The 45,804-nt window shown below is 42.6% G+C and carries 40 protein-coding genes; 19 read left to right on the plus strand and 21 right to left on the minus strand.

Features of this window, described 5'->3' with window-relative positions; genetic code table 11:
• Positions 1-86: 86 nt before the first annotated feature.
• On the minus strand, positions 87-506 hold the full coding sequence (locus AB4140_RS14145) for a hypothetical protein (protein WP_372001432.1): 420 nt from the start codon (positions 504-506) through the stop codon (positions 87-89).
• Positions 507-718: 212 nt separating this feature from the next.
• Between AB4140_RS14145 and AB4140_RS14150 the strand changes: the two genes are divergently transcribed.
• On the plus strand, positions 719-1,753 hold the full coding sequence (locus tag AB4140_RS14150) for a hypothetical protein (protein WP_372001433.1): 1,035 nt from the start codon (positions 719-721) through the stop codon (positions 1,751-1,753).
• Between the two features lie 609 nt (positions 1,754-2,362).
• On the opposite strand, the gene AB4140_RS14155 is transcribed toward AB4140_RS14150, so the two are convergent.
• The 6 genes from AB4140_RS14155 to AB4140_RS14180 form a co-directional block, all read right to left on the minus strand.
• Entirely contained in the window at positions 2,363-2,770 is a 408-nt protein-coding gene (locus tag AB4140_RS14155; RefSeq protein ID WP_102439578.1) for a CBS domain-containing protein, read from the minus strand.
• On the minus strand, positions 2,767-3,117 hold the full coding sequence (locus tag AB4140_RS14160) for a P-II family nitrogen regulator (protein ID WP_076538613.1): 351 nt from the start codon (positions 3,115-3,117) through the stop codon (positions 2,767-2,769). The genes AB4140_RS14155 and AB4140_RS14160 overlap by 4 nt, the downstream gene beginning before the upstream one ends.
• Before the next feature lie 3 nt (positions 3,118-3,120).
• Complete coding sequence (locus AB4140_RS14165; RefSeq protein ID WP_102439577.1) at positions 3,121-3,894, minus strand: DUF1538 domain-containing protein; 774 nt, start codon at positions 3,892-3,894, stop codon at positions 3,121-3,123.
• Positions 3,895-3,963: 69 nt separating this feature from the next.
• A complete protein-coding gene (locus tag AB4140_RS14170; protein ID WP_076538618.1) occupies positions 3,964-4,695 on the minus strand; it encodes a DUF1538 domain-containing protein in 732 nt (243 codons plus the stop codon).
• Between the two features lie 334 nt (positions 4,696-5,029).
• Entirely contained in the window at positions 5,030-5,575 is a 546-nt protein-coding gene (locus tag AB4140_RS14175) for a DUF6702 family protein (RefSeq protein WP_303460648.1), read from the minus strand.
• Between the two features lie 360 nt (positions 5,576-5,935).
• Positions 5,936-6,688, minus strand: coding sequence for an ABC transporter substrate-binding protein (locus tag AB4140_RS14180; protein ID WP_102475474.1), 753 nt, complete (start codon positions 6,686-6,688; stop codon positions 5,936-5,938).
• A gap of 215 nt (positions 6,689-6,903) precedes the next feature.
• Here AB4140_RS14180 and AB4140_RS14185 point away from each other — a divergent pair, with 215 nt between their 5' ends.
• A complete protein-coding gene (locus AB4140_RS14185) occupies positions 6,904-7,905 on the plus strand; it encodes an NAD(P)H-quinone oxidoreductase (protein WP_102439574.1) in 1,002 nt (333 codons plus the stop codon).
• Positions 7,906-8,316: 411 nt separating this feature from the next.
• The gene (locus AB4140_RS14190) at positions 8,317-8,742 is read left to right on the plus strand and encodes a hypothetical protein (RefSeq protein ID WP_102439573.1); all 426 of its coding nucleotides are present in this window, start codon (positions 8,317-8,319) and stop codon (positions 8,740-8,742) included.
• 104 nt (positions 8,743-8,846) lie between these two features.
• Here AB4140_RS14190 and AB4140_RS14195 read toward each other — a convergent pair whose 3' ends face one another.
• The 5 genes from AB4140_RS14195 to cutA form a co-directional block, all read right to left on the minus strand.
• Positions 8,847-9,878, minus strand: coding sequence for an aldose epimerase family protein (locus AB4140_RS14195; RefSeq protein ID WP_372001437.1), 1,032 nt, complete (start codon positions 9,876-9,878; stop codon positions 8,847-8,849).
• A gap of 27 nt (positions 9,879-9,905) precedes the next feature.
• Positions 9,906-11,048: a galactokinase gene (gene galK / locus AB4140_RS14200; RefSeq protein WP_102531477.1), complete on the minus strand. Its 1,143-nt coding sequence runs from the start codon at positions 11,046-11,048 to the stop codon at positions 9,906-9,908.
• Between the two features lie 414 nt (positions 11,049-11,462).
• Positions 11,463-13,121, minus strand: a complete 1,659-nt coding sequence (locus AB4140_RS14205; protein WP_372001438.1) for a cation:proton antiporter — start codon at positions 13,119-13,121, stop codon at positions 11,463-11,465.
• Between the two features lie 152 nt (positions 13,122-13,273).
• On the minus strand, positions 13,274-15,124 hold the full coding sequence (locus AB4140_RS14210; RefSeq protein ID WP_372001439.1) for a protein-disulfide reductase DsbD: 1,851 nt from the start codon (positions 15,122-15,124) through the stop codon (positions 13,274-13,276).
• Positions 15,121-15,444, minus strand: a complete 324-nt coding sequence (gene cutA / locus AB4140_RS14215) for a divalent-cation tolerance protein CutA (protein WP_102439568.1) — start codon at positions 15,442-15,444, stop codon at positions 15,121-15,123. The genes AB4140_RS14210 and cutA overlap by 4 nt, the downstream gene beginning before the upstream one ends.
• Positions 15,445-15,680: 236 nt before the next feature.
• Here cutA and AB4140_RS14220 point away from each other — a divergent pair, with 236 nt between their 5' ends.
• Positions 15,681-16,286 carry an FxsA family protein gene (locus AB4140_RS14220; protein WP_102439583.1) on the plus strand — a complete coding sequence of 202 codons (606 nt, stop codon included), beginning with the start codon at positions 15,681-15,683 and terminating at the stop codon, positions 16,284-16,286.
• A gap of 90 nt (positions 16,287-16,376) precedes the next feature.
• Here the strand turns inward: AB4140_RS14220 and AB4140_RS14225 are convergent, their stop codons facing one another.
• Together AB4140_RS14225 and AB4140_RS14230 are read right to left on the minus strand one after the other, a co-directional pair.
• Entirely contained in the window at positions 16,377-16,745 is a 369-nt protein-coding gene (locus AB4140_RS14225; protein ID WP_102475479.1) for a hypothetical protein, read from the minus strand.
• 26 nt (positions 16,746-16,771) lie between these two features.
• Entirely contained in the window at positions 16,772-18,151 is a 1,380-nt protein-coding gene (locus AB4140_RS14230; protein ID WP_102475480.1) for an MATE family efflux transporter, read from the minus strand.
• 225 nt (positions 18,152-18,376) lie between these two features.
• On the opposite strand from AB4140_RS14230, the gene AB4140_RS14235 reads away from it, so the two are divergent.
• The 5 genes from AB4140_RS14235 (at position 18,377) to AB4140_RS14255 (ending at position 24,328) form a co-directional block, all read left to right on the plus strand.
• Positions 18,377-18,667 (plus strand): co-chaperone GroES, encoded by a 291-nt coding sequence (locus AB4140_RS14235; protein ID WP_076538652.1) that lies wholly within the window; start codon positions 18,377-18,379, stop codon positions 18,665-18,667.
• A 51-nt stretch (positions 18,668-18,718) separates the two neighbouring features.
• Complete coding sequence (gene groL, locus AB4140_RS14240) at positions 18,719-20,362, plus strand: chaperonin GroEL (protein WP_102439565.1); 1,644 nt, start codon at positions 18,719-18,721, stop codon at positions 20,360-20,362.
• 195 nt (positions 20,363-20,557) lie between these two features.
• A complete protein-coding gene (locus AB4140_RS14245) occupies positions 20,558-21,367 on the plus strand; it encodes a zinc metallopeptidase (protein WP_372001442.1) in 810 nt (269 codons plus the stop codon).
• A gap of 526 nt (positions 21,368-21,893) precedes the next feature.
• Positions 21,894-22,874: a helix-turn-helix domain-containing protein gene (locus AB4140_RS14250; RefSeq protein WP_372001444.1), complete on the plus strand. Its 981-nt coding sequence runs from the start codon at positions 21,894-21,896 to the stop codon at positions 22,872-22,874.
• A gap of 152 nt (positions 22,875-23,026) precedes the next feature.
• Positions 23,027-24,328, plus strand: a complete 1,302-nt coding sequence (locus AB4140_RS14255) for an anaerobic C4-dicarboxylate transporter (RefSeq protein WP_372001446.1) — start codon at positions 23,027-23,029, stop codon at positions 24,326-24,328.
• 158 nt (positions 24,329-24,486) lie between these two features.
• Here the strand turns inward: AB4140_RS14255 and AB4140_RS14260 are convergent, their stop codons facing one another.
• Positions 24,487-24,978 carry a TIGR00645 family protein gene (locus AB4140_RS14260; protein ID WP_102439310.1) on the minus strand — a complete coding sequence of 164 codons (492 nt, stop codon included), beginning with the start codon at positions 24,976-24,978 and terminating at the stop codon, positions 24,487-24,489.
• 270 nt (positions 24,979-25,248) lie between these two features.
• On the opposite strand from AB4140_RS14260, the gene AB4140_RS14265 reads away from it, so the two are divergent.
• The 4 genes from AB4140_RS14265 to AB4140_RS14280 all read left to right on the plus strand — a co-directional run bounded on the left by AB4140_RS14265 (position 25,249) and on the right by AB4140_RS14280 (position 29,566).
• Positions 25,249-26,574: an aminotransferase class V-fold PLP-dependent enzyme gene (locus AB4140_RS14265; protein ID WP_372001448.1), complete on the plus strand. Its 1,326-nt coding sequence runs from the start codon at positions 25,249-25,251 to the stop codon at positions 26,572-26,574.
• 306 nt (positions 26,575-26,880) lie between these two features.
• The gene (locus AB4140_RS14270; protein WP_303502497.1) at positions 26,881-27,306 is read left to right on the plus strand and encodes a septal ring lytic transglycosylase RlpA family protein; all 426 of its coding nucleotides are present in this window, start codon (positions 26,881-26,883) and stop codon (positions 27,304-27,306) included.
• 618 nt (positions 27,307-27,924) lie between these two features.
• Complete coding sequence (locus AB4140_RS14275; RefSeq protein WP_102439312.1) at positions 27,925-28,842, plus strand: alpha/beta fold hydrolase; 918 nt, start codon at positions 27,925-27,927, stop codon at positions 28,840-28,842.
• A gap of 361 nt (positions 28,843-29,203) precedes the next feature.
• On the plus strand, positions 29,204-29,566 hold the full coding sequence (locus AB4140_RS14280; RefSeq protein WP_303411797.1) for a hypothetical protein: 363 nt from the start codon (positions 29,204-29,206) through the stop codon (positions 29,564-29,566).
• Between the two features lie 132 nt (positions 29,567-29,698).
• Here AB4140_RS14280 and AB4140_RS14285 read toward each other — a convergent pair whose 3' ends face one another.
• On the minus strand, positions 29,699-30,994 hold the full coding sequence (locus tag AB4140_RS14285; protein ID WP_372001450.1) for an amidohydrolase family protein: 1,296 nt from the start codon (positions 30,992-30,994) through the stop codon (positions 29,699-29,701).
• 262 nt (positions 30,995-31,256) lie between these two features.
• Here AB4140_RS14285 and AB4140_RS14290 point away from each other — a divergent pair, with 262 nt between their 5' ends.
• The 6 genes from AB4140_RS14290 (at position 31,257) to AB4140_RS14315 (ending at position 41,151) form a co-directional block, all read left to right on the plus strand.
• A complete protein-coding gene (locus tag AB4140_RS14290; protein ID WP_303502499.1) occupies positions 31,257-32,801 on the plus strand; it encodes an NAD(P)H-hydrate dehydratase in 1,545 nt (514 codons plus the stop codon).
• A gap of 550 nt (positions 32,802-33,351) precedes the next feature.
• Positions 33,352-34,842, plus strand: a complete 1,491-nt coding sequence (locus tag AB4140_RS14295; protein WP_102439316.1) for a lytic polysaccharide monooxygenase — start codon at positions 33,352-33,354, stop codon at positions 34,840-34,842.
• Between the two features lie 586 nt (positions 34,843-35,428).
• On the plus strand, positions 35,429-36,748 hold the full coding sequence (locus AB4140_RS14300; protein ID WP_372001453.1) for a GMC oxidoreductase: 1,320 nt from the start codon (positions 35,429-35,431) through the stop codon (positions 36,746-36,748).
• 1 nt (position 36,749) lies between these two features.
• Positions 36,750-37,178 carry a twin-arginine translocation signal domain-containing protein gene (locus AB4140_RS14305; protein ID WP_102531462.1) on the plus strand — a complete coding sequence of 143 codons (429 nt, stop codon included), beginning with the start codon at positions 36,750-36,752 and terminating at the stop codon, positions 37,176-37,178.
• 374 nt (positions 37,179-37,552) lie between these two features.
• The gene (locus AB4140_RS14310; RefSeq protein ID WP_372001455.1) at positions 37,553-39,169 is read left to right on the plus strand and encodes a methyl-accepting chemotaxis protein; all 1,617 of its coding nucleotides are present in this window, start codon (positions 37,553-37,555) and stop codon (positions 39,167-39,169) included.
• A 797-nt stretch (positions 39,170-39,966) separates the two neighbouring features.
• Positions 39,967-41,151 (plus strand): MFS transporter, encoded by a 1,185-nt coding sequence (locus AB4140_RS14315; RefSeq protein WP_372001457.1) that lies wholly within the window; start codon positions 39,967-39,969, stop codon positions 41,149-41,151.
• Positions 41,152-41,244: 93 nt separating this feature from the next.
• Here the strand turns inward: AB4140_RS14315 and AB4140_RS14320 are convergent, their stop codons facing one another.
• The 5 genes from AB4140_RS14320 to AB4140_RS14340 form a co-directional block, all read right to left on the minus strand.
• Positions 41,245-41,475, minus strand: a complete 231-nt coding sequence (locus AB4140_RS14320; RefSeq protein ID WP_102520482.1) for a thioredoxin family protein — start codon at positions 41,473-41,475, stop codon at positions 41,245-41,247.
• 56 nt (positions 41,476-41,531) lie between these two features.
• Complete coding sequence (locus tag AB4140_RS14325; RefSeq protein WP_372001460.1) at positions 41,532-42,530, minus strand: permease; 999 nt, start codon at positions 42,528-42,530, stop codon at positions 41,532-41,534.
• Positions 42,531-42,816: 286 nt separating this feature from the next.
• Positions 42,817-43,266, minus strand: coding sequence for a hypothetical protein (locus AB4140_RS14330; RefSeq protein ID WP_198589337.1), 450 nt, complete (start codon positions 43,264-43,266; stop codon positions 42,817-42,819).
• 227 nt (positions 43,267-43,493) lie between these two features.
• Positions 43,494-43,739 carry a YdcH family protein gene (locus AB4140_RS14335; protein ID WP_102439323.1) on the minus strand — a complete coding sequence of 82 codons (246 nt, stop codon included), beginning with the start codon at positions 43,737-43,739 and terminating at the stop codon, positions 43,494-43,496.
• Positions 43,740-43,927: 188 nt separating this feature from the next.
• Positions 43,928-45,583 carry a SulP family inorganic anion transporter gene (locus AB4140_RS14340; RefSeq protein WP_198589947.1) on the minus strand — a complete coding sequence of 552 codons (1,656 nt, stop codon included), beginning with the start codon at positions 45,581-45,583 and terminating at the stop codon, positions 43,928-43,930.
• Positions 45,584-45,804: the final 221 nt, after the last annotated feature.

Below are 45,804 nucleotides of genomic sequence, written 5' to 3' on the forward strand. Positions count from 1 at the left end.
TTTAAGGGAGGGTTACACTACTACTCTCTACTAAGAGATAAAATAAAAGTTATAGTAAATCTCTTTCATCAATCACCAGAACATGCTTAACCTCTTGGTTTGTGATAAGCACATTTGGCCTCACCGCCGTAAAGAGTGTGAGATATAACACGGCAACCATCTTCACTACATTGCACCCCCGCCTCTAGTGATACTATCTTAGTTTCAACTTCGTCTACCGACGAAGTTTTTATGAAAGAATGCGGTTGCTCTTCAATATATGTACCTTCATATGTATTTTCAGCAATTGCACATATAGAATAACCGATTCCAAGACCTAATACTTTCACCAACCACACTACAAATATTGTTAATGCCCAACTGCCAACTAACATCAGATTGCTAACACTACCCCCGCTCATCTGTAACATCGTGTAAATCATCCCAATAAAACCAACTGCTATCACAACCCAACATAATAAATTTACAATATTTAGCGCTCTTCTAAATTCAACTACTTTTTCCATTTTTTCTTTACTCCTAACACGGGATCTAAGGCTGTTGCAGTGGCATAGTTAATTTGGCCACCTAGTTATAGGTGATATTATCACCTCATAAGTTAACAGGTGACACTACAGCCTCAGAGTGTGAGGTGGAAGAGAATGGCAATCTAGGTAAAAGCTCAGATACTTGATAGCATATACAACAATTTAATTGGATAGGTTTTAGGAGGTTTTTAGTGGTGGTAGTAATAATAAAAATGAAGAAGGTTATTGCATCAGCTTTGGTGTTAACGCTCTCTGGTTGCGCTTCTTATATGCCTATTTCGCAGGAAGTTGATATTACTGATTTCTTCCCTGACGAGCGATCAGGAGGATTGAATAAATCCTTCTTTGATCCCTATCATGCCCAAAACGCTAGGTTAGCTGCTGGAAGTATTTATGGTATTCTTGAGGAATGTCATGTTACCGCAGAGCGTGATTATCCAGATACTATTATAGGTAATTTTAAAGGAGCACAGGGTGTTTTTTATCGCCACTTAGAACAGAATGATGATTATATATTTGCCGACCCAATTAAGGGTGATCATCACGAGGTGAACGCTGCTTACTATAAGATCAACGCATATATTCAGTATGCTCATAATCCTAAAAAAAGAGGCGATATACCATTTGATCCTTGCCCTAGACTCAAGGAAATCTACCCACTTGAGTACGAATTAGCTTTTGATGTAGTGCCAAGATTGCGTGAGGCATTTCCAGATCGTGTTGTTGAATTCCCTAGTCGTGAACAACTAATAGCAGATAAGAAAGATGCTGATCGCAAGGCGGAAGAAAAGCGTCAAGCCGAGATCGAGCAACGTAAACAACAAAGGTTGGAGCGTGAGCGTAAACGTGAGGAAGAAAAGCGACAGAGAGAAATTGAGGCAGAACGTAAACGACAAGTGATTGCTAAAGAAACAATGAATAGGCTTGCAGAAAACAAGGCAATAATGCGCTTTGTGCTACAAGATGGATCTTGCGGGAGTAATGTTAGATTTTTTGGTGTTAATAACACTAACCATAGCAAGCAGCTATTCGCAGCAATTAGCCGCACCTACTCTGAGAAGTACACCAAACCTGAGTTTAAAACCATATCAAACAAGTATCACCAGAGCTTTAACCAGCTAGACAGCGTTGATGTGACTCGTTTTTGCTACAGTAATAAAAGCAGAGTCGAAGACACCATTAGAGCGCTTGGTAATGGAATGCTAGGTACTGGATTACCTTATTAAGGTTAGTTAATGAAAGGGCCTACGTATCTTTTATAAGGTAGCCGTATTAATTCAGGTCGAGCCTGAACTAATAAACGTGACAAGCCCTTGAGTTGAAGGGGATTACGCACCTCATCTATATTACTGGACTACAAAAGCATAGCGATGGATGAGGTTACCAAGTAACTGTGTTGGTTACCTCTGCTAGATGTACCTGTTTCTCAAGCAATCGATGACAGTGAGTGAGAGGTAGTAGTCAATGCTTTTTGCTTTAGAAGGTATAAAGCAAATTAGGTGAGTCATCCATAGTACCTCCTGTAAGTGCTTGGTGTGCGACACTATTTTGTAACGTTTTCGCTGCTCGGTAGCATATTATTTACGGATATCATTACGTTTTGGCATTTTTTATTTTTTGATTGTTTGTAAGGTGTTGTTATATATGCGTTTTACTCCTTAATTCTCGGTCTATCTATCATCAAGGTAAGCATAACCATTCTAGATCACGTTAAATGTAAAAGTGTTAAATTAAACACGTATTTTACGAATTATTATGAGGAACCCAGCATTTTTGCTGGGTTTTTTATTGGCTGCGATAGCTATTTAGAGGTGACGAGTCACGATCTTGAGTGATCAACTGGCATTGTTAACCATGCCTTTTAAGACAATATTGTTATAGGTGACAAAGCCAATAATATTGCCTTGTTCAATGACAGGAGCTTTGTTGATCTGGAATTGATCAAATAAGCGGGCGGTATAGCGAATATCCATATCTGGGCATACTGACATCACAGGCTTTATCATGATTTCATAAACATTAACCCGCTCTGGTGACTTATCAGTGGCTAATACTTTTCTGGCAATATCACTGAGTAACAATATGCCGTATTCATCATGCTCATGGCGTTTGTTAATCACTAAAATAGTGACGTTTTTTGCCATCGCAATATTAATGGCTTCACTGACGGTAAGTAGGCCATCAATCATGGCGTAATCATTCATCAAAATATCACGGTTTTTTATTGGCGTTGATGGTTTCATATTTGATCCTTTATATCATCAGTGAGTTTTGCAACTTGGTGAGCAACACCAACGGCATCTTCAACATCAATTTGAATTGCTATTCCTTGACCTGGGTGAGTATTAAAGCCGCCCACCTCACAGATCGTTTCTAAAATATGTCGGCTCATATGCTCTTCAACTAGCCATAAAATGACGTCCCGTTGTACATCTAAGCCTAGCCCCATGAAGGTTTTCTTTTTAGTTAGTCCTTCACCGCGAGCATGGTTAATTACAGTGGCACCTGTGGCACCAGCTTCTCTGGCGGCATCCAGTACCGCTTCAGTACTAATATCATCAACAAAAGCGACAATTAATTTAAATCGCATGGGTTACTCCTTGGCGGATTTTCGTTGGTCAACAAAGGCTACGATTTGGGCGTAGCTCATGACGGCAATGATTGGAAATAAGCTAGCAAAGGCAATTAAGCCAAAACCATCAATAAGGGGATTGCGGCCTTCAACATTAGATGCAAGCCCTAAACCGAGTGCGGCCACGAGGGGCACAGTCACGGTAGAAGTGGTGACGCCGCCGGAATCATAAGCTAAAGGAATAATCGATTTCGGCGCGAAAAATGTTTGAATTACAACTACCACATAGCCAGCCATGATGTAGTAGTGAATAGGATCACCAACCACAATACGAAAACAACCTAGTGAGATCCCAAAAGCGACCCCAATGGCCACAGAAATTCTCAAGCCTTGAATACTAATGGTGCCACCAGAGACTTCATTGGCTTTTATCGCCACCGCAATTAATGACGGCTCAGCAATGGTGGTACTAAAGCCAATGGCAGCTGCAAACACATAAACCCACAGGTAATCTTGCCAAATGAACGGTCCAGCGGAGCCATCAGGGTGCAAAATACTGGGGGAGGTGAGTTGATCCGCTAAGTTTTCACCAATGGGAAATAGCGCTAACTCTAAGCCGACCAGGAAAAAGCTTAAGCCTAAGATCACATACACAAAACCTAAGACCACGGTTTTCCAATTGGCAATGGGACGCTTGAGTACACCCAGTTGAAAGCCAAATAAAATTGTCGCAATTGGCACCACATCACGCATGGTAAGCAGTAAGGTTGCCAATAGCTGGTTAATCCACTCCATAATACTCCTTGTAGGCGCAGCTTTGATTTATTACAACGTCAGCTAAAACAGGGCTGTTGCGGAATGTCATTACAGGATCATCCCGTAAAGCAGTACAAAAATAACTGGGGTTAAACTGGCAAAGGCAATCAGCCCAAAGCCATCAAGCATGGGATTACGTCCTTTAATCACAGTGGCTAAGCCAACGCCGAGAGCCGTTACCAGCGGTACAGTAATGGTTGACGTGGTGACGCCACCAGAGTCATAGGCGATACCAATAATATTCTCAGGGGCAAAGCTGGTGAGCACCATCACTATGATGTAGCCGCCAATGATCAAATAATGAATTGGCCAGCCTTTTACAATGCGAATAACCCCTAATAAAATCGCTAAACCTACTGACACCGCTACGGTTAATCTCAGTCCCATGGCATAGCTGTCCATGGCAGCCTCAGTGGCCTTGATGGCGCCACCATCTGCTGCAACTTGGGCTGCTTCAGCGGCGACAGCGGTTAAGGCGGGTTCTGCTAAGGTGGTGCCAAAACCTAATGAAAAGGAGAAGGTCACCAGCCAGAAGGTACTGCCTTTACGGGCGAGTGCGTGTGCCAATGATTCACCAATGGGGAATAAGCCCATTTCTAAACCAAAGACAAAAAAGGTTAGCCCAAGAACAATAAATACTAAGCCTACAAGAATGGAAAATAAGTTATCGGGTGCTTGTTGGAGGATAAATATTTCAAAGAAACTCACCACGACTATGATGGGAATAAGATCTTTAAAACTGCCGAGCATGGATTGTAAAAGCTTAACTAACCCTGTCATTCCTTCTCCTTTGATTGCTAAATACTAACCGCCAAACAGCGTGTTAACTTGCTAGCCTAAAAGGTTTATTTATTGTTTTTAGCTAGTTCCAGTTTGCCTGTTTATAGTTGTAAGGCAACATTAAATTAACACAAGTTACAATATCTTTGAGCTAGATCAATTTGTCTAAAAAAGATCCTAGTAGGAGAGGATTAAAGAGGGACTTTTTAAGGGTTATAAACTTTTTTAAGGCTAAAGAGTTTCTTTTCTACCAATAAAAAAGAGACCATATAGTCTCTTTTGTCAGCGATTAATATGTCAGTGTTGCGTGCTGCATAAGGCCTAGCAGATCCACTTAGGCGACATCTGTGTCTAATGCTAAGTGTTGCCATTTGTTATCGGTGCTGATATGCATTACTTTGACTTGTTTGTTGTGCTCAACATTAATATTGCTCAATTGGCTGGGACACAATGTTAACTGATTGGCGATTTTGATGTAAAAGCCCACCGACTTGGGATCGTTGCCGATAACGCTTTTTGCTAGCGTGGTTTGTTGGTAAAGCCATAGGTAGTCACCTTTGATTTCACAATTTAGGTATTCAAGCTGCAATAATTGCTGATTGTTATCTGCAATGTGAAAGTTTGTCTGCACGTAGTCAGCAAACGCTTTTCTGCTTTGTGGGTTTTTGACTAAATCGCTATCAGCCCCAATGATGCGTTTAGCTGTTTGCTGGGCATCAGCTAAATAAAAGCAGTGTTGAATAGCGACATTCCCGCTTTTGGCATTAAACAGCACATTGGTATAGCTTTCTTTTTTTCTATTAGCAGAAGCCTGAAAATTAAATAATAACAAGCCTGCAAGGGTGATAAACCATATTAGAGCAATAATTATCCAAAACATTATTATATTCCTTTATTGCTAGCTGTTTAAAAAGCAGTGTTGAGCTGCTGCATGATTTGAGCCTGTTGGTAATTAATAAATATTGATACGCGGAAAATAAGCTGGCATTAACAGCAAATACTAATTAAATACCATAGGTCAATATATAGTATTAGTAAAATCTATTATCAAAGTTTTTAATGTTAAATAGGAGGTTAGGCACAGCTTGAACGCGGTTATCGCGAATTGATTATCTGACTATGATTGAGGCTCATGGCCGGTATTGACTCGGGCTAATATAAGCTGAATGCTTATTGGTGAATGTCTAAGTATATGGTTTATAAAGTATGTTGTTTAAATGGCTTTGGTTAAATTTAATCATTAAAGGCCTAATGGCGGCATATTTTCAGGTGCTTTAATTTGGTATTTATCTAAAATTTGTTGAAACTCACCAGAGCGCTTTAATTTAGCAATACCTTGAGCATACACATCTGCGATACGGCTTTGATTAGGATTAAAGCCTACATATAAAGGCGTTGGCTCACCATATGAACCGGCGTATTTGATTTGATTAGCTACATCATTTTTGTATGCAGTATATTCAATAGCGACTTTATTACCCAGTATCACATCAAATCGGCCATTTACGAGGCGCTTAATGTTCAACATCATGGGTTGCTCTCCCGTGGCGGCGTAAAAGTCGGTTGAACGGCTAATTTTATCATTGAGCTGCTCGCCGTAGTCATAACCTCCGATAATCCCCACTAGCGCACCATCAAGACTGTCTAATTGCTGAAATGACCATGAAGCGTCTGCGCGAGTATAAAAATCCGTGCTGGTATAACCAACAATCAGTGTGTCGGTATATAAATTAAATTGTTCAATATGGGTTGGTGTAACTGCAAGAATGGCATCGATATTACCAATTTTAACTTCCTTTAAAGCGCGATTAAAAGGTACCGCAATAAAATGCACCTGTTGATCCATGACTTCAAATGAGCGCCGAGTCAGTTCAGTGACATAACCGGTGTGATCTTGGCAAATATAAGGGCACCAAATATCCGATGCGATCAATACAGGCTTGGCTGCAAGGGATGAAGAAACCAGTAGTAGTAGAGAGATAATATATTTCACGGTAGTGTTGGCCTCAATAGAATAAGTGCTAATGGCGCAGCCTTACTTAGCTAGTTTTCACCGCACTATGTTCCGCTATTAAACCTAGTGCTTGCTTAAATTCAGTTAGTTGAATTAAATCTAGCCACTTTCAGTAAATATAGTAACCTAAAACGACAGTTTGCTAGCGAAAAGTTAATTTTTTTGTGACGCAATAAATAATATGGACGGGCCAAATGATCGTAAACAGCATAAAGCATGTGATTTACAATGAAACGGGCGCAGCTGAAGTGATGCGCTTTAACCATTCAGCATTACCTAGGCTTAAAGCTGGGCAAGTGATCATAAAAGTACATGCTGCAGGGGTTAATGGCCCAGACATTAAGCAGCGAGAAGGCGCATATCCGCCGCCAAAAGGTGCTAGCCCGATATTAGGCTTGGAAGTGGCAGGGGAAGTCATTGCAATGGCTAAAGATGTCACGCAATGGCAAATCGGCGACAAGATCTGTGCCTTAGTGCCTGGCGGTGGCTATGCAGAGCAAGTGATCACTTACGCCTCACATTGCTTACCGCTCCCCAAAGGCTACAGCTTTGTACAAGCGGCGGCCTTACCGGAAACCTGTTTCACGGTTTGGGGAAACTTGGTTAATCGCGCCAAGCTTAAAGCCGGTGAAACAGTGCTGATCCACGGCGCCTCTGGCGGTATTGGCACCACCGCCATACAAGTTGCCAAAGCCCTAGGCGCTAAAGTGTTTGTTACCTCAGGTAGCGATGAAAAATGCCAATATTGTCTCGACCAAGGGGCGAGTATGGCGGTTAATTACCATAAAGATGATTTTGTTGAGCCTATCCTTGCAGCAACACAAGCTGAAGGGGTCAATGTGGTGCTAGATATTGCGGGTGGTGATTTCATCAACCGCAATTTAAAGGTATTGGCTTTTGATGGCCGCATGGTATCAGTGGCAACCCAGCGCGGCGCTAAAGCAGAAGTGAATATTTTTAGCATTATGGCCAAACGCATTCAATGGACTGGCTCAACGCTTAGGCCGCAAAGTGTCGAGGCTAAGGCTGACATCGCCGCTGGATTATTAGCACAGCTATGGCCATTACTGGATGCTAAACAAGTGCAGATCCGGGTTGATAAAGTGTTCCCGTTTGATGAGGTCGTAAAAGCGCATCAATATATGGAGTCAGGTCAGCATAGAGGCAAGATTATTCTGCAGCTAGGCGAAGCCTAAACCTAAATGAGCAAAACCTAAACAAGTAAGATGTAAACAAACAAGACCTAAGCAAGAATTAGGCAATAGTAAGGCATCAAATTCAAAACAGTCTTTTTATCATAGCTGACTTGAAGGCTGTCATATTTGAACTAAATTAGAGCTTGCAGCGCCGCTAAATTACACTGGGTGCATAACACCTTGGGAAAATCATAACTCAGATGATTTGCAGCATAAGACGATGGCGATATGGCACTGGCAAAAAATGGCAAAAATATAAAAAACTTCATTAATAATATATTGATTTTTTCATAAGTTTTTGATTAATTATCCTCAATAATCATGTGCGTTGCGTAGAGGTTAGTAAATAAACTGTGTGCTGCTAAAATGCACATTTTTTAGGTATGTGTTGATTTAAGGGCATTAGCATATATGTATAACACTGCAAAAAAACAAGTTTGGTATGGTGAGCTTCGTACTCCACGTGGCACCTCAATTGTCGTCCATGACAACCGACTCCCCGATGCGTCTCCCGGTCGAATCTACTTATTTAATGTTAGTCGTAACACGATTGGCGAGTACGTAGAGGATATCGTTAAGGTTAACCTGCATGAGCTGGAACCCCAGCAGTTAACAGCCGCCAAAGCTGAGCATGAAGCAGCATGGCTTGCTGCTAGAGCTGAGTTTATGGCAAAACATGAAGCGCATATCGAATTATCTTCAGTGCCAGACTCTGCGCCAGCCTCAAAAGCCAAAAAAGTTGCAGCGGTGGATGAGATTATCGATGTCGATGACAGTGAAATGGAATTTGAAGATGCTGATGCCGACTTCGGTATCAGTGATGACAGTGACGATTAGCATAAAGCGCTAAAGACAAAAAATGGAGCATGATAATAAATCATAGCTCCATTTTTATTGGCTGTTTATTAGTAAATCAATCGCTCAACAGTAATCGCTTAGGCTTAAATCACCCCAAACTCGTAACGGCTCACATGGCGATAAACTTGTCCTGGCTCTATCCAAGGCTTACCGGGTAAATCGGCTTGATTAGGTGAGTCTGGCAGCATTTGTGGTTCAATACATACCGCTTGGTGAGACTGGTAAATACGGCCGTCAAAGCCTTTTACGCCTTCAAGGAAGTTAGCGCCATACAGCTGCACCCCAGGTTGATTGGTGTAAATCGTCATGGTGCGGCCAGTTTTAGGGCTTGAAAGACAACCAAATCGACAGACTTGCTCAGCATTGTTAAGCACATAACAATGATCAAAACCATTGGTGGCAGCAAGAGCAGGTCGCTGAGTTTGCACAGCAAATGCAGTGGCTTGGGCTAAATCTAAATCGCTGCCAGTGGTCGCAGCAATTGAAGTTGGAATACCCACTTCATTCATTGGCAAATATTGCTTGGCATCCACTTGGATCAAATGCGCTGCATTAGTTAAGCTATCAGCGCCTTCTAAATTAAAATAACTGTGCTGGGTGAGGCTAATAGGGCAGGCCTTATCGACACTTGCTTGCATTTCAATGAGTAAACTATTGTCAGCCAAGCGATAATCTAATTGCACCGTACAATTACCCGGAAAGCCCATATCACCATCTGGGCTATCAAGGGTTAATCTCACCCCGTCTTCAAGGGCTTGAATATGCCAATGCTTTAAATGAAAACCTTCAGCGCCACCGTGTAAGCAATTGGTCGCTTGGTTTATATCGAGCTGATAGTGGTTGCCTTGATACTGCAACTGACCATTAGCAATGCGGTTAGAGTATCGCCCTGCAATGGCGCCTAAATAAGCCGGCTGGTTTAAATAATCGCTGACGCTATCACAGCCTAAAACGATGTTATCTCGCTGGCCTTGGTTATCTTCAGTCCATAAGGCGTTTATAATTCCCCCTAGACTTAACACTTCAATAGCAACCTTGCCGTTGTCGACTCGAATACGTTCTACCCATCCTCCGCGAGGATCTTGCCATGGTTCAAGTGTGGTGATTTGTAACATTAATGCCTCTTATAGCAATAGAATTGCTTATTCAATTCTGCCTGCGCCGCCACTGGCAGAGCATAAATAGATAATTGGTTCTAAGGATGTTTGTTGTGGATATAGCTGCTCAACGGCATTGACCACAGCATCGGTTAGCTCATGATCAATAAGCGCTACCACGCAACCATCACTCATTCTTACGCCGCCTTTGGTGCCAATGATATCTTTAATTATTTTCACTAAGGCATCAATCTCAGGGGTGCTGATGTCAAAATCATCGCGCATGGATTGTTGTGATTGGGCCATTAATTGGCCGAAACGGGCAGTATCTTGTTGCTCTAGAGCGCGGGCGGCATTCACAGTGCGTTGGTTTTCAGTTAGTACATGCTTAGCTCGATGATAAAGTTCATCACCTAAGCTAGCTTTCGCGCTGTTTAGCTGGCCAAGGCTGACTTCCCTTAGTGACTCAACTCCAAGCAATTCATTAATCTGATGACATTGCAGTTTACGGGCATCAAAGCGGTCAATTAACAGCTGGCGATCGATGCTAGGATCGACAATCAGCAAACTTAAGCTGTCAGGAATCGCTATTGCGCGGCCGTCTAACTCTAAGCAGTCAATCAATAAGGCGTGATCGGCCACCGCCAGTGCGCTAATGGTTTGATCCATAATGCCAGATTCTGACTTTATGAACCTGTGCTCTCCACGTTGGGCAATTTGTGCAATGGCTAATGGCGATAAATGCAGTTGGCTGGCGTAGCTAATGGCAGTGCCAAAGGCCACCTCAAGAGCTGCTGATGACGACATGCCTGCGCCCAGTGGCACATTGCCGACAATGGCAATATCCATGCCTTTAGCTTTAAGCCCAGATTGAGCCATTGAGGCGGTAAAGCCTTTTAGGTAATTTCCCCAACTGCCTTTATCTTCAATGGCGTTTTCTTCACCAAAACGCCATTGTTCGATTTGCCCAGCAAAGGCATCAGTCACGGCTCTAAAGGTGTTATCACTACGATGTTTAACCGCAATAACAGTGTGAAAATTAATTGCAGCGGGTAAAACGAATCCTTCGTTATAATCCGTGTGTTCGCCAATAATATTGACACGACCTGGTGCTTGATACAGGTCGTCAGCCGTAGTTCCAAATGTTTGTACAAACAACTTCATGGCTTTTTGAGCAGGATTTGACATACAGTTACAGTTCCAAAGAATGTCGAGTTACGAAGTTACCTAAGCGGTATAAAAGTATTAAATTTTAAATTGATAATGTGATTTATATCACGACTTGCCAGTGGCTGTAACTACTGAAAACTCGATTGATACAATTTGCAGCTTAAGAGTAGTCGGTTTTGTGGAAATAACAGTAATTTCAATGCCTTTGTACTACTAAAGAGGTATGTTAATGTAAGGGTTTACGTTGACTGTTTTATTGGCAGAACAAATTTGAGGTATAAACTGGCTTTATAACCACCCAAATAGCGACGCTGGCTAACCTTGGCTGATTGATATAAAAGCGCATTTTAAACAATAAAAAAGCGCCTTAATGTTAATAAGGCGCTTATCGGTTTAGCATAGCGAATAGAGGATATCGCTAACTATTTACGCTTATGGCTTGCTCAAGTTAGGGGTGATTTCAGTGGCTGCGCTGGCTTTATCAACGCTCGCTTCTGATTCTTCCTCTGTGTTTGGCTCAAGTAATTCATGAATAACATTGTCCACAAAACCAGCACCTGCAGCTTCGTAAAGGTTATAAACGCTGTTAACCCCTTGCTCTTTCAGTGACTCTGCATCTTCAGAATATTGCACAATGGCGCTGATCTTACCTTGGTAATCGAGCTTTTTAAGTTGCTCTACCGCAAACATATTACCAATATGGTGTGGCATGGCTAATAGCACCAATTCAAGCCCCGGTGCCCGCTCAAGCTTTTCCCAAAAATCGGTATCGCTAGCATCGCCTTGCACCACATTGCGGCCTTCAGAGCGATGAAAATCCACCAGTTCTTGCTTGTGTTCAATCCCCAGTATTTCGCCTGAGTATTTAGCGCGCAGCTCATCGTAAGCACCTGAGCCAATCCGGCCCATCCCTAAAATCAAAAAGCGCGGATTACCCACAGGAATTTGTCTATCCTCAGGGTGTAGCGGGTGTTTTTCAAGGGTGATAAAGGTTTTATGGTAGCGCTGATAGAACTTGTTGACCGCCGCATTAAGGGGCGCAGCAATTAAGAAACTGATGCTCAAGGCTACTGCTAAAATGATTAACCACTCGGCAGGTAACCAGCCTTTTGATGCGGCTACCGCAGCAACAATCAAGCCAAACTCACTGTAGTTACCTAGATTGAATGAGGCAAATAGCGAGGTACGAGAACGCAACTTAAAGCGGGTCAATAATATAAAGAACAGCATGATTTTAAACGGCACTAATAGCACCAGTAACCCAGCTAGGCCCACATCGGCAATGGTTGGCAAACCATTTAAACCAATGGTTAAGAAAAACGCGACTAAAAACAGCTCTTTAAAGTAGTAAATTGATTTAGAAAGCTCGGACGCTTTAGCGTGGCCTGCCAGTAAAATACCAATAATCAATGCGCCTAGATCCGGCTTTAAGCCAACGGCTTCAAACAGCCAAGCGCCCATGACTAATGCCATAGTCAGGCCAAATAAAATCAACATTTCGCCGTGGCCAACGCGGTCGAATATTTTATAAATTAGTGGTTTAACTAGTGGTAACAGCAATAAACCTAAGGCGTAAATGGAGGGGAAATCACCCTTTGAAATGGTGAGGAATAGCACTGCGAAGATATCTTGCATAATCAAGATACCAATGGCGATACGGCCATACAAGGCTTGGCTATCACCGTTTTCATCCAGCACTTTGACGGCAAATACGGTACTTGAAAAACTTAGGGCAAAGCTCAGTAGTAACAGCTGATCAATATCTAAATCAACTAGCCTGTCTAGCCCTACTAATCCCAGCAATTTTAAGATGGGTAAAAAGAATAATATCGAGCCAATTAAGTGCAAACTGGAACTGGCCCACACCTCAGATTTGAGTAAACTTTTGACATCTAATTTAAGCCCAATAGCAAACAGCAGTAACATGACGCCGAGGTCAGCTAGTTCCTGCAGCAGTGGCAAGCTTTCATCTTGGATCCCAAAAATAAACAGTAAAAAACCTGCTGCAAGATAACCAATTAGTGGTGGTAAACTGACTCGACTAACAAGCATGCCACATAATAGCGTAACAATGAGAATTGCGGGTTCCATAAGGCCTTATTCGATTTGTTGAAACTAGGTTGTAGGTAAGTAGATTGTATAAGAAAAGAATCAACTTGGTATTAAAAAATAGCTCAGGATTAAAAAAATGGCCAATCTAATAAATAAATTGACCATTTTCAATATCTTAGTTGAGAATAAATTTATTTATTCAGCAATAAATCCAAGTGCTCAGCAAAGGGTTTAGGCCCCATAAAGCCGGTTACGCGTAAATCTTCACGCTGATTGCCATTTTCATCGAACATTAATAGGGTCGGTAAGCCTAATACGTTGAAGTGCTCAAGCAGTTCAATATCAATGGCATCACTTTTAGTGACATCGGCTTGCAGTAACACCATTTGATCTAAACGCTCTAATACTATTGGATTAGCAAAGGTAATCGCCTCAAACTCTTTACAGGCCACACACCAGTCAGCGTATAAATCTAGCATCACGGTTTTACCGCTAAGGCTGGCTTTATCTAGCTCAACTTCTAAGTCTTCTAGTGACTTAATTTGAATGAATAACTCACCATGGCTAATTTGCTTGCTTTGGTTAGTCTCATTGCTGATTGATGGCGCCTGATGGCCCAATGCAGTCATTACCGCTTGGAAACCATAAGAGAAACTGGCGAGTAAAGTCAGCGTAAGTATGATGCCACGGGTGGTTTGCTTCCAGTTAAACTCTGATAGTTTGTTCTGGTGTATGAGGTAGCCCGTTAAGCTAATCCCCCAAATTGACCACAATACATCAGATACCAGTCCTGGCCAGATGCGGCCAATCATCACGATTGAGACAGAAATCAGCAAGAAGCCAAAAATGGTCTTAATGATATCCATCCATGCGCCGGCGCGCGGCAGTAATTTACCACCAGAAGTACCAATGATCAGTAATGGTACCCCCATACCCATGCTTAATACATACAGCGCCAAGAAGCCCTGTAGTAAGTCGCCACTTTGGGCCACATAAATCAGCGCACCAGACAGCGGCGCAGTGGTACAAGGCGACGCCACTAAACCTGAAATAACGCCCATAAAGAACACCCCAACAAGGTTGCCACCTTTTTGGTTATTCGACAGGGTATTCATCTTGTCTTGGAATTTGCCCGGCAGGCGTAATTCATACATACCAAACATAGATAAACTCAGCAGTACAAACATTACCGCTAAGAAAATCAAAATAGCAGGGTGTTGCAATGCCGCTTGAAATTTCATGCCCGCAGAGGCAACCACTAAACCTAATAATGAATAGGTAATCGCCATACCCTGAACGTAGGCCATTGATAGTGTGAAGGCTTTAGCGGTAGATAACTTTTTCCCTTGGCCCACAATAATGCCTGACAAAATCGGGTACATTGGGAACACACAAGGGGTTAAGGCTAAACCAATACCTAAACCAAAGAAGATAACTAAGGTCCACATTAAGCTATCGTTGGCCAGCATTTGGCTTAAGCTGTCTTGTTGGGTGATAGGCGTTGTCGCATTGCTTGCGGTTGCTGGTTCAGCTTGAGCTGGCACATCACCAATAATGGCTTTTTTGCCCTTTACCTTGCCATCGTTAGCAGCAACAGCATCTAGCTTAACATCACGTTTGGTAGGCGGATAACACAGCTTGCCTTCAGCGCAACCCATAAAGGTCACTTGTACTAGGCTGTCTTGGGCGGCTTCTTTAAGGGCTAACGGCAGCTCAACAAAGGTGTAATACACTTCTTGTTCGCCAAAATATTCATCGTTATGAACCTTGCCTCGGGGTAGGTCTATATCGCCAATCACTGCGCCGTCGGCAGAAAACTGCAACTTGTCACGGTACATGTAATAACCATCGGCAATCACAAAGCTAATGGCTAATTGATTATCTTTTTGCTGATAATCAAATACAAAAGCCTCTTCAACAGGCATTAACTCTGGCTCGCCCTGAAGGAAGCTGAACTTATTACTGCTAAAAATGCCTTCACTGTGAGCTAATGGCGTTAGCAGGAGTAAAGAGGTAAAAATAAGCGCAAATATTTTTTTCATGATTGGGAAGTTTCTTCTATCCATTTTAAATAATTTGGCAAGCCTTGAGTAATAGGCATAGCGATTAATTCAGGTACTTCATAGGGATGCTGTTGGATCACTATTTGTTGAATTGCATCATAATTTTTAGCAATACATTTTATGTGTAAAGCGACTTCACTACTATGACAGACCTCATCATCCCACACATAAACTGACTCTATTTGTGGAATTAATTGCACACAAGCAGCCGCTTTAGTTTCCACTAGCGTTGATGCAATGCGTTTTGCACTGGCGTTATCAGGGCAAGTTGTTATAACTAATAAGTAAGTTGCTGGCATTGGAATGCTATCATCTATTGGTTGCCTTAAAGTTAGCTTAAGCTTAATAACATAAACTGCGGTTTATCTTTATTGTTGTTGCTAATGTTATGTTTATCGCGATTTCAATAGTGCAATACTGTACGTTTTTTCGTAAGCGCTTGCATTAGTCATTGATGATAATCGTGACACGTCTTGAATTAAGACCGGATAACCCCCATTTAGTTTTCATAGCCAGTGAAAAAATTGAGGCCCACATGTTATTTATTTTATTGTTTGTATTTATTATCGTTCCGACCATTGAGTTGTCAGTATTAATTTCTGTGGGCGATGTGCTTGGCACCTGGAATACCATCGCATTAGTGTTTTTCACTGCGATTGTGGGAGTATCACTAGTGCGCAGCCAAGGCTTAAGCACCTTAATGTCAGTGCAATCTAAGCTTGAGCGCGGTGAAGCGCCGGGTAAAGAAATTGTCGAAGGCATGATGCTCGCCGCGGCAGGCTTACTGTTATTGTTTCCGGGCTTTGTGACTGACTTTATCGGTTTGTTATTGCTAACCCCAATTACTCGCTCACCGATTGCCAGCTATATCTTTAAACGTATGCAAATGCGCGTGGTTGCTGGTGGCGGTTTTCAGGGCGGCTTTGGTCCACAAGGTCAACCAGGCCAAAATCCATTTGGGCAAAATGGCCCATTTAACCAAGGCGGCAATACCTTTGACGGTGATTTTGAACGCAAATTTGATCCAAATGATTTAACCCCTGAAACCCATCAGGTAGAAATTAAAGATATCACCCCACAGGATGAGCCTCGCGCAGATAGTGAGCAAAAGGGCGAGCAAGATAAGCCCAAAAAAGACTAATTGTTAGCTTGGTGACTCAATGAAAAAACGCTAGCAAGGCTAGCGTTTTTTATGGCTCAAATAATTCAGCTGCTTGTTTACGGCATTAACTTAAGGTGCGAGAGTCGAATCCTTTGAAGGTTTGTCTAGCTGCTCAGCCATCCAATACGCGCTAACCGTACTCCCAACCCAGCAAATAAATAACACCCAAGTGGCCATCGATACTGAAGGGGGTAAATCAAGGGTCACGCTGTCGTGCACTGCGGCATAAAGACTGTTGAAGTCCAGCGCAATATTTCCCGCGACAATATCATCAGCCACCGCTTGAGCGCGCTGCATCAGCACGGTCATGATGGCGCATAAACTGATAAAACAAGCCAGAATAATGCCCCAACCTATGGCTTTTTTACCTATGTATAAGTGCCCTGTACCCGGGCACACAAAAGCTGACAATAGCGCGGCGTTGATTGATCTTTTCATTGTGTATTAACCCTTGTGCATCCCTGTTAATTTATGGTGTTAATTGACTTAGTGGCCGTTGACGCGGTAACGGACTCTGGCTCAGTGATCCGACTGGCCATCACATAGCAGGCAATGCCCATAATGGTATTGGTTATTGGCAGCGCAATTAATAAACCTTTTACCCCGCCAAAGTATAAGCCAATGGCCGCCAATGGCAGCATTAAAATAAACAGCCTGACTAAGTTAATCACTAACGACTGGATCGGTCTATGGTAGGCATTTAAACAAGTGGCGAAGATAATCACCACTGCTAATGGCCCATAGGCTGCGGGTAAGGCTTTAATATAAAAGCTCAACCAATCGATCACCACAGCATCATTACTGAATAACTGCGCAATAAAATCAGCACTCAAAAAGATAGGCAGATACAGTAAGGTTTGCAGCACAAGAGCAAACCGCAGTGACAGCATCATGGCATCTTTAGCCCGCTGATGTTGCCCCGCCCCCAAGTTTTGCCCCACAAACGGCATTAAACTGGAGTTAAGGGCCATGATCCCCAAAATAAATAAGGTTTCTAAGCGCACCCCTGCACCATAAGCCGCCACCGCAGCTTGATCGACTCTGGCAAGCATGGCCAAAATAATGCCGTTGGCAATAGGGTTAATCATATTCATTAAAGCCGCAGGGCGGGCAATATGCCCCAGCTTGCACCAGTTTTTGATAATCCGGTGCTTACTTAATTTGGTGAAGACCAAAATTTGTTTTTTGAATACCAAGATATACACAGCCACAGAGGCTGAAAATAACCAGGATATTGAAGTGGCAATGGCTGCGCCTTGAATACCCAGCTCAGGGAAAGGCCCAAGACCAAAAATAAGTAAAGGGTCGAGTATAAGGTTGATAATTGCTGCCACCGACATAATGATCGCAGGGGAGTAAGTATCACCGGTGGCGCGAATGCCTTGATTGCCCACCATCAATAACACCAATAATGGCGCCCCTAAAAACCACACCAGCATATAATCATGAATAAGTGGCAAACTTAACTCATTAGCGCCCAGTAGGGTGAATAGCGGGTCAATGGCCATAATCCCGATGCACACTAACGCGCTCACCAATAAAAATGTTAGCAACAAGGCATCAAACAAAAACGCTTTAGCTTGGGGTTGATTACCTGCGCCAATTAAGCGGGCGAGGTTAGTGGAAACCGCCGCGCCAATGCCAATGGCAATACTGGAAAAAATAATCGCCACCGGAAACGTAAAACTTACCGCAGCTAATGATTCAGTGCCCAAAAGACTGATGAAATATGTATCTATAAGGCTGCCACCATAAATGGTGAGAATACCGATAAGGTTGGGGAGGCTCATATTGAATAGCACACGACCTATTGGTGCGTTAAGCAACCCATGTTTATCTTTCATCTATCTCGACTTAAACACGAAAACGGGAGCCAAATTCTAGCAGCATTCAAGATGGTTTAAATATTAGCAGCCACAAATTTTACAATTAAATCGCAGTTTTTTTTAAAATACACTTGGAACTGTCAACATCGACCCCCATATATCATTCATCAAAGGGGTAATGCCCTTATCATTTTGTTAAAACCGCCTCGTTTTAGGGCACCAAATCATTAGGAGAGTCCGTAGATGAATATTCGTCCATTACATGACCGCGTAATCGTTAAACGTTTAGAAGTTGAATCAAAATCAGCTGGTGGCATTGTATTAACTGGTAGCGCTGCAGAAGTATCAACTCGTGGTGAAATCCTAGCAGTAGGCAATGGTCGCATTTTAGAAAACGGTGAAGTTAAAGCCCTTGACGTTAAAGTTGGCGACGTAGTGATTTTCAACGAAGGTTACGGCGTGAAAAAAGAAAAGATTGATGGTGAAGAAGTCCTTATCTTATCTGAGTCAGACCTAATGGCTGTTGTAGGTTAATTTTAAACATTAACCCTTTGCAATCATCAACAAATTTGAAGGAACATAACAATGTCAGCAAAAGAAGTATTATTTGGTAGTGACGGTCGCGTTAAAATGCTTAACGGCGTCAACATTCTTGCTAACGCAGTAAAAGTAACATTAGGCCCAAAAGGTCGTAACGTCGTTTTAGACAAAAGCTTTGGCTCACCGCTAATCACTAAAGATGGTGTATCGGTAGCGAAAGAAATCGAACTAGAAGACAAGTTCGAAAACATGGGCGCACAAATGGTGAAAGAAGTTGCTTCTAAAGCCAATGATGCGGCTGGTGACGGTACAACTACTGCAACCGTATTAGCACAATCAATTGTGGTTGAAGGCCTTAAAGCAGTCGCTGCTGGCATGAACCCAATGGATCTTAAGCGTGGTATCGACAAAGCAGTTATTGCAGCCGTTGCTGAGCTTAAAGCACTTTCGCAAGAATGTGCAGATTCTAAAGCCATTGCTCAAGTAGGTACTATCTCTGCTAACTCTGATGAATCAATCGGTGAAATCATTGCAACAGCAATGGAAAAAGTAGGCAAAGAAGGCGTTATTACCGTTGAAGAAGGCCAAGCCCTTGAAAACGAATTAGACGTTGTAGAAGGTATGCAGTTTGACCGCGGTTACCTTTCTCCTTACTTCATCAACAAAGCTGAAACAGGCAGCGTTGAGTTAGATTCTCCTTTCATCTTATTAGTTGATAAGAAAATCTCTAACATCCGTGAATTATTACCAATCCTTGAAGGTCTAGCTAAAACAGGTAAGCCACTGCTTATTGTTGCAGAAGACGTTGAAGGCGAAGCATTAGCAACATTAGTTGTCAACAACATGCGCGGTATCGTTAAAGTAGCTGCTGTTAAAGCACCTGGCTTTGGTGACCGTCGTAAAGCAATGCTACAAGATATCGCTATCCTAACTGGCGGTACTGTTATCGCTGAAGAAATCGGTCTAGAACTTGAAAAAGCAGCCCTAGAAGACTTAGGTACAGCAAAACGTGTTGTTATCACTAAAGACAGCACCACCATCATCGATGGTAACGGCGAGCAAGCGCAAATCTCTGGCCGTGTTTCGCAAATCAAACAACAAGTTGAAGAGTCAACATCTGACTACGACAAAGAAAAACTTCAAGAGCGTATGGCAAAACTTGCTGGCGGTGTTGCAGTAATCAAAGTTGGCGCAGCAACAGAAGTTGAAATGAAAGAGAAAAAAGCCCGTGTTGAAGATGCATTACATGCAACACGCGCAGCAGTAGAAGAAGGCGTTGTTCCTGGCGGTGGGGTTGCACTAGTACGTGTAGCGTCTAAGATTTCTGAAGTTGAAGTGATCAACGAAGACCAAAAGCACGGCGTAATCATCGCACTACGTGCAATGGAAGCACCACTTCGTCAAATCGCAACCAACGCAGGTGAAGAAGCCTCAGTTGTGGCGAACACAGTTAAAAACGGCAGCGGCAACTACGGTTACAACGCTGGTAACGACACTTACGGTGACATGTTAGAAATGGGTATTCTTGATCCAACTAAAGTAACCCGTAGTGCATTACAGTTTGCCGCATCAATTGCTGGTCTAATGATCACCACCGAAGCAATGGTAGCTGAAATTCCACAAGAAGCTGCAGCGCCAGATATGGGCGGTATGGGCGGTGGTATGGGTGGAATGGGCGGCATGATGTAATCTAGCTTGTCTAAATTGGTGATAACTGCGTTGCTTCACCACTCGTTTAGCGTACTAAACGTCGTGGTAAAGCGCCTTGTTCTAACCTATTTATACAGCGCTATATGCACTGCTGATCTGAAGCCTAAAAGCTAAAGCCAAACTTCTTGTAAAAGAATTGAAAGCCCCGATACCTAACGGTATCGGGGCTTTTTAGTGGCTTTAAATTTTGTTATAAAATACTTATTTTTTGCAGGCGACTACACGCATCCACAGTTAATGGCTTTGAGTAAAAGCCGTGAGAGTTATACCAAGGTTTATGGCATACTGGGTTTCATGCTATGGATCATTCTAATTATTGTCATTGCGGGCTGTGTATTCTTGCCTGGCTTGTGGGTCAAGCACATCATGAGCAAGTACCAACAGCCCACTGATCGTTACCGTCATCAAGGTAGCGGTGGTGAACTTGCTCGTCATCTTCTAGATCGTTTTGGCCTAAATGACGTCAAGGTTGAAGAGACGCCTGACGGCGATCATTATGATCCCGCGGCTAAGGCTGTTCGCCTTACGCCGGATAACTATGCCGGTTATTCTCTGACAGCTGTGACGGTAGCTGCCCACGAGGTTGGGCATGCGCTACAGGATTCTCGCGGCGAGTCTTTGTTTTTGATGCGACAGAAGCTGGCTAGAACCGCTATGGTCGGTGAGCGTATTGCCGGCATAATGATGTTCGCGGCGCCAGTGGTCCTTATGCTCACTCGTATACCGCAGGCGGGCGCGTTGACCATTTTGATCGGCGTGCTGTCGATGGGGTTGAGCACCATTGTGCATCTGGTGACCTTGCCGGTGGAGTTTGACGCCAGTTATGGCAAGGCGCTGCCCATACTCAAAGAGGGCAATTACCTGCACGACGGTGACCTAAAGCATGCGGAGAAGATTCTCAAAGCGGCGGCGCTGACCTACGTGGCTGGCTCGCTAGCCAGCTTGCTCAATCTTGGCCGCTGGATAGCGGTACTGCGTCGCTAATAGAATCACTGGGGTTTTGTTAGGGGCAGAGTAAACTTTTTCTATTTCCTCAATCAAATTATTAAACACAACCATAATCTTGGCTGTTCGGGGCTTTGTGCTTACTGACTTTGGTATTTTTGCTGAACGTGTTAAAAGGCTGAGGATTAAACTGATATTCAATAAGTGAACCATGAGTATTAGCGAGACGACCGTTCATCCCATGGATGGGATGTTCGAGCCCTCATGGATGAGTTTACGGCGTGTCGGTGAGTGAATGTCATGGTGAGCTGATACAAATCAAATTAATTGGATTAGTCTCGACTTTTTAAGCGATTTCAAATCGGGTGACTGATTAAATTCTTTCTTTGCTTCATAGCCTACACTCAATCGCTAATTGAACAATTAGATACAAAAAATAGCCGAATTATGGCTTAATAATCAATAACGCAACTGCTGGTTGACAGATTAACAAGCTGGCTTGCTAGTGAGCAACTGCCTGATTTCTTATGCTTGTGGCTCAATTATTGATTAAAAGGACTCACTAATGATACTTGCAGATAAGATTATTAGATTAAGGAAAAAACTGGGCTGGTCGCAGGAAGAGTTGGCAGAGAAAATGAATGTTTCTCGTCAGTCTGTTTCTAAATGGGAAGGGGCAAATAGCATTCCTGATTTAAATAAAATCATTATGCTTTCACAGATTTTTGATGTGTCTACAGACTTCTTACTCAAGGATGAGAATGAGCAGTTTGAGTTTGCGACAGAAGCCAAAGAACCAGGCATTAATCATATCAGCCTAGAGCAAGCGACTGAGTATGTTGAGCATAAAATCGCAATGACGAATCTTGTTTCTAAAGGCGTGGTTTTGTGTGTGTGTTCTGCAATGCCGTTGTTTTTCTTTATGGCTATGGCGGAAACGAATCGATTTAACATGACGGGTGATATAGCAGCGGCATTGGGTATTGTGAGTGTGTTGATTTTGGTGTCAGTTGGAGTGAGCTTTTTTATCAAGACAAACCAATATCAAGATGAAATAGCGGCGATAGAAGATGAACCATTTGAACTCGCTTATGGTGTTCACAGCGTGTTTCATGAAAAGCGTAAACAGTTTAGGCCAGCTTATAATTTGCGCTTATCTGTAGGTATTTTCTGTTTTATTGTTAGCTTTGTTCCGCTGCTGTGCGTGAGTATTTTTTCTTTTGAGCAAGACATCGTTTTATTAATGATAGATGTACTGCTTTTTATCATTGCAGTTGGCCTATTCATTATTTTACCGGTTTCAGCAAAATATGATGCCTATAGCAATGTATTGAAAGAAGCCGTTAAAGAGACAGAGACAACTAGACGTACTAAACGAGCCGAGAAGTTGGCTGGATTTTATTGGCCCTTGCTCATTGCTATCTATCTTGGCTGGAGCTTTTGGACAATGGCTTGGGGCATCACTTGGATTATTTGGCCTGTTGGTGCAGTGCTGTTTGCCGCACTCGTTGGCTTGATGGAATTACTTCACAAAGACACGCCTTAAATAAGGCCGATTAAAATCATTGGCCAATGTGAACTGATCAAGTTAACACTTCCGGTTTTTTATTCTGTTAGTTGAGGTTTTATTGATTTAATCATCCATTGCTTATATTGGTTTTGCAGTAAAGTGCGCGCAATTATAGCTTGGGAGGATTTATGGTAACAATTGAGTTAGTGGTGGTATTGGCTGCCATCTTTATCGGCGCACGAATAGGCGGCATTGGCATTGGCTTTGCTGGCGGTTTGGGTGTGTTGGTGTTAACTCTAGGCTTAGGGATGACCCCAGGCACTATTCCTATTGATGTGATTTTGATTATTATGTCGGTCATTGCGGCTATCGCGGCGATGCAAGTTGCAGGTGGTTTGCAATATTTGGTGAATATCGCTGAGCGTGTTTTACGTAAAAATCCTAAGCAGGTTACTTTTTTAGCTCCGATTGTCACTTACACCATGACACTGTTTGCAGGTACGGGCCACACCGCGTTTTCGACCTTGCCTGTCATCGCTGAGGTGGCGAAAGAGCAGGGCATTCGTCCTTCACGGCCATTAAGTATTGCAGTTGTTGCCTCTCAAATTGCGATTACGGCTTCACCTATTTCAGCTGCGGTTGTGCTAATGAGCGGCATGCTTGAAAGCAAAGGCGTGGGCTATATCAGCTTATTGATGATTTGTATTCCCGCTACTTTTATTGCGTGTATGATCGGCGCTTTTGTTGCCCAATTTATGGGTAAAGAGTTGAAAGATGACCCCGTTTATCAAGACCGTTTAGCTCATGGCTTAGTGAGCAAACGCGAGGTGAACAGCACTGAGTTACCAGCAGGGGCTAAGCGTTCGGTGATGGTTTTTCTGGTAGCAATTGTGGCAGTGGTGTTTTACGCCACCGCGATTAGTGATGCTGTAGGTCTTATTGATAATCCGACATTGCCACGAAATGAAGCCATTATGGTGTTTATGCTAACGGCAGCCACGGCGATTACGCTGTTTTGTAAAGTGGATACAGCTGAGGTGCTTAATGCGGCGACCTTTAAATCGGGCATGAGTGCGTGTATTTGTGTATTAGGTGTTGCGTGGCTAGGTGACACCTTTGTTGCTGGGCATTTAGAAGAGATTAAAGCGCTATCGGGTGGCTTGCTAGAAGAGCATTCGTGGATGTTGGCGATCATTTTGTTTTTAGCCAGCATGTTGTTGTACTCGCAAGCCGCAACCACAGCGGCGTTAATGCCATCGGCATTTATGCTAGGGGTTAGCCCTGAGGCTGCTATTGCTTCTTTTGCTGCGGTGAGTGCCTTATTTGTATTGCCAACTTATCCAACCTTGTTGGCGGCTGTTGAAATGGATGACACAGGATCGACCCGTATTGGCCAGTGGGTATTTAACCATCCTTTTGTGGTACCCGGTGTGGTGACGATTGTTAGCTCGGTGATGATTGGATTTGTATTAGCTGAGATTATTTTGTAGGTGTATTTATTGTCTGCTTAAGGCGTTTCTTTGGAGCAATAATGCAGCATGCTTTCAGGTGTCAGCTTTAATGCCGACAAACTGCAAGCCGAAAAAAGCCCCGATGCTTAACCGTATCGAGGCTTTTTTTATTTGGATTTGCAACTTAAGGTCAGCAGCTACTTTGTGCGACTAATTTTATCCAAGTAGCCCATGGCAAAGGCCGATAATACAAAGGTAATGTGGATCAGTAAGTACCACATGATTTTGTCGTTATCGATATTTTCGGCATTCATAAAAACTTTAAGTAAATGAATTGACGATATGGCCACAATTGATGCGGCTACCTTGTTTTTAAGTGAGCCTGAATCCATTTTTCCAAGCCAGCTTAGTTTGTCACTGTTTTCGCCCACATCTAGCTGTGAAACGAAGTTTTCATAGCCTGAAAACATCACCATCACCAGAAGGCCGCCCACTAAAGTGATATCGATTAGCGATAGTGTAATCAGGATCAGGTCAACTTCTTTCATCTCAAAAATCATCGGTAGGATGTGAAAAATCTCTTGAAAGAACTTGATACCTAACGCAAATAGGACCAGGCTTAAACCTAAATAAATCGGTGCCATGATCCAGCGTGATGCATACATTAATTTTTCAAACACTTTTTCCATATATAGTTAACCTTTCAGATAAAAAACGCTGCAATCAATCAAGTTGATGATTGTTAAATCAAAACAGAGTGCACTTTAACTGTGCTTACCTATACTAGCAAGCGAGATCATCTCCCCACTTACCCAACTTGTACATTATCAAACAGGCTTAATCATGTTTAAGACTGACTTTTCGGCGCCGCAGTGACACTTGCGGTCAATTAATAGACACTCCTGCATTCGGTTGCTACTTTTTATTAACGGTACACAGCGATTAATAAAGAGTTGTCTATGTTACGTCGTAATTTTTTAAGTCGAATGGGTTTAGCCTTAGCTGGAAGTGTCATTGGGACAAGCATAGGCAATGCAGCTGATGCCGCTGCTGAGGGCAATAAAGCAGCGTTAATGCCTGATAATATCAATGCTGGAGATTGGACTGCGCTGCGACAGCTTTTCCCCTTAACTGACGATTACATTCACCTTTCTACCTTTTTGTTGGCTTCTCACCCTAAACCTGTGGCAGATGAAATTGAGCGACACCGCAAAGGCTTAGATGCCAATCCTTCAGATTATTGGCATAAACACTTTGAAACCATTGATGGAAAAATATCCGCTGCGGCAGCAAGCTATATGGGTGGTGAAGCCGAACAAATTGCCCTCACTGACAGTACAACGATGGGGTTATCTTTGGTATACAGCGGGCTTAAATTACGCCCTAATGATGAAGTAGTGCAAACCGTACACGATCATTACTCTACCGATCTGTCTTTAAAACTGCGTGCAGAAAGAACAGGGGCTAACGTGCGCCGTATTACGTTATATGACACCCCTGCCACAGTGACAAGCTTGCAAGTTATCGATAACTTGGCCAAGGCCATTAATCAAAATACTAAGGTGGTGGCTGTGACTTGGGTTCACTCTTCCACTGGGGTTAAATTACCTATCCGCGCTATGGCAGATGTGATTGCCAAAGCCAACAGCTCACGTTCTGAAGCTGATAAAATCCTATTTTGTGTCGATGGCGTACATGGCTTTGGCATCGAGGATGTTGATGTGAGTACATTAGGCTGTGATTTTTTTATTGCTGGCACTCATAAGTGGATCTTTGGCCCACGTGGCACTGGCATTATATGGGGCTCAAAGCGCGGCTGGAATAACTGCAGCGCAGTGATCCCAAGTTTCAGCCTATCCTACGATGTGTGGCTAGGTAATAGCACCCAAGCGCAAGTACCAATGGGTGAACATATGTCACCAGGAGGCTTTCACTCGTTTGAACATCGCTGGGCATTGCCTGCAGCGTTTGAGCTACATATGCGTTTGGGTAAAGCCAAGGTGCAACAGCGTATTCATCAGCTCAATACCCAAACCAAGCAAGGCTTGGCAAAAATGTCACATGTCACCTTGTATACGCCAATGGCCACTGAACTATCATCGGGGCTGGTGTGTTTTGATGTCGATGGTTTGTCACCGCAACAGGTGGTAGAGCATATGCACACTAAGGGCATCATTATGAGCTCGACGCCTTATCGTGACTCATACGCGCGTTTTGCGCCGAGCTTAATTAATAACGAAGCCGAGATTGATAAAGCACTCTCTGAGATACAAGCGTTGGCATAAGGTTTTGCTTTTAAAAAGTGTCATAAGTGCAAGTCAGTGTAATAACGGGGGGGGCAGAATCCACGGTTACTAGCGAGCCATAACATATAGGCTCCAGCAGCTACTACATGAACAAGGGAGTGAACATGAGCAGGGTTTATGTGATGCTGCGCTTGCTATGGTGGTGTTATAAGTCATCTTGAGTGACAGCTTAAATGTTCTCATCTACACTGCAGGCTAAGGTTAGCGAGTTGTCTGAGAGCATTTTGTGCTTACAAGACAGCGAATAAAATGAAGCATTATTTTAAAGAGCGAGTAGTAAACACAATGATTAAATTTAAGCTTATGTTTAGTGTGTTACTCCTTGCTATGGCAACAGGCTGTTCATCACGAGTGCCCATCGATGCTTCTAAAACAACACAATATTCAACATCTCATGCACTAGTGGGGCAAGCTTCTTGGTATGGCAGTAAATTTCACGGCAGACTGACGGCAAGTGGTGAAAAATACAATATGAGAGCCTATACCGCAGCCCATAAAACCTTGCCATTTGGCACTATAGTGAGGGTGACGAATACCGGTAATAATAAAAGCATCGATGTAAAAATTAACGATCGCGGCCCATTTGTTAAAGGCCGAGTGATCGATCTTTCTCAAAAAGCGTTTCAACAAATAGCCAGTAGCGATCAAGGGATTGTAGCGATCAAAATTGACATTCTAGACGACAGTAATACCTTTAGATACAAACATTAATCTTGCCATCGCGAGCCACTATTTGACTCTGTTTAACTAGGCTCAACATCTTAGTTAATCTCTCTGTTCTTTATGACCTATCTCGCATCATTTGTTTAAAGCTCTTCTCTTTAGCATTCAACATTTAGCATTTAGCATTTAGCATAGCCTATCAAAATAGGTTTTTTAGCTGACTAAATCGAGATTGCTGAGTCCGCGCTTATGCGCTTATGCCACCCAATATGTTGGGCATCGGCAAACTGTGTAATAACTTCTTCTTATAAATCGCCCTAAAAACGATCAAACGCATGAAATAACAGTAAAAAGCCTGATAGGCGAACGCCTTGTGCATTTAGTTTTCTTACAGTATTTACATAATTGTCGATAGTTCTTTTCATCTTCATAAAATTAGAGTTATTATTCTAATTTGTATGGGATGTAACCGCGTTACTGATTAATCAGCTTAAAAATACACTAGATCTTGGCTGCGAATAGCTATGTTTAGTTAGCGCTGCGGTATCTGTCAGCAATTGCTGATGCATTTAACTCGGTATAAAAATTTTTAACGGTATTAATTGATAAAAGCGCAAACGCCAGCAGGGTGTTTGTAGATGTACTTCAACATAAAAATGGATATGTATGAAAAAAATAATAATTAGGATCTTAGTGATCGTACTGGTTGTACTTTCTCCCATTCTGTATCTCGCAGGCACATTTGTTTTTACAGGCCCGATGCCAGATGATGAATTTCAGCAACAACTACCTACGATAGTAAAAAACCTTGAAGTAAAAATGGATGGTGAGGGTGAAGAGACCATAGTCATGATCCACGGTTATCCTGATAGTTTAGAGCTGTGGGACAAGCAAGTTGAATATTTAAAGCAAGACTATCGGATTGCTCGATTTACTTTGCCGGGGTTCGAGCTAGAAGATAATGGCCAAAGACCCGATTACAATATTCAGCAAATTCGCATGATTATGGATGCCTTTATCGAAAGTTTAGATAGAGATAAAGTGACTGTACTCGCTCATGACTGGGGCGCGTCTTATGCTTCACATTATCTTGCGCAAAATGACTTGGTCGACAGACTTATTCTTTTAGACATTGGCAGCTATGGTAACGAAAAATCACCAAGCATTAATGTTAAATACACCTTTGCCCTTGCGCTTGCTTGGGTTTTACCTGAATTTCTCGGTGAAAAATTAACGCTTTTTACTGCGGAAAACATATTAAAACTTGAACAGAATGTAGACGCGAATAAAAAAGTGGCTAATTTACGTTCTGATGCGCGTATGACTTACCCATACTGGCATTTATGGAACGCTATTTTATCAAAAGATTTACCCCAACGTGTTGCGGTGGAAGATTTTGGCACGCCTTTTCTTTTCATCTATGGCAAAGATAAGAATGTGTGGTTCCATGGTAAAGAGTGGTTGCAACAGGTTGTCGATTTGAATAAGGGTCAGGTTGAAGTGGTACCGGGCGGTCACTGGTTTATGGAGTCTTCTGCTGACTTAGTGAATCAAACTGTCGATGATTGGATACGTGCTAATTAAAAATAATAGTAATTGGTTAGCTATCACTAAGCCGATAGCGCCAGTAACTTAGTCACTGTGTTAAGAAAGGGGATACTTGTTGAGAGTATCCCCTTTTTTAGCATTTAGCCTGCGTCGATGCTGATACTTAGGTGGATTTAAATTTTGTTAAAACGTGCAGCTGGGATCTTGCGGCTTTATATCAGCGTTTTAGTTAACCTTGTGACCGCGCTTTAAAAGCGTAATTTCGTTTTAAGATAAAACTCAGTTAAGTTAATTACAATGGATGACGATATAAACTATTGTCATAAATTGAACACTTAAAGAGGGTTTTATTATCAAAGATAATCACAGTTCAAACTCGTCTAGCCGTAAGCCTTGGGTGACTCTCGGCGTTATTGTATCCATAGTGATATTGTTTGCGGTGGTGTTTAATGTCATGCCCAAAGGGTTTAAAACCACCCATGAACAAATTGGCACAGGTAAGCCTGCATTTGTATTTGTTTATGATCCCAACCTTGCGGTGAGCAATAGCCAAACTGAACAAATGAATGAGGCTCGCGATCAGATTAGTGAGCAAGCGTTTTTTTTGATCGCCAGAATAGGCACCCCAGAGGGTGATCAATTGATTGCCAAATACCGTGCTAGCCCTGCTGAAGTGCTATTGTTTGATCCCGCTGGTAACTTGGTTAAACGCCAGTATGCATTGAGAACGGCTGCAGAGTTAATGCAGTGGGTTAACTAAATCAACTAGTAAGCTAAAGTAAGGCTTAAATCAGCCTTATTTTTACATATTAAAAAGCCTTGATAGCAAACACTATCAAGGCTTTGTTGTTTCTAGCGAGTCATTTGGCTTTATTAGCTAAACCTTACTGGCTTACTGCTTATAGACTTGACCGTCTTTCATCACAAAGGTCACGTTTTCCATTAAGCTGATATTGCTGAGCGGATCGCCATCAACGGCAATAATGTCAGCTAAAAAACCTGCTTTAATCTGCCCGAGGTTGTCTTGCTTGAGTAAAGCGGCGCTATTGATGGTCGCAGCTTGTAAGGCTTGGGCTGGGGTCATACCAAATGTCACCATACGTGAGAACTGCTTACCGTTATCACCATGGGGGTAAATTGCCGCATCTGAGCCAAATACCATGTTAGCACCAGCTTTTACCGCTGCTCTAAAGCTATCTCGCTGGGCTTGGGATACTAACTTTTCTTTATTGATGTTTGCTTCAGGTACACCATTAGCTGCGCCATAGGCGAGGGTGTATTCAGTGTTGTAGATATCACAAGAAAGGTAAGTACCAGCCTTTACAGCCATTTTTATTGCTTCTTTATCCATGAAACTACAATGTTCGATACTATCGACGCCCGCTCTGATCGATGCTTTAATACCGCTAGTGCCATGGGCATGGGAGGCAACCACTAAGCCACGCATGTGGGCTTCATCAACGGCTGATTTTATTTCTTCATAAGTTAGCTGTTGCATGCCGACTTTAGTGCCCTTAGAAAATACCCCGCCAGTGGCACACACTTTAATCGCATTAGCGCCATACTTGATATTTTCACGTACTTTAGCGCGCACAGCCCAAGGTCCATCAGCGACCCCTTGCGATTTTGATTTTTTTTCTGGGGATGAAAAGTTATCGTCGCAATGCCCGCCTGTAATACTAATCGGATGGCCAACAGCCCAAATTCTTGGCCCTGCAATTTCACCGGCATTAATGCCGTCGCGGGTGGCAATAACGGCGTAACCCGAAGCGCCTAAGTCCCGCACTGTGGTAAAGCCTGCCATTAAGGTTTTTTCGGCATTTTTAACCGCTTTAACGGTTTGGCGTGGAATAGAATAATTTTGCGAGGCTAAAAAATTATCCTCGGCATCACCGCTAAGGTGAACATGCATATCCATCATCCCAGGAAGTAAGGTTTTACCGCTTAAATCGATAAGCTTGTAATCATTATCTGTAGTGATTTTGGCTTGTTGGGTGACTTGGGTTATTTGATTGCCATTAATGACAATGGCCACGTCATTAATGGTTTTGCCTTTTACTACATCGACGTATGCATCAGCGATCAATAAGGTTTGTTGTGCCAGTGCTGGCACGCTTAGCGTCAGCGAGATTGCCGCTGCTAAGCTGAATTTTGTTAGACCCTTTAATTGTTTATTTGGCTTTACCATCTGCGTGGTTTTCCTATTTATTGTTGTTTAAGTAAGCGTACAAACCATCATACGACAATTGTTAAGCTAGTGTTAATACTTAAGGCGATTGAATTGTAATGACTAATGTAGAAAATTATTGCCACATCTATTGTTGATAGTTATTGCCACCCCCCGCTTTATATTGATGGCAAATATCTGCCTAATCCCGTGTGCAGTAGTTTTGTGCTGCCATACTTCTTGTATAGTTAATACTAGCTTTCGCATTCAAGGTAAGGTTTATATGGCCACTCTTTCTGACAATGACTTAATGGCTCAGCTAAAAGATCATTTATACGATCACTTAGAGGATCATTTAGCGGATCACTTTGAAAAAAGCGCAGTGGTGTTATCAGCGCAGGCAGTAAGAGACGCCGAGCAGTATTGGGCATCAAGCCATAACAATAGTACTTGGCCCTTAATGGTTAAGGCTGCTAGCAGTTTTGTGCAGCGCTTTGGCAGCGCTTTTAATACATCGCAAGCAATATTGGTGGTTGTGGGTCAGGGCAACAATGGTGGTGACGGTTATTACATTGCCAAATTATTACTGCAACAGGGTAAAAAGGTCGTGGTTTATGCGCCTTTTGGCGCGCCCAAAGCGGGCATCGATGCGCAGCAAGCCATGAATGAATTTTTAGCGGCTGGTGGTAGTGTTCATACCACTAAACCTAGCGCATCTTATCCGATCATTATTGATGCGCTATTTGGCAGTGGTTTAACCCGAACACTATCTGCTGCGGCGATAAAGGTTATTGATGACATTAATCAGAGTGCTGAGCAGGTTTACGCGGTTGATGTGCCCAGCGGTTTAAATGCCGATAGCGGCCAGCCTGAGCCGATTTGCGTTAATGCCACTGCCACCCATAGCTTTATTGCTTATAAGCCGGGGCAACTCACTGCATATGGGCCAGCATCTTGTGGGGCACTGTCGTTAGACTCTTTAGGGCTTGAGCCTATTGCTGGTACAACAAAAGAGAATTGGCGCTACGATCCAAGGGTAAATATGCTGCCATCACGCAGGGGTAATACCCATAAAAGTCATCATGGTAATGTCAGCGTTATTGCAGGTCTTGGCAATATGGCTGGCGCTGGCATTATTGCTAGCCGCGCAGCCTTAAATGCTGGCGCTGGGCGGGTATTTTTACAGTGTGAGCCAAGCCATTTTGTCGCCTGCTTAAGCCAATCTCCTGAGATTATGTTTTCTGATAGTACCGAAAACACCTTAAAGCAACACGCCGTGCTGGTGGTGGGTCCAGGTCTTGGCCGCGGGCCGCAAGCTCAGCAAATCATGCAAACGCTATTAACCCTTCAACCCAACTCTGGCGTTGATAATAAACGCAGCCTCGGGGTGTTAGATGCGGATGCGCTGCGTTATTTGGCAAAGCATCAGCAAACGGTAACGCCTTGGGTGCTAACTCCCCATGAGGCGGAGGCCGCTGGCTTGTTGGGCATATCTGCCACTGAAGTTACAAACGATCGCGTTGCCGCTGCGCTGGCGCTACATAAAAAATATCAAGCAGTCGTGGTATTAAAAGGGGCTGGCACACTAGTCGCCCATCAAGGTGGAGTCAATTTTTGCCATTCTGGCTCAGCAGCTATGGCCACACCGGGCATGGGCGATTGCTTAGCAGGTATTATTGCTGCACTTATCGCCCAAGGGCTATCGGCGGTTGATGCGGCTATTACAGGGGTGAACTGGCATGCCACACTAGGCCATCAACTTGGCCAAACTCAGCGAGTGGTACTGGCCAGTGATATTTGCCAGCAGCTGAAATTAGGCCGTCATTAACTCACAATAGCGTAGTGGTTTTAGTATTTATTTGCTGTAGCGCTGTGAACTTAGGCTGTCTAAACAAATTCTAATGCTGAATAAATATGCATTTGGATGCAAATAGAGGTGGTCGGATGAGTACCTAATTGGCCACCAATAATCTTAACATTCAAAGATCAATTATTTGACGCTAGTTGTCTGTGACTAAAGGCGCGAACCTAATACATTATAAATTGATGCTAAGACGATATTGTAAAACACTGGCTTAACTAAGCCATATAAGTGTTTGTGGGTGATTGGCGGCAGCTGTTGATTATTTCTACGCTCCCTATCGTCAATTATATGACAAGTCAAATATTTATTAAATTTGTTAACTCGTTTTAATCTTGAGTCTATATTGCTGTAAATAATAGTTTTTTTGACGTGCTGTCGTTTTATTGGCTCTGTTGTCTTATGGTTTTTTTTAATTATGATGTAGCGCGAACAGACCACTGTTGGTTATTTATATTCATCCATTATCGCCCTTGAGTCTGCAGTCTTCTTTTACGTCATAACTAGAGATATTTACATGAAAACCAATAAGTTTTTCGGTGCCGTCGCTGCTGTGTCAGCAATGTACATCTTAATACCTAATCAAAGTGCTCATGCCCATGGTTGGGCTGAATTTCCTGAAGCAAGACAATCAATTTGTTACGAGCAAGGTGGCTTGTGGAGTGGCACACCACCTAATGCGGCTTGTGCACAAGCCAAAGCGATTTCTGGTACTTATCCATTTATTCAGCGTAATGAATTTGCCATTAATATTCCTGCACCTACATACAATGATATGGAAGTGGTAAAAGCGGCTATCCCTGATGGCAGCTTATGTTATGCCAATGATGCGCAAAAAAGCGGTATGGGTGCTGAGCATTCACAGTGGACCCGCACTGAGTTACCAACAGGCACTTTTGAGTACGTGTTTAATGCAACCGCGCCTCACAACCCTTCATTCTGGCAGTTTTATTTAACCAAGCCTGGTGTTGATGTGTCTAAGCCACTTAAATGGGATGACTTAGAGTTAATCCAAGAGTACGGCAATGTTGCTGTGGACGCTGACAAAAAATACCGCATGGACATTGCGATCCCAGCCGATCGCTCAGGTGATGCGATTTTGTTTACTCGCTGGCAGCGAGATGACACCGTTGGTGAAGGATTCTATAACTGTAGTGACATTACCATTTCAGGTGATTCACCGGTTGATCCAGAACCAAGCGAGCCATACTTAGAGCAAGGCGATGCCTTTATTCCTGCTGATATCAGCCTTAATACCCCTCAGCTTGGTGAGTCGGTTAATTATAAAGTCTTTAGTGACAATGGTGATATTCACTCTAGCTTTTCGTTAGAAATTACCGCAGACAATCAACTCGATTGGGATCGCTTATTAGCCTCACAAGTCAACGGTTATTACGAGACTCAATATAGCGGTAACGTGTTTATTGGCCGCTGGCATGCAGAAATGAATCACTATATGTATTTCAGAAATGAGCTACATAATAACTTCTTTAATGCCAGTAATGGACAGGCTTATGGAGAGTTCAGTATCACAGCAAACAATGAGTTTGTTGAAGCTGTGATTACGCCAACAGTGTTAAAAGAAATTACTAACGCTAGCGTTACCCATGGTGAGTACGTGGTATTAACGCCAGCAAGCAGCAAAGGCGATATTGAACAAATCTCTTGGGTGCAAGTGGCAGGTTTGCCGATTGAAACCGCTATTGGTCAAAATGATGAGCTAATTATCAACACTGTTTTGCTTGAGAATGTCGCCCAAGAAGTCAGTTTTGAGCTTACTGTTTCAGGTCAAGGCGAAGAAGATAAAACGGTTTATAGTTTTACTATTACCCCAACTGACGTAGAACCAGGACCAAGCCCTGAGCCATTGCCTGGAGAGCAATGGAGTGCATCTGCTGTTTATAATGGCGGTGAAAAGGTGATGCATAATAACCAAGAGTGGACTGCTCAGTGGTGGACTCAAGGTGAAGAGCCTGGTACTACAGGTGAGTGGGGCGTGTGGCGTTAATAGCCCTCATGCTTGTTTGCTAAGGTTTTAAACATAATCGCAGTAAACCCTAACGGCCAATCATTGATTGGCCGTTTTTTATGCTATATCTAAAATATGATCTGGCCAAATGCGCTTTATAAACTTGTTGATGTTTTACTCTAATGAATATCGATTTAGTTAATCGAATAGGTGTGATGGTAGATAAAGGACTGCGGCCATTAACTAGAACTTACTACTGAAATTGGTATTTTGGTGGGGAGAACGCTTGTATTGTTTTTATATACAATCAGTTATATAACGATGGAATTATATAAAGATATTTTGCATGATTTAATTGTTATCTAGTTGCTGAATATGAAGGTATCGGGGATACCATATTTAATTAACTAAAAATAAAGGCCGTATTTAAGGGCCGTATTTAAGGATTAAATTTAACGGTCTCATGTTAGCGACCAGCGAAAAGGAATCCCATAACGATGAATTTAAATATTGTCAGCGCCGAACAGGCTGCGCAGCAAAAGTATGAATTAATAATTATTGGTTCTGGTTTTGGCTCTTCATTTTTTTACTTGAGGCGCTAAAAAAAATTAATGGTAATATTCTGGTGCTGGAATGGGGCGATTATCATTCGTGGAATTGGCAATTATCCCAAGGTAAAAATTCGGCTGCTGATCCTGCCGATACCTTTAAAAATACAGCTGAAAAAGAATGGAATTGCACCATTGGTTTTGGTGGTGGAATGAATTGCTGGTTTGCCCAAACCCCTCGATTTCATCCTGCAGATTTTAAAACCGCCTCTTTGTATGGGGTCGGCAATGACTGGCCGATTTCCTATGACGATCTTGAGCCTTATTATTGTGATGTCGAAAGCATTATGTCGGTGTCAGGCGACCCTGATATGCAAAGCATGTTTCCTCGCTCAAAACCTTATCCCCAGCCGCCCCATAGACCCACTGCCATTGATCGCATTATGAAAAATGCCAATATGGACAGCCACTTTATCATGCCAACGGCCAGAGCAAGGGTGTCAACTGATACACGGGCGGCCTGCTGCTCTAATGCCAAATGTAATTTATGTCCCATTCAGGCCAAATTTACTGTGCATAATGGTTTTCAGCAGGTGTATTCGGACCCAAGAGTGCATACCTGTTTAAACTCTGAAGTAAGGCATATGCAGCACAGTGATAGCACGGTTTCTAGCGTGGTTTTTATCAACAACAATCAAGAATATACCGTCAGCGCCGACAAGTTTGTTTTAGGCGCCAACGCCATACAAAGCCCTGCGATATTGCTACGATCGAAAATGGATTTTGGTGACACGGGCCTAGGGCTACACGAGCAAATTGGGATAAAAGTAGAGGTGTATTTAGACGGTTTAGAGAACTTTGATGGTAGCACTATTACCACAGGGCTCAATTATGCCTTGTATGATGGCGAGTTTAGAAAAGATCACGCTTCTTGTTTGATTTACTTTGAAAATCGTTGGCCTTATGGCTTTAGAAAAGAAGTGGGTCGCTGGCGAGAAACCCTGTCATTAGTCATTGTCGCTGAAGATCTCCCCCAAAAATCCAATAATGTCACTATTGATGCTACTACAGGGCAGGCGGTAGTGAGCTATACCGGAGAATCTGAGTACGCCAAAAAAGGTATTGAGCAGGCTTTAGCGCAATTACCTAAGGTACTTGATGCATTACCTGTGGAAGCGATTCATTTTCGTGGCTGGCGGCCGACTGAATCACATTTACAGGGCACCTTGAGAATGGGCAACATTGATGATGGCTCAGTGGTAGATGCAAACCTTATTCATCATCAATACCGAAACTTATTTGTGGTGGGCACATCAGTATTTCCAAGCTGTTCTTGTGCTAATCCTAGCTTAACGGCTGCAGCATTAGCAGTGCGCGCAGCGAGAATGGGGGTTTAATATGAGTGGTACTAGTCTTTCTCGGCGCTCGTTTCTTAAAGTTGCAGCGGTTGGCGCAGGGCTGGGTGGGGCGGTATTTTATGGAGTGCATACATTAAATACCCAAAATTTTATCGTTTCTAGCCTTGATCGTTTACTGGGTAAGCTAAATATTAGCGATGAAAACCTGCAATTGTTTTGTGATCATTTTACCGCTGAATATGGTGAGATGAAGCTGCGTGCCATTATTATATTAGATCAATCTTCAATGTTTGATTTGGTTGTTAAAAAGCGTGCTATTTGGATTGATAAGTATGAGCGAAAATTAGTCACTGATTTTATGATGTCGACCAATTATTTCCAAGTCAGTAACCCTGCCACAGAGGCGCTGCAATACTACGGCGCTAATCGGCCTTGTTATAATCCCTTTGCCCGCTTTGACGTCGGTTGATTGCTGTTGATAAAACCATAATACCCTGTCAGTTATGCCTTTCATAAAATAGTGGCCTTTGACTTTAACAAGTGAAACTTGTTAAGCCAAAGGTCATTATCTTGCAAAATCTCCATTAAAGTTTTCCCTCAATAAGTCGATGTCTATATACAGGTCTAATCGTGTACTACACGAATATTAGAGGCCAATGTTATTGAGTCATGTTATTAAGCACTTTAATGCTCAATAAAGGCTGTTTAAGAGTAATAACCACTCGCCAAACCCCATGCTGACAACTGAAATAACTTGATATTCAGGTCATTAATCACGGTGAATTTAAGCTAATTCCTCCGATTTATATTTTAAAGTAGGGCTTAATCTTTAAAGGTAGTTATATGAGTATTGATGTCTCAATTAAGAGAATGCTTCAAATTACAATTTCGTTATCATTATTGGCTTTAATCGTTTTAGTTTGGGTGAGCAATGCCCAGCAATCTTCTATTTATGAAAGTGTGTTAAATGAAGAAAAACAGGTTAATACTATTTTTGCTTTAAAAGATACTCGCTATGATGTTGTACAAATTCAGCAGTTTTTAACCGATGTTGGCGCAACAAAAAGTGATGAAGCCAAAGCCGAAGCGTTAGCAAGTTTGCATGCCGCTCAAGCAAATATGGATAAACTTATCAGTTCGGCACCGGAATATACTGCAAGAGCTCAATCGATTAAACGTCAAATTAATCAATTGCATGAATCTGGTGTGAATATGGCAGATGCTTACCTAACTCAGGGGACCGATGCTGGTAATTTACTGATGAAAGGTGCTGGTGGCTTTGACCAAGCATCGTCAGATTTAGCTGATAATTTAGATGAATTAGCCCAAGAGTTAGATGGTAAATTTACTGTTGCGGTACAAGAAACCCTAAATTCCACCATGCAAGCTGCCAGTGTGCAATTGTGGGGCAGTATTGGCATTGGTGTGTTTATTATCATTATTTTGTCAGCCCTTTACCGCAATATTTTCACTCCGCTTAACGCTTTAGATAATTCCATGAGTAATGTGGCTTCAGGCTCTAAAGATCTTACCGTGTCGCTAGATGACAGTGGTAATAGCGAAATTAATCAGGTCGCTGGCAACTTTAATGTATTTGTAGGTAATATTCGTGAGTTAATTATTGATTTCAATGGTAATACTCAGCAGTTAGGTACGGCAAGTGTGCAGCTTAAATCGGCCAGTAACGAAACCTTAGCGGGCATGCAGCGCTTACAAGGTGAAACCGAACAAGTTGCTACAGCGATGAACCAAATGCAAGCAACCGTGGTGGAAGTAGCTAATAATGCCGAACTAGCCGCGCAAGCAGCTAAAGATTCTGATACCCAAGCGGTCCATGGTGACATGATAGTTCAGCAAACGATCGCTTCGATCGATAACCTCTCTGGCGGGGTTGAACAAGCTGCCAATGCGTTACAAAAATTACAAAACGATGCCGATAATATAGGTAGCATTTTAGATGTGATCCGCAGTATTTCAGAGCAAACTAACTTACTGGCACTCAATGCCGCCATCGAAGCTGCCCGCGCGGGCGAGCACGGCCGTGGCTTTGCGGTAGTGGCAGACGAGGTCAGAACCTTGTCTAAACGAACTCAAGATTCAACTAATCAAATTCAGCAAATGATTGGACAATTACAAACGGGTGTTAAAGATGCGGTATCGGTAATGGACTCAAGCCGTGAGCAAGCCGATAAAAGCACCGTTCAGGCAGCACAAGCGGGTGAGGCCTTAGCTAAAATTACCGAATCGGTGGCGATGATTTCTAATATGGCCACCCAAATCGCCACAGCAGCAGAAGAGCAAACCGCGGTCAGTGATGAAATTAATCGTAATATTGTCAATATTAGTGATGAAGCCAGATTAACGGCCAGCAATGCCGACCAATCACATAGTGCCAGTGTGCAGGTTAATCATTTGTCACAGCAATTAAGAGAACAAATTGGTCAATTCAAGACAAGTTAGTGAATTATTTTAAACAAGCTAGAGTCAATGTGACAGTTTTGCCACTAAAACATCCGTTATTTAGAGGCTAATGTTGTGTTATGAGCATTATGTTATGAGCATTATGTTATAAGCATTGTGTTTTAAGCATAGTGATAGAGGCCTAAGGGAGATAGACCCATTCCCTTAGGTTTTTTCATCAATACCAAGTGATTCAAGTTATCTTATATCAATAAGCTGATGTAAAATTCTGCGCTAGAATACTGCTGGGTTTGTTGTTCATCTGTAGGAGGCTTCAAGCCCCCTTCAAAGTGCAGCATTAGTTTCATTTAATGGTTTTTAGATTTGAGGCTCATTAATAATTCTAAGACGTATTTCTTAACAAGCTTTCTCGATTGCTATTTGGCTCGCATGTACCGCTAACATATGCCTCAAAATTTTTTTGCTAAAACTCCTTTGCTTTATATTTAGCCCCTTTAATTCTAGTTTTGCATCATTCATGTTATATCTGCCTATAAGTGCTAAAAATCATAGCTTAAATAGTGTTTATTAGCTGTTTTGTTAGCTTTAAACTGTATTTTAGCCAATATTAATTAACGATTTTTTAGGCTGACAGTAATATCACTTCCTTTTTATTTCGTTCGAAATAACCACAAAATATGACCTTTATAGCAAAATTTGACAATTTGTTGGCCATTAAACGAGCTGTAGCAGATTTTACTTTACTTATTTCTGCTTCAGTATTACATTCGCCGCAAATAGTCTTTGGGTATAACTAAGCCTTTAGCCGACAAGTATGCGCAAGCACGTTAAATTTCATGTTAAGTATCCTCAAATTGTCCATAATTACTCATGACAGTGGTGAAAACTCCATTGTTACACCAGTTATTGGTTTAAGTTTTTTCGCTATCGCTTCAGGCTTTTTAATGAGCCTAGTACCATTATCTTTACCATACTTTGGCCTTAGTCCATCGTTAACTCCTTGGCTTGCAAGTGTGTTTTATTTTGGTCTTTTATTAGGTGCTACTTGTATTCAAAAGGTGATTAAGCGACTTGGTCATCGGCGCGCATTTATCGTTTTTTTATGTCTGCTGGCATTAACGGTGGTAACAATGATACTGCTACCTCATCAGATCAGCTGGCTTGCAGCGCGATTTATCGCTGGACTGGCGGTTGCAGGCATCTTTGTGGTGGTGGAGTCTTGGCTTTTGATGTCCAATTGCCCTAAAAAGCGTGCTAAACGTCTCGGTCTTTACATGGCGGCACTTTACGGAGGTAGCGCCGCTGGACAGCTGGCTATTTCTGTATTCGGTACTGAAGGCATTACGCCTTATCTGTTTGTATTAGCGTTGTTGTTTTTAGCCACTTTGGCACCAGTGCTTATTCGACATGGTCAGCCTCGTAGTCATCAGCAGCGCTTTAACCGCAGAGACATTCGTCATTTGAGCCGGCCAGCGATCATCGGATGTATGGTGTCTGGACTATTACTGGGACCAATTTATGGATTAATGCCGCTATATATCAGTCTATCAGGTGCTTATGCTGACTATACAGGGCTATTGATGGCAATAGTCATTGTGGGTGGCATGGCGGTGCAGCCGATTGCAGGCAGCATGTCGACTCGCATGAGTAAAAGTTTACTTATGGCAATTATTTGTCTTGTTGGCTGCGTTGCAGTGTTAGGCATACTGGAGTCAACCAGTTTAGTCATGATGGGGCTAAGTTTACTATGCCTAGGTGCTGCGAGTTTTGCTCTATATCCAATAGCGATAACGCTGGCTTGTGATAATTTGCCCCAAGAGAAAATGGTTTCAGCGACTGAAGTGATGTTGCTGTGTTACAGCGTAGGCTCAGTATTAGGGCCATTATTGGCGACCACATTTACCGATGTCGGCAACGGATTAATTATTTATTTAGGTGTCTGCTTGTTTTCCACCTGCGTGTATATGTTATTTAAGAGTGCTGAAACACTACCATCTGGCCATAAACCTATCGCAGGTTAGTTGCCAAAGGTTTTTATAACCAATCCTATTGAGCCTAATGGGATTGGTTATTTAGGCTTTTTATAGTGTTAGTTACCCCGACACTTTGATTGGCTATAGCCAGCTCGCCAGTTGCTCTTTAGTGGGCTTACTGCCTTTATGAACCACTTTTTCATCCACCACCACAGCAGGTGTGCTCATTACACCATAAGCCATAATTTGCGCCATGTCGGTGACTTTTTCTATTGTGACAGTAACGGCTTTTTCATCGGCAACTGCTTGGGCAAGTTCTGCTGTTTCAAGACACTTTTTACAGCCGGAGCCTAATATTTTAATGGTTCTCATGATAAATCCTTATTTATTGAGCTGTTAAATCACCGATGTTTTTTACATCAGTAAAATCATAAAAATGGCGTAAAGGCATTAAACAGCCAACCGACTAGGGTAAACGCCACCAATAGCAGGCAGAATAATATTGCCAGTAAGCGCCACTGCATAACCTGTTTTAGTAAGATAAATTCTGGGAAGCTGGCAGCAACGGTGCTCATGCAAAATGCCAGTGTGGTGCCTATGGGTAGGCCATTAACAATTAAGCTTTCCATCACAGGAATTACCCCGGTGGCGTTTGAATACAGCGGGATCCCCAGTAGTACTGCAGCAGGTACTGACCACCATTGGCCATCGCCTAAATGGGCCTCAATCCAACCATCGGGTACAAAGCCGTGCAGCGCTGCCCCAAGGCCGACACCAATAATGACCCATTTCCATACTCGGCCAAAAATATCGAACATCTCAGTTTTGGCAAATTGATGCCGCTGTGACAGTGTTAGCGCTTGGGTTTGAATATCGTCAGGGTTATTAGCAGTGCTATGTTGTTGACCGCGTTTGAGGGCTTCAGCGGCAAAAGATTGTAGCCAGCGCTCAGCTTTTATTGCATCGAGAAAAAAGCCGCCTAACATGCCGACACTCATGCCAACCACGACATATAAAATGGTGAATTTTATCCCCAGTAGGCTCATGAGTAGCAAGATGGCTACTTCGTTGATTAGCGGTGAGGTGATCAAAAAGCTCATGGTGATCCCAAGGGGGATCCCGGCTGAGGTAAAGCCAAGAAATACCGGAATACTGGAGCAAGAACAAAATGGTGTTACCACCCCAAATCCAGAGCCCATCAAGTAACCTAAGCCCTTGGGTTTACCAGCTAAATAGTCTCTGACTCGTTCAACATTTAATGAGGCTCGCATTAAGGCTATGAGGTAGATCATCACCAGCAGTAGAGCAAAAATCTTAGTCACGTCTTCAACAAAAAAATGCAGTGCATCCCCAAGCTTTGTCTGCGCCGACAAGCCCAATAAATCGTAAATTAGCCATGATGCAAAATCAGTGAAAATTTGAAACATAGGTTAATGCTCAAAAAAACGTCTTATAGCCAAGATAGCGGATTTTTAGTAATGAAAATAAGCGCTAGCTCTCGCTTTTGCATAAAGGGCTGGAGCGTAAAGGTTTGTCACAATATCGGTTAAATAAAGCTAAAACACCACTTAAGCTTGGTGCTTACAGAAGTTATAACTGAAGGGGTTTGAAACTGAAAACCAGCCTCGCATTTGGGGTAAACCTTAATGCGAGGCTGTGGTCTAGATATTGTGAAGTGGGATTAAGTTAATGATTAAATTGTACTTAATTTTTCTACTTCATGATAATTTCTCTTAATCGGTATTCTCCGGTTAAGGTTCTTACATTGGGATAAGTTTTAGTGATTTTACGGCTATTGTCTTGATTGGCTTGGCCCCAACTTTTCATGAAGTTTTTATACTTTTCCTGATTGGGTTCTAAATCGGCACTATTTTCAAACATCACCATTAGCACCATATTGAATTCGCCACTTTGTGGTAATTCACTGGCAAAAATTTTCCAATCTTTAATATAACCCAGCTCTTTTTGTAACCGTACCGCTTTAACCCAACTTTCTCTTAAGCCTTCTAGGTAAACGTCTTCCATGTTGGGATCGATCCTCACCGTGGTCATTGAAGTCACTTCTTTTCCAATGTCATAGTCTTTATAAATCTCAAGCTCAGCCTGAGAAGAAACGGCAAAGAGTAAGCTGCATAATCCGATTATTAATACGATATATTTCATCTTAATCTCTCTTAGGTTGTTAAAAAATTAACACCGAGAAGTATAGTGACGAATGGGTTAATAGCGAGTGGCTAAGGCTTAATGAAGACTTTCTATTTACGCTTAGCTGCTTTTAATAGCGCTAAAAAGAGTGGGAGAGGATGGGTTTAAATCTGAGTGGAACAAGCGGTGAAGGGAATGATTGTTTTATCGCATCGTTCCCTTCGCTGGGTCTGGTTTGGTACGAATTAGTCGTGATGGGCTTTTAGCTGTTGGAATAGCACATCTTTTAAATTAGCCCGCTGCACTTTAAGTTGGTGCATGTGTTCGTCATCGGTTGGGCTGCCATCAATTTCTAACTGGCGGATTTCATAATCCAGTAGGTGGTATTGTTTTGATTGCTTTTGAAATGTTTCATCTTTATGTGTTAAATCAACAATGTCTTGCTTAAATTCTGGAAAGTCGAAAATTAGTGCGTGATTCTCATTTAACATAGATAACCCCTAAATGGTGAACAGAAATTCAGTATTTTGGAACTGAGTTCACTATAGCATTATGTTGTTTAAAAATGGCGAGCTGGTTAACAAATCTTAATGAAATTTTTGCTAAAAATAGGATTTATTTGAGTAAGTTAGGATGGGTTATTTATTATCTTAACTTACCCATCCAGTTACTCATATTTCTAGCCGTTAGCTTGCACATGTTTAAGGGCCGCCTGTAAGGCTTCATAGCGGAACAAAAAGGTGTTTTCAGTTGGCAGCGAATCAATCACATGAAACTTCTGCAGCTGATCTTTGGTTTGCAGGTTAGGGCACAATAAAAATACTTCACAATGGGCATCTTGGGCATCTTTAATGGCATTTTCTAGCGCTAGCCCAACAGTCACATCGATCATCGGCACGTCAGTAAGATCGAGGATCATCGCTTCATAATCACTCACACTGGTATGTTGGCGAGAGATCGCTTTTGATACGCTGAAGATCATTGGCCCTGACAGATAGAAAAACAGCACTTTACCATTGGCTTGATCCAGCAGGCCGCGTTCGCTTTGGGTCAGTGGTACATCGTTTTGATCGGCATCACTAATGGCTTTTACTTGCCTTGCTTGCTGCTGGCTTAATTGTTCAATGATAATAATGTTAGAAATAAACACCCCAAGACCAACGGCAACAATTAAATCGACAAATACGGTTAAGATCATCACCCCGTACATGATCGCCATGCCTTGCATACTGACTTTGTGAGCCCGTTGAATGAAGCTCCAATCAAGAATATTAAAGCCCACATAAACCGCAATACCAGCTAAAACGGCCATAGGTATTGGCTCTGTTAAGCCGCCAGCCACAAGTACCACTAATGCCAGCATTAGCGCGCGAACCATACCAGAAACAGGTGAGCGGGCGCCTACCTGAATATTGGTCACTGTACCCATAGTAGCACCTGCGCCAGGCAGGGCGCCGAATAAACCTGAAATCATATTAGCCAAGCCCTGACCCCGTAACTCTTTGTCTGAGTCGTGCTCTTTACGGGTCAATGAGTCTCCGATAACGGCGGTGAGTAACGTATCGATACAGCCTAAGGTGCCTAACACCAAGGCATCAATCACCATGGTAATAAAAATATCCGCATTTATGTGCGGTATCACTAAAGAAGGTAACCCAGCAGGAATAACCCCAATACGGCGAATGCTGTCACTATCAAATAAAATCACTGACAGTAACGTGATGGCGACTAAGGCAACCAGTTGCGCAGGGACGTATTTACGATAGCGCTGAGGAAACAAAAATAATGTCGCTAAAGTCAGTAAGCCTAAAAATAGTTCAGCAAACTTAATATTGCTTAAGGTGTCGGGAAGGGCTGATAAGGTGCCTAACACACCACCTGCAGGAGCGGCATGACCTAACAATGGTGACAGCTGTAAGATGATTAAAATCACCCCAATGCCTGACATAAAGCCTGAAATGACACTGTATGGCATTAAGGTGACGTATTTACCTAGCTTGAGCATGCCGAGTAAAAATTGAAAACCGCCTGCCATCATCACCACGGTAAAGGATATTGCCATTCCTGATTCAGGGTATTTGGCCACCATGCTGGTTAAAATGGCGGTCATAATCACTGTCATAGGGCCGGTCGGTTCAGATATTAAGCTTGATGAGCCGCCAAATAAGGAGGCAAAAAAGCCCACTAGTATCGCGCCCCATAATCCGGCTTCGGCGCCAGCGCCAGAGGCAACACCAAAGGCCAGTGCCAAGGGTAGGGAAATGATGGCTGTGGTGACGCCACCAAACAAATCGCCTTTAAGATTGACGTCTTTGAACCGTTCCTTAAACAAAATGCTAACCTCTTAGACCATAATTGGCGCAACTTTATCAAAAAATTAACTATTTTGTATAGATAAGAGGCCGGTTGTTTATATCGACAAGCGGCTGAATAGCGCAGCTGTTAAGGCAAATGTTTAACAGTTTTATATAGATAAGAGGCCGGTTGTTTATATCGATAAGCAACTGGTTGGCGCAGCTGTTAAGGCAAATGTTTAACAGTTTTGTATAGATAAGA

Source organism: Shewanella sp. 10N.286.51.B2 (assembly GCF_041469265.1).
Classification (GTDB): Bacteria; Pseudomonadota; Gammaproteobacteria; order Enterobacterales; family Shewanellaceae; genus Shewanella.

Bases quoted from the DNA above. Each gene is read 5' to 3' on its own strand.
- AB4140_RS14145 (WP_372001432.1), bottom strand. From the start codon at position 506: ATGGAAAAAGTAGTTGAATTTAGAAGAGCGCTAAATATTGTAAATTTA.
- AB4140_RS14155 (WP_102439578.1), bottom strand. From the start codon at position 2,770: ATGAAACCATCAACGCCAATAAAAAACCGTGATATTTTGATGAATGAT.
- AB4140_RS14160 (WP_076538613.1), bottom strand. From the start codon at position 3,117: ATGCGATTTAAATTAATTGTCGCTTTTGTTGATGATATTAGTACTGAA.
- AB4140_RS14165 (WP_102439577.1), bottom strand. From the start codon at position 3,894: ATGGAGTGGATTAACCAGCTATTGGCAACCTTACTGCTTACCATGCGT.
- AB4140_RS14170 (WP_076538618.1), bottom strand. From the start codon at position 4,695: ATGACAGGGTTAGTTAAGCTTTTACAATCCATGCTCGGCAGTTTTAAA.
- AB4140_RS14175 (WP_303460648.1), bottom strand. From the start codon at position 5,575: ATGTTTTGGATAATTATTGCTCTAATATGGTTTATCACCCTTGCAGGC.
- AB4140_RS14185 (WP_102439574.1), top strand. From the start codon at position 6,904: ATGATCGTAAACAGCATAAAGCATGTGATTTACAATGAAACGGGCGCA.
- AB4140_RS14190 (WP_102439573.1), top strand. From the start codon at position 8,317: ATGTATAACACTGCAAAAAAACAAGTTTGGTATGGTGAGCTTCGTACT.
- AB4140_RS14195 (WP_372001437.1), bottom strand. From the start codon at position 9,878: ATGTTACAAATCACCACACTTGAACCATGGCAAGATCCTCGCGGAGGA.
- galK (WP_102531477.1), bottom strand. From the start codon at position 11,048: ATGTCAAATCCTGCTCAAAAAGCCATGAAGTTGTTTGTACAAACATTT.
- AB4140_RS14205 (WP_372001438.1), bottom strand. From the start codon at position 13,121: ATGGAACCCGCAATTCTCATTGTTACGCTATTATGTGGCATGCTTGTT.
- AB4140_RS14210 (WP_372001439.1), bottom strand. From the start codon at position 15,124: ATGAAAAAAATATTTGCGCTTATTTTTACCTCTTTACTCCTGCTAACG.
- cutA (WP_102439568.1), bottom strand. From the start codon at position 15,444: ATGCCAGCAACTTACTTATTAGTTATAACAACTTGCCCTGATAACGCC.
- AB4140_RS14220 (WP_102439583.1), top strand. From the start codon at position 15,681: ATGTTATTTATTTTATTGTTTGTATTTATTATCGTTCCGACCATTGAG.
- AB4140_RS14225 (WP_102475479.1), bottom strand. From the start codon at position 16,745: ATGAAAAGATCAATCAACGCCGCGCTATTGTCAGCTTTTGTGTGCCCG.
- AB4140_RS14230 (WP_102475480.1), bottom strand. From the start codon at position 18,151: ATGAAAGATAAACATGGGTTGCTTAACGCACCAATAGGTCGTGTGCTA.
- AB4140_RS14235 (WP_076538652.1), top strand. From the start codon at position 18,377: ATGAATATTCGTCCATTACATGACCGCGTAATCGTTAAACGTTTAGAA.
- groL (WP_102439565.1), top strand. From the start codon at position 18,719: ATGTCAGCAAAAGAAGTATTATTTGGTAGTGACGGTCGCGTTAAAATG.
- AB4140_RS14250 (WP_372001444.1), top strand. From the start codon at position 21,894: ATGATACTTGCAGATAAGATTATTAGATTAAGGAAAAAACTGGGCTGG.
- AB4140_RS14255 (WP_372001446.1), top strand. From the start codon at position 23,027: ATGGTAACAATTGAGTTAGTGGTGGTATTGGCTGCCATCTTTATCGGC.
- AB4140_RS14260 (WP_102439310.1), bottom strand. From the start codon at position 24,978: ATGGAAAAAGTGTTTGAAAAATTAATGTATGCATCACGCTGGATCATG.
- AB4140_RS14265 (WP_372001448.1), top strand. From the start codon at position 25,249: ATGTTACGTCGTAATTTTTTAAGTCGAATGGGTTTAGCCTTAGCTGGA.
- AB4140_RS14270 (WP_303502497.1), top strand. From the start codon at position 26,881: ATGATTAAATTTAAGCTTATGTTTAGTGTGTTACTCCTTGCTATGGCA.
- AB4140_RS14275 (WP_102439312.1), top strand. From the start codon at position 27,925: ATGAAAAAAATAATAATTAGGATCTTAGTGATCGTACTGGTTGTACTT.
- AB4140_RS14285 (WP_372001450.1), bottom strand. From the start codon at position 30,994: ATGGTAAAGCCAAATAAACAATTAAAGGGTCTAACAAAATTCAGCTTA.
- AB4140_RS14290 (WP_303502499.1), top strand. From the start codon at position 31,257: ATGGCCACTCTTTCTGACAATGACTTAATGGCTCAGCTAAAAGATCAT.
- AB4140_RS14295 (WP_102439316.1), top strand. From the start codon at position 33,352: ATGAAAACCAATAAGTTTTTCGGTGCCGTCGCTGCTGTGTCAGCAATG.
- AB4140_RS14305 (WP_102531462.1), top strand. From the start codon at position 36,750: ATGAGTGGTACTAGTCTTTCTCGGCGCTCGTTTCTTAAAGTTGCAGCG.
- AB4140_RS14310 (WP_372001455.1), top strand. From the start codon at position 37,553: ATGAGTATTGATGTCTCAATTAAGAGAATGCTTCAAATTACAATTTCG.
- AB4140_RS14315 (WP_372001457.1), top strand. From the start codon at position 39,967: ATGTTAAGTATCCTCAAATTGTCCATAATTACTCATGACAGTGGTGAA.
- AB4140_RS14320 (WP_102520482.1), bottom strand. From the start codon at position 41,475: ATGAGAACCATTAAAATATTAGGCTCCGGCTGTAAAAAGTGTCTTGAA.
- AB4140_RS14325 (WP_372001460.1), bottom strand. From the start codon at position 42,530: ATGTTTCAAATTTTCACTGATTTTGCATCATGGCTAATTTACGATTTA.
- AB4140_RS14330 (WP_198589337.1), bottom strand. From the start codon at position 43,266: ATGAAATATATCGTATTAATAATCGGATTATGCAGCTTACTCTTTGCC.
- AB4140_RS14335 (WP_102439323.1), bottom strand. From the start codon at position 43,739: ATGTTAAATGAGAATCACGCACTAATTTTCGACTTTCCAGAATTTAAG.